47 protein-coding genes (1 of these 47 running past the window's edge) are annotated in these 49,882 nt (G+C 68.7%); 28 read left to right on the top strand and 19 right to left on the bottom strand.

The genetic code is table 11. The annotated features are described in order from the left end of the window. The 4 genes from WS89_RS22000 to WS89_RS21985 form a co-directional block, all read left to right on the top strand. A partial coding sequence (locus WS89_RS22000) for an aldehyde dehydrogenase family protein (protein ID WP_156440595.1) occupies nt 1-720 on the top strand: 720 nt, incomplete at its 5' end. An 18-nt stretch (nt 721-738) separates the two neighbouring features. Next, nucleotides 739-1,641, top strand: coding sequence for a 3-hydroxyisobutyrate dehydrogenase (mmsB, locus tag WS89_RS21995; protein ID WP_059793483.1), 903 nt, complete (start codon nt 739-741; stop codon nt 1,639-1,641). After that, on the top strand, nt 1,638-2,429 hold the full coding sequence (locus WS89_RS21990) for an enoyl-CoA hydratase (protein ID WP_059793465.1): 792 nt from the start codon (nt 1,638-1,640) through the stop codon (nt 2,427-2,429). The genes mmsB and WS89_RS21990 overlap by 4 nt, the downstream gene beginning before the upstream one ends. Continuing rightward, nucleotides 2,426-3,565, top strand: a complete 1,140-nt coding sequence (locus WS89_RS21985; RefSeq protein WP_059793464.1) for an enoyl-CoA hydratase/isomerase family protein — start codon at nt 2,426-2,428, stop codon at nt 3,563-3,565. Before WS89_RS21990 ends, WS89_RS21985 begins: the two co-directional genes overlap by 4 nt. A gap of 40 nt (nt 3,566-3,605) precedes the next feature. On the opposite strand, the gene WS89_RS21980 is transcribed toward WS89_RS21985, so the two are convergent. Next, nucleotides 3,606-4,526 (bottom strand): LysR family transcriptional regulator, encoded by a 921-nt coding sequence (locus tag WS89_RS21980; protein WP_059502454.1) that lies wholly within the window; start codon nt 4,524-4,526, stop codon nt 3,606-3,608. A gap of 180 nt (nt 4,527-4,706) precedes the next feature. Here WS89_RS21980 and WS89_RS21975 point away from each other — a divergent pair, with 180 nt between their 5' ends. Beyond that, on the top strand, nt 4,707-6,245 hold the full coding sequence (locus WS89_RS21975; protein WP_059793462.1) for an MFS transporter: 1,539 nt from the start codon (nt 4,707-4,709) through the stop codon (nt 6,243-6,245). Nucleotides 6,246-6,275: 30 nt separating this feature from the next. Here WS89_RS21975 and WS89_RS21970 read toward each other — a convergent pair whose 3' ends face one another. The 5 genes from WS89_RS21970 to WS89_RS21945 form a co-directional block, all read right to left on the bottom strand. After that, complete coding sequence (locus WS89_RS21970) at nt 6,276-7,655, bottom strand: efflux transporter outer membrane subunit (protein WP_059793460.1); 1,380 nt, start codon at nt 7,653-7,655, stop codon at nt 6,276-6,278. 6 nt (nt 7,656-7,661) lie between these two features. Beyond that, entirely contained in the window at nt 7,662-9,707 is a 2,046-nt protein-coding gene (locus WS89_RS21965; RefSeq protein ID WP_059793457.1) for a MacB family efflux pump subunit, read from the bottom strand. 2 nt (nt 9,708-9,709) lie between these two features. Continuing rightward, entirely contained in the window at nt 9,710-10,900 is a 1,191-nt protein-coding gene (locus WS89_RS21960) for an efflux RND transporter periplasmic adaptor subunit (protein ID WP_059793481.1), read from the bottom strand. Nucleotides 10,901-11,357: 457 nt separating this feature from the next. After that, nucleotides 11,358-11,939, bottom strand: coding sequence for an HD domain-containing protein (locus WS89_RS21950; RefSeq protein WP_059502463.1), 582 nt, complete (start codon nt 11,937-11,939; stop codon nt 11,358-11,360). Nucleotides 11,940-12,018: 79 nt separating this feature from the next. Then, a complete protein-coding gene (locus WS89_RS21945) occupies nt 12,019-12,585 on the bottom strand; it encodes a helix-turn-helix domain-containing protein (RefSeq protein WP_059793453.1) in 567 nt (188 codons plus the stop codon). Between the two features lie 245 nt (nt 12,586-12,830). Here WS89_RS21945 and WS89_RS21940 point away from each other — a divergent pair, with 245 nt between their 5' ends. The 3 genes from WS89_RS21940 (at nt 12,831) to WS89_RS21930 (ending at nt 15,758) form a co-directional block, all read left to right on the top strand. Further along, the gene (locus tag WS89_RS21940) at nt 12,831-14,234 is read left to right on the top strand and encodes an HdeD family acid-resistance protein (protein WP_059502468.1); all 1,404 of its coding nucleotides are present in this window, start codon (nt 12,831-12,833) and stop codon (nt 14,232-14,234) included. 93 nt (nt 14,235-14,327) lie between these two features. Next, nucleotides 14,328-14,900, top strand: coding sequence for a hypothetical protein (locus WS89_RS21935; protein ID WP_059502470.1), 573 nt, complete (start codon nt 14,328-14,330; stop codon nt 14,898-14,900). A 126-nt stretch (nt 14,901-15,026) separates the two neighbouring features. Beyond that, nucleotides 15,027-15,758, top strand: coding sequence for a ribonuclease T2 (locus WS89_RS21930; protein ID WP_034204357.1), 732 nt, complete (start codon nt 15,027-15,029; stop codon nt 15,756-15,758). A gap of 135 nt (nt 15,759-15,893) precedes the next feature. Here the strand turns inward: WS89_RS21930 and WS89_RS21925 are convergent, their stop codons facing one another. Further along, a complete protein-coding gene (locus tag WS89_RS21925; protein ID WP_059793451.1) occupies nt 15,894-17,417 on the bottom strand; it encodes an FAD-dependent monooxygenase in 1,524 nt (507 codons plus the stop codon). 84 nt (nt 17,418-17,501) lie between these two features. On the opposite strand from WS89_RS21925, the gene WS89_RS21920 reads away from it, so the two are divergent. Beyond that, a complete protein-coding gene (locus WS89_RS21920) occupies nt 17,502-18,242 on the top strand; it encodes a TetR/AcrR family transcriptional regulator (protein WP_257128201.1) in 741 nt (246 codons plus the stop codon). A gap of 49 nt (nt 18,243-18,291) precedes the next feature. Here the strand turns inward: WS89_RS21920 and WS89_RS21915 are convergent, their stop codons facing one another. After that, entirely contained in the window at nt 18,292-18,927 is a 636-nt protein-coding gene (locus WS89_RS21915; protein WP_059793446.1) for an isochorismatase family cysteine hydrolase, read from the bottom strand. 76 nt (nt 18,928-19,003) lie between these two features. Further along, the gene (locus WS89_RS21910) at nt 19,004-19,918 is read right to left on the bottom strand and encodes a glutaminase (protein ID WP_059793444.1); all 915 of its coding nucleotides are present in this window, start codon (nt 19,916-19,918) and stop codon (nt 19,004-19,006) included. 218 nt (nt 19,919-20,136) lie between these two features. Between WS89_RS21910 and WS89_RS21905 the strand changes: the two genes are divergently transcribed. Together WS89_RS21905 and WS89_RS21900 are read left to right on the top strand one after the other, a co-directional pair. Beyond that, nucleotides 20,137-20,847 (top strand): response regulator, encoded by a 711-nt coding sequence (locus tag WS89_RS21905; RefSeq protein ID WP_059793443.1) that lies wholly within the window; start codon nt 20,137-20,139, stop codon nt 20,845-20,847. A gap of 64 nt (nt 20,848-20,911) precedes the next feature. Next, nucleotides 20,912-22,042 carry an ATP-binding protein gene (locus tag WS89_RS21900; RefSeq protein WP_059793441.1) on the top strand — a complete coding sequence of 377 codons (1,131 nt, stop codon included), beginning with the start codon at nt 20,912-20,914 and terminating at the stop codon, nt 22,040-22,042. Nucleotides 22,043-22,107: 65 nt separating this feature from the next. Here the strand turns inward: WS89_RS21900 and WS89_RS21895 are convergent, their stop codons facing one another. Next, the gene (locus WS89_RS21895; protein ID WP_059793479.1) at nt 22,108-24,507 is read right to left on the bottom strand and encodes a patatin-like phospholipase family protein; all 2,400 of its coding nucleotides are present in this window, start codon (nt 24,505-24,507) and stop codon (nt 22,108-22,110) included. A gap of 274 nt (nt 24,508-24,781) precedes the next feature. Here WS89_RS21895 and WS89_RS21890 point away from each other — a divergent pair, with 274 nt between their 5' ends. The 4 genes from WS89_RS21890 (at nt 24,782) to WS89_RS21875 (ending at nt 28,993) form a co-directional block, all read left to right on the top strand. Next, nucleotides 24,782-25,816 (top strand): rod shape-determining protein, encoded by a 1,035-nt coding sequence (locus WS89_RS21890; RefSeq protein WP_059502482.1) that lies wholly within the window; start codon nt 24,782-24,784, stop codon nt 25,814-25,816. A 9-nt stretch (nt 25,817-25,825) separates the two neighbouring features. Then, the gene (locus WS89_RS21885; RefSeq protein ID WP_059793439.1) at nt 25,826-26,215 is read left to right on the top strand and encodes an autotransporter domain-containing protein; all 390 of its coding nucleotides are present in this window, start codon (nt 25,826-25,828) and stop codon (nt 26,213-26,215) included. A 207-nt stretch (nt 26,216-26,422) separates the two neighbouring features. After that, a complete protein-coding gene (locus WS89_RS21880) occupies nt 26,423-28,645 on the top strand; it encodes an amylo-alpha-1,6-glucosidase (RefSeq protein WP_059793437.1) in 2,223 nt (740 codons plus the stop codon). Between the two features lie 96 nt (nt 28,646-28,741). Further along, on the top strand, nt 28,742-28,993 hold the full coding sequence (locus WS89_RS21875) for a hypothetical protein (RefSeq protein ID WP_009694579.1): 252 nt from the start codon (nt 28,742-28,744) through the stop codon (nt 28,991-28,993). Between the two features lie 483 nt (nt 28,994-29,476). On the opposite strand, the gene penR is transcribed toward WS89_RS21875, so the two are convergent. After that, nucleotides 29,477-30,367: a beta-lactamase transcriptional regulator PenR gene (penR, locus tag WS89_RS21870; protein WP_059793435.1), complete on the bottom strand. Its 891-nt coding sequence runs from the start codon at nt 30,365-30,367 to the stop codon at nt 29,477-29,479. Between the two features lie 148 nt (nt 30,368-30,515). Here penR and blaPEN-bcc point away from each other — a divergent pair, with 148 nt between their 5' ends. After that, a complete protein-coding gene (gene blaPEN-bcc / locus WS89_RS21865; protein WP_059793433.1) occupies nt 30,516-31,445 on the top strand; it encodes a PEN family class A beta-lactamase, Bcc-type in 930 nt (309 codons plus the stop codon). A 471-nt stretch (nt 31,446-31,916) separates the two neighbouring features. On the opposite strand, the gene WS89_RS21860 is transcribed toward blaPEN-bcc, so the two are convergent. The 4 genes from WS89_RS21860 to WS89_RS21845 all read right to left on the bottom strand — a co-directional run bounded on the left by WS89_RS21860 (nt 31,917) and on the right by WS89_RS21845 (nt 35,102). Continuing rightward, nucleotides 31,917-32,117 (bottom strand): hypothetical protein, encoded by a 201-nt coding sequence (locus WS89_RS21860; protein ID WP_059793431.1) that lies wholly within the window; start codon nt 32,115-32,117, stop codon nt 31,917-31,919. 574 nt (nt 32,118-32,691) lie between these two features. Continuing rightward, nucleotides 32,692-33,024, bottom strand: coding sequence for an antibiotic biosynthesis monooxygenase family protein (locus tag WS89_RS21855; protein ID WP_059502493.1), 333 nt, complete (start codon nt 33,022-33,024; stop codon nt 32,692-32,694). Between the two features lie 42 nt (nt 33,025-33,066). After that, nucleotides 33,067-34,443, bottom strand: a complete 1,377-nt coding sequence (locus tag WS89_RS21850) for an ATP-binding protein (protein ID WP_059793429.1) — start codon at nt 34,441-34,443, stop codon at nt 33,067-33,069. After that, nucleotides 34,440-35,102, bottom strand: coding sequence for a response regulator (locus WS89_RS21845; protein WP_034204371.1), 663 nt, complete (start codon nt 35,100-35,102; stop codon nt 34,440-34,442). The genes WS89_RS21850 and WS89_RS21845 overlap by 4 nt, the downstream gene beginning before the upstream one ends. A gap of 233 nt (nt 35,103-35,335) precedes the next feature. Here WS89_RS21845 and WS89_RS21840 point away from each other — a divergent pair, with 233 nt between their 5' ends. The 7 genes from WS89_RS21840 to WS89_RS21810 all read left to right on the top strand — a co-directional run bounded on the left by WS89_RS21840 (nt 35,336) and on the right by WS89_RS21810 (nt 41,813). After that, nucleotides 35,336-35,689 (top strand): YgiW/YdeI family stress tolerance OB fold protein, encoded by a 354-nt coding sequence (locus tag WS89_RS21840; RefSeq protein ID WP_059793427.1) that lies wholly within the window; start codon nt 35,336-35,338, stop codon nt 35,687-35,689. A gap of 54 nt (nt 35,690-35,743) precedes the next feature. Further along, complete coding sequence (locus tag WS89_RS21835; RefSeq protein WP_034204373.1) at nt 35,744-36,604, top strand: MurR/RpiR family transcriptional regulator; 861 nt, start codon at nt 35,744-35,746, stop codon at nt 36,602-36,604. A gap of 54 nt (nt 36,605-36,658) precedes the next feature. Then, on the top strand, nt 36,659-37,084 hold the full coding sequence (locus WS89_RS21830; protein ID WP_059793426.1) for a GNAT family N-acetyltransferase: 426 nt from the start codon (nt 36,659-36,661) through the stop codon (nt 37,082-37,084). Between the two features lie 183 nt (nt 37,085-37,267). After that, nucleotides 37,268-38,935: an ankyrin repeat domain-containing protein gene (locus tag WS89_RS21825; RefSeq protein ID WP_059793424.1), complete on the top strand. Its 1,668-nt coding sequence runs from the start codon at nt 37,268-37,270 to the stop codon at nt 38,933-38,935. A 144-nt stretch (nt 38,936-39,079) separates the two neighbouring features. After that, nucleotides 39,080-39,940 (top strand): isocitrate lyase/PEP mutase family protein, encoded by an 861-nt coding sequence (locus WS89_RS21820; RefSeq protein ID WP_059793422.1) that lies wholly within the window; start codon nt 39,080-39,082, stop codon nt 39,938-39,940. Nucleotides 39,941-40,284: 344 nt separating this feature from the next. After that, the gene (locus WS89_RS21815) at nt 40,285-40,551 is read left to right on the top strand and encodes a YodC family protein (protein WP_034204377.1); all 267 of its coding nucleotides are present in this window, start codon (nt 40,285-40,287) and stop codon (nt 40,549-40,551) included. A gap of 101 nt (nt 40,552-40,652) precedes the next feature. Beyond that, entirely contained in the window at nt 40,653-41,813 is a 1,161-nt protein-coding gene (locus WS89_RS21810) for a cytochrome P450 (RefSeq protein WP_059793420.1), read from the top strand. 15 nt (nt 41,814-41,828) lie between these two features. Here WS89_RS21810 and WS89_RS21805 read toward each other — a convergent pair whose 3' ends face one another. Then, complete coding sequence (locus tag WS89_RS21805; RefSeq protein WP_059502508.1) at nt 41,829-42,155, bottom strand: superinfection immunity protein; 327 nt, start codon at nt 42,153-42,155, stop codon at nt 41,829-41,831. Between the two features lie 90 nt (nt 42,156-42,245). Next, nucleotides 42,246-42,665: a rhodanese-like domain-containing protein gene (locus tag WS89_RS21800; RefSeq protein ID WP_059793477.1), complete on the bottom strand. Its 420-nt coding sequence runs from the start codon at nt 42,663-42,665 to the stop codon at nt 42,246-42,248. Between the two features lie 114 nt (nt 42,666-42,779). Here WS89_RS21800 and ftrA point away from each other — a divergent pair, with 114 nt between their 5' ends. From ftrA to WS89_RS21775, 5 genes are all read left to right on the top strand, one after another. Next, nucleotides 42,780-43,742 carry a transcriptional regulator FtrA gene (gene ftrA, locus WS89_RS21795; RefSeq protein WP_059502511.1) on the top strand — a complete coding sequence of 321 codons (963 nt, stop codon included), beginning with the start codon at nt 42,780-42,782 and terminating at the stop codon, nt 43,740-43,742. Between the two features lie 258 nt (nt 43,743-44,000). Further along, nucleotides 44,001-45,455, top strand: coding sequence for a M20 family metallopeptidase (locus tag WS89_RS21790; RefSeq protein ID WP_059793418.1), 1,455 nt, complete (start codon nt 44,001-44,003; stop codon nt 45,453-45,455). A 60-nt stretch (nt 45,456-45,515) separates the two neighbouring features. Further along, on the top strand, nt 45,516-46,625 hold the full coding sequence (locus WS89_RS21785) for a malate/lactate/ureidoglycolate dehydrogenase (RefSeq protein WP_059793417.1): 1,110 nt from the start codon (nt 45,516-45,518) through the stop codon (nt 46,623-46,625). After that, the gene (locus tag WS89_RS21780) at nt 46,622-47,185 is read left to right on the top strand and encodes a TfoX/Sxy family protein (RefSeq protein ID WP_059793415.1); all 564 of its coding nucleotides are present in this window, start codon (nt 46,622-46,624) and stop codon (nt 47,183-47,185) included. The genes WS89_RS21785 and WS89_RS21780 overlap by 4 nt, the downstream gene beginning before the upstream one ends. Nucleotides 47,186-47,450: 265 nt before the next feature. Further along, the gene (locus WS89_RS21775) at nt 47,451-48,029 is read left to right on the top strand and encodes an NnrU family protein (protein ID WP_059793413.1); all 579 of its coding nucleotides are present in this window, start codon (nt 47,451-47,453) and stop codon (nt 48,027-48,029) included. 33 nt (nt 48,030-48,062) lie between these two features. Here the strand turns inward: WS89_RS21775 and WS89_RS21770 are convergent, their stop codons facing one another. Beyond that, nucleotides 48,063-49,442, bottom strand: coding sequence for an amino acid permease (locus WS89_RS21770; RefSeq protein WP_059793411.1), 1,380 nt, complete (start codon nt 49,440-49,442; stop codon nt 48,063-48,065). Between the two features lie 292 nt (nt 49,443-49,734). Then, nucleotides 49,735-49,882: the final stretch of a sulfite exporter TauE/SafE family protein gene (locus tag WS89_RS21765; RefSeq protein WP_059793475.1), read on the bottom strand. The gene runs 590 nt beyond the window's last position; only the last 148 of its 738 coding nucleotides appear in the window; its start codon lies beyond the right edge, outside the window; it ends in the stop codon at nt 49,735-49,737.

Raw genomic sequence — 49,882 nt, 5'->3', positions numbered from 1 at the left:
GACGCGAACCGCGAGCAGGCGATCAACGCGCTCGTCGGCGCGGGCTTCGGCGCGGCCGGCCAGCGCTGCATGGCGACCTCCGTCGCGGTGCTGGTGGGCAAGGCGCGCGAGTGGCTGCCCGACATCGTCGCGAAGGCGAAGGCGCTGAAGGTCAACGCGGGAGCCGAACCCGGCACCGACGTCGGCCCGGTCGTGTCGCGCGGCGCGAAGGCGCGGATCCTGACGCTGATCGACGCGGGCATCAAGGAAGGCGCGAAGCTCGAACTCGACGGTCGCGACGTGAAGGTGCCCGGCTACGAGGACGGCAACTTCATCGGCCCGACGATCTTCTCCGGCGTGACGACCGACATGTCGATCTACACGCATGAAATCTTCGGGCCGGTGCTGGTCGTGATGGAGGTCGACACGCTCGACGACGCGATCGCGCTCGTCAACGCGAACCCGATGGGTAATGGCGTGGGCATCTTCACGCAGAGCGGCGCGGCGGCGCGCAAGTTCCAGAGCGAGATCGACGTCGGCCAGGTCGGCATCAACATTCCGATTCCGGTGCCGGTGCCGTTCTTCAGCTTCACCGGTTCGCGCGGCTCGAAGCTGGGCGATCTCGGCCCGTACGGCAAGCAGGTCGTGCAGTTCTACACGCAGACCAAGACGGTCACCGCGCGCTGGTTCGACGACGACACGACGGCCGGCCCTGTGAATACGACGATCCGGCTGCATTGAGCGGTGGAGGAAACGAACATGAAAATCGGATTCATCGGCCTCGGCCACATGGGCGCGCCGATGGCGCTGAACCTGCTGAAAGCCGGCCATGACGTGCATGCATTCGACCTGAGCGCCGACGCGTTGCGCGCGCTGCAGGACGCCGGCGCGCAGGCGGCCGCGTCGCCGCGCGATGCGTCGTCGGGCGCGACGTTCGTGATCACGATGCTGCCGGCCGCGCCGCACGTGCGCTCGGTGCTGTCCGGCGAGAACGGCGTGCTGGCCGGCCTCGGCGCGGGCGCGACGGTGATCGATTCGAGCACGATCGACCCGGCGAGCGCGCAGGCGTTCGGCGCGCTGGTGCGCGAGCACGGCGGCGCGTTCGTCGATGCGCCGGTGTCGGGCGGCACCGGCGGCGCGGCGGCCGGCACGCTGACCTTCATGGTCGGTGGCAGCGATGCGGATTTCGAGCGCGTGAAGCCCGTGCTCGCCGGCATGGGCAAGAACATCGTCCACTGCGGCGCGACGGGCATGGGGCAGGTCGCAAAGGTCTGCAACAACCTCGTGCTCGGCATCTCGATGGCGGCGGTGTCGGAGGCGATGTCGCTCGGCGTCGCGCTCGGCATCGACCCGAAGGTGCTGGCCGGCATCGTCAACACGTCGACGGGCCGCTGCTGGAGTTCGGACACCTACAACCCGTATCCGGGCGTGATCGAGACCGCGCCATCGTCGCGCGGCTACACGGGCGGCTTCGGCACCGACCTGATGCTGAAGGATCTCGGCCTCGCGAACGATGCGGCGAAGCAGGCGCGCCAGCCCGTCTATCTCGGCGCGCTCGCGCAGCAGCTGTACCAGACGATGAGCAGCCGCGGCGACGGCCAGCTCGATTTCTCGGCGGTGATCCGCCTGTACCAACCGGCCACGAAGAAGGACGCCTCATGATCGAACTCGACTACGTCGACGACGGCGCGATCGCGTGCGCGACGCTCAAGCGTCCGCCCGCGAACGCCTTTACCGCCGACGGGCTGCGGCAACTGCAGGCGAGCGTCGCCGAACTGAATGCGAACCCGCGCGTGCGCGTGCTGGTGATCACCGGCGACGGCCCGAAGTTCTTCAGCGCGGGCGCCGACCTCAACACGTTCGCCGACGGCGATCGTGCGGTCGCACGCGCGATGGCGTCGCGCTTCGGCGCGGCGTTCGAGGCGCTGCAGGATGCGCGCGTCGTGACGATCGCGGCGATCAACGGCTATGCGATGGGCGGCGGCCTCGAATGCGCGCTCGCGTGCGACCTGCGGATCGCGGAGGCGCATGCGCAGATGGCGCTGCCCGAACCGTCGGTCGGCCTGCTGCCGTGCGGGCTCGGCACGCAGACGCTGCCCTGGCTCGTCGGCGAAGGCTGGGCGAAGAAGATCATCCTGACCGGCGCGCGCGTCGATGCGGCCACCGCGCTGCGGATCGGCCTCGTCGAGGACGTGGTGGAAAGCGGCGCCGCGCGCGATGCGGCGCTCGCGCTGGCGCGCAACGTCGTGCGGCAAAGCCCGCACGCGCTCGCCTACAGCAAGGAGCTGATCGGCCTCGCCCGTCGCGGCGTGCCGCGCGGCGCGGCGCTCGCGGTCGAGCGCGAACGCTTCGTCGACCTGTTCGACACGGCCGATCCGCGCGAAGGCGTGGCGGCGTTCCTTGGCAAGCGCGCACCGCAGTGGCGCACCGATGAGGAGTCGCAACGATGAGCACGCCGGTGACGAATCACGACGCATTCGCGGAGCATGCGCCCGAGGTGCTGTATCGCGTGGTGAACCGCGTGGCGCTGATCACGCTGAACCGGCCGGCCGCACTCAACGCGCTGTCGTACGCGATGATCGGCGAGCTGACCGCGCTGTTCGAGCGCTGCCGCCACGACGACCGGATCGTCGCGGTCGTACTGCGCGGCGCGGGCGAGAAGGGCTTCTGCGCGGGCGGCGACGTGCGTGCGCTGTACAGGATGGTCGCGCAGCGCGAGACCTGGCTGCCGTTCTTCGTCGACGAATACCGGCTCGACTACGCGATCCACACGTTCCCGAAGCCGGTGGTCGCGCTGATGGACGGCGTGACGATGGGCGGCGGCATGGGGCTCGCGCAGGGGGCGGCGCTGCGCGTCGCGACCGAGCGCAGCAAGATCGCGATGCCGGAAACGCGCATCGGCCTCGTGCCCGACGTGGGGGCGACGCATTTCCTGTCGCGCATGCCGGCCGAACTCGAACTGTACGTGGGGCTGACCGGCGCGATGCTGTCGGGCGCCGACGCGCTGAGCGCGAAGCTCGCGGACCTGTGCGTGCCGTCCGCGTGGCTCGACACGTTCGAGACGCGCATCGAAAGCGTGAAGTGGGACGGCGATGCGCTGCCGTTGCTGCGCAAGGTGTTCGAGCCGCCGTGCAACGTGGTGCCGCACGCGGCGCTCGACGGCCAGATGCCGTGGATCGTCCGCCACTTCGACAAGCGCTCGACCGTCGAGCGGATCGTCGCCACGCTCACGCAGGACCTGGCGCGCGACGAGCTGGCGCGCGAGCACCGTCAATGGTTGCAGGCGACGCTCGATGCGCTCGCGAGCCATTCGCCGACGATGCTCGCGGTGACGCGCGAAGCGCTGCTGCGCGGCCGGCAGATGACGCTCGCGGAATCGTTCCGGATGGAGCTCGGCATCGTGGCGCGCGCGATCGAGGAAGGCGATTTCTGCGAAGGCGTGCGCGCGCATCTCGTCGACAAGGATCGCAAGCCGCGCTGGGCCCCTGCGTCGCTCGTCGAGCTGCGTGCCGAGCGCGTGCGGCATTTCCTGACGTCGCCGTGGAAGCTGTTCGCGCATCCGCTCGCCGATCTCGGCGCGGCGTGATGCGCCGACGCGCCGTGCGGCGCGTCGGCTTTCACGCGTCTCATCGCGCTTCGTCCGCTCGCTCGATCATCGGCGGAACCGCCTGCGCGAGCGCATCGATCACGCAGCGCGTCTTGCGCGGCAAGTAGCGCGTCTTCGGCCAGATCGCGTGAATGTCGCCTTCGCAGACGAAGCAGCGATCCAGCACGACCGCCATCTCCCCGCGCTTCACGTAATGGTCGAGCAGCCAGCTCGGCAGCCACGCGATCCCGAACCCCGACGCACCGGCCGCGGCGATCGCCTGCACGTCATCGAAACTCAGTTGATGCGGCATGTCGATCCGCACCGTCGAGCCGTCCGGCGCGCGCAAGTCCCACGGCTGCACCACGCCCGACCGCGAATAGGCGATCGTCCGGTGGTGCTTCAGGTCGTCGAGCGTCTTCGGTGTCCCGTAACGCGCGAGATACGACGGCGCCGCGCCGAGGCTGCCGTATTGCGTGCCGAGCCGCCGCACCGCGAGGCTCGTGCTGTCCGCGAGCGTGCCGATCCGCACCGCGAGGTCGATCCCTTCCTCGACGAGATCGACGAAGCGGTCGGTGATCGACACGTCGATCCGCAGGTCAGGGTAATTGCGCGCGAGGTCGAGCACGATCGGCGTCACGCAGTGGTGCCCGAACGCGAGCGGCACGCTCAGCCGCAGCTTGCCGCGCGCCTCGTGGCGGCCGCAGTCGAGATCGGCTTCCGCCGCTTCGAGTTCCGCCAGCGCGCGCACGCAGCGGTCGTAGTACGCCTGGCCGTCGTCGGTCAGGCTCTGGCTGCGCGTCGTGCGTTGCAGCAGCCGTGCGCCGAGCCGCTTCTCGAGCCGCGCGATCGCCTTGCCGACCGCGGAACGCGTCATGTCGAGCCGCTGCGCGGCCAGCGCAAAGCTGCCCGATTCCACGACCTGGACGAAGGTCGTTACGCCGTCGAGTCTGTCGGTCATGGCGAGATTGCGTCGATTGAGTCCTGAGATTCCCCAGTGCATGGAAATGCGTACGCCAATGGGGAGGTGAATTCTCACTATAGTACCGATTCCCGCTCAGCGTGCATCGCCGGCCGCACGCGGCGAATCCTACTCAACCTGGAGGCGCGCGGCCTGTCGTCGAGCCGCCGCGCAATACGCATGACGCTATCCGACTCTCGCAGGAATGCGGTCGCACTCGCGGCCGTCTGTCTCACGTCGCTGATGTTCGGCCTCGAAATTTCGAGCGTGCCGGTGATCCTGCCGACGCTCGAACACGTGCTGCATGGCGATTTCAACGGCATGCAGTGGATCATGAACGCGTACACGATCGCATGTACGACGGTGCTGATGGCGGCCGGTACGCTCGCGGACCGGTTTGGCCGCAAGCGCGTGTACGTGATCGGCACCGTGCTGTTCGGCGCGACGTCGCTGCTCTGCGGGCTCGCGCCGAACGTGCCGGTGCTCGTGGCGGGCCGGCTGCTGCAAGGCGCGAGCGGCGGCGCGATGCTGATCTGCCAGATCGCCGTGCTGTCGCACCAGTTTCGCGAAGGGCGCGAGCGCGGCCGCGCATTCGGGATCTGGGGGATCGTGTTCGGTATCGGCCTCGGGTTCGGGCCGATCGTCGGCGGCGCGATCGTCGCGCTGGCGAGCTGGCCGTGGGTATTCCTCGTTCATGCGCCGCTCGCGGCCGTCGCGCTCGTGCTGATCGGCGGCGCGGTGCAGGAATCGCGCGATCCGCATGCGGGCTCGCTCGACGTCGCGGGCATCGTCACGTTGTCGCTCGCGGTGCTCGGTCTCGCGTTCTACATCACCCAAAGCGCGGAACTCGGATTGACGAGCAGAGCCGGCCTCGGCGTGCTCGGCGCGACCGTGCTCGCGCTGGCGGGCTTCGTCGCCGCGGAGCGCCGCAGCGCGCGGCCGATGTTCGACTTCTCGGTGTTCCGGATTCGCGCGTTCACCGGCGCGATCTTCGGCTCGATGGGGATGAACTTCAGCTTCTGGCCGTTCATGATCTACCTGCCGATCTGGTTCCAGGTCGCGCTCGGCTACGACAGCGTGACGGCCGGCCTCGCGTTGCTCGCGTACACGCTGCCGACGCTGATCGCGCCGCCGTTCGGCGAACGGCTCGCCCTGCGCTACGGGCCGGGTGTCGTGATTCCGGGCGGCCTGTTCACGATCGCGGCCGGTTTCGTGCTGATGCGGTTGGGCAGCGCGGCCGATCATGCGAGCTGGCTGACGATGCTGCCGGGCTGCGTGATCGCCGGCATCGGGCTCGGGCTGACCAACACGCCCGTCACCAACACGACGACGGGTGCGGTGCCGAGCGCGCGCGCCGGGATGGCGTCGGGCATCGACATGAGCGCGCGGATGATCTCGCTCGCGCTGAACATCGCGGCAATGGGCTTCGTGCTGGTGGCGGGGATCGTCGCGAGCCTGAAGCGCGGGCCGGCCGGCGCGATCGGCGACGCGGCGCTGCGCCGGCTCGCGCAGGAAATCGCGTCGGGTCGCACCGACGGGCTGCAGGCCGTCGCGCCGGCGCTCGCGCAGGCCGACCCGACCGGCGCGGCGCTGCACGCGGCGCTCGTGCATGGGTTCGGCTGGGTGATGGTGTACGGCGCGGCGGGCGTGGCCGTGCTCGCGACCGCGAGCATGGTGGCGTTCGCGCCAGCGCGGCGCGGGGCGGCCGTGTGCGAGTGACGCAGCCGGCGTGCGGCATATGGCGGCCGGTCAGGACGTCCCGCCGCCGAGCGCGCGGTAGAGCTTCATCTGGTTGTTGAGCCGGTTCAGGCGCGTCAGTTCGTCGGCGCTCTGCGCGCTTCTCAGGACCTGCTGCTGGTCGAGCCAAGGCTGCACGGCGGTCGCGCCGGCCGCGAAGCGCGCGGCGGCCAGCCGCTCGGCGCGCTGCGCCTGGGCGAGCGACAGCGCGCGCTGTTCGGCCTCGCGTTCGAGCTGCACGCGTGCGGACAGCGCGTTCTCGACTTCCGCGAGCGCCGTATGGAGCCGCTGGCGGAACCCGACCACCGCTTCCTCGTACTGCGACTTCGACACCTTGATCTGCAGCTGCATCGTGTTCCACTGGATGAACGGCAGCGCGAGGCCGAGCCCGAGCGTGCCGACCGGGTTCGTCAGCACACGCTCGAGGCTCGTGCTCGTCGTGCCGGCGCTGCCGGTCAGCGTGAAGGTCGGGTAGAAGCTCGTGCGTGTCGCGTCGACCTGCGCGAGCGACTCGCGCAGCCGGAATTCCGCCGCACGCAGGTCGGGACGCCGGCCGAGCAGGCTTGCGGGCAGGCCGGCCGCTACGTCGGGCGGCGCAGCGTCGGGCAGTGCCGCCGGCTCGGCCGCGAGCTGCTGCGGCGGCCGGTCGAACAGGATCGCGAGCGCGTGCCGGTTCTCGGTGCGCTGCTGGATCAGTTGCGTTTGCGCCGCGCGTTGCGCGGCGAGGCTCTGTTCGGCCTGCGCGACATCGAGCCCCGACACGGCGCCGGCCGTGTGCCGCGACCGGACGAGCGCGAGCGTGCGCACCGCATACGCGATGTTCGCTTCGCCGAGCGCGATCTGCCGGTTCAGATAGCCGATCTGCCAGTACAGCGCCGCGGTCGTGCCGATCAGCGACAGCCGCGCGGCTTCGAGATCGGCGGCCGTCGCGTCGGCTTCCCAGTGCGCGGCATCGCGCAGCGCGGCCAGCCGGCCCCACAGGTCGATTTCGTAGCTGAGCGAACCGGTGAGGCTGCTCGCTCGGCTCGTTCGGTGGGTATCGAGCGTGCGCGACACGGCGCCGTTCGCGCCCAGCGTCACGTTGGGCGTCAGGTTCGTGTCGACGAGTCCCGCCTGCAATTGCGCGCGATACACGCGGATCGCCGCGATCGCGAGATCGCCGTTGGCGCGTAGCGCGCCGTCGATCAGCGCATCGAGTTGCGGATCGCCGAAGCTGCGCCACCAGTCGCGCGCGGCGGCCGGCGCGTCGGCCGCGACCGGCGCGGCCCAGTTCGCGGGCATCGCGACGGCCGGCAGCGGATCGTGGCGCACGCCCGCGCAGCCGGCGAGCAGCGCGGCCGCGCACGCGAATGCGCCGAGGCGGTGAAGCGGGGAGGATTGCGTGATGGCCATGTTTCGTCAGTCGCGCGCGAGCGCATCGATCGGATCGAGCCGCGACGCGTTGCGCGCAGGCATGAACCCGAAAATCACACCGGTGAGCGTCGAGCACACGAACGCGGTCGCGATCGCGCCGGCCGAGAACACCATCTTCCACTGCGCGACGAACATCGAGAACAGCGCGCCGAGCCCGAACGACAGCGCGATGCCGATCGTGCCGCCGAGCAGGCACACGAGCACGGCCTCGACCAGGAACTGCTGCAGGATGTCGGACTGGCGCGCGCCGACCGCCATCCGGATGCCGATCTCGCGCGTCCGCTCGGTGACCGACACCAGCATGATGTTCATCACGCCGATTCCGCCGACCACGAGCGAGATCACCGCGATCAGCGAGAGCAGCAGCGTCAGCGACTGGCCGGTCTTCTCGACGGTCTTGACCACGCTGTCCATGTTGTACGTGAAGAAGTCCTTGCGGCCGTGGCGCTGGATCATCAGTTTCTCGAGGCTTTTCTCGGCGGCGGCGCTCGGCTGCCCGTCGCGCACGCGCACGGTGATGCTGTCGAGATAGCGCTGGCCGAACAGGCGCCCGCTCGCGGTCGTGTACGGCACCCACACGTTCAGGCTCTTCACGCTGCCGAATGCGCTTTTCTTGTCGGCGGTCACGCCGATCACGACGCATGGCACGTTGTCGACGAGGATCGCTTCGCCGACCGGATTGCGCGTCGCGCCGAACAGCTTGCGGCGCGTGTTCTGGTCGATCACGACCACCTGCGCCTGGCGGCGCACCGCGTCGTCGTCGAACGCGACGCCGAGCGCGAAGCGCATCCCGCGCGCCTGGAAGTAGCGGTCGCCGACGCCGCTGACGAGCGCATTCACGTTGATGTTGCGATAACGCAGCAGCAGCGTGCGCGACGTCTCGGGTGTCGCGCTGTCGACGTACGGCTGCTCCGCGAGCGCGGCGACGTCGTCGGGCACGAGCGTCTGGATCGTGTCCGCGCGGCTGTCGCCCCAGTCGGTGCCCGGATAGAGGCTGATCGTATTGGTGCCGATGCTGCCGATCTCGTCGAGCATGTAACGCTTCGCGCCTTCGCCGACCGCGACGATCGACACGACCGACGTGATGCCGATGATGATGCCGAGCATCGTCAGCAGCGTGCGCAGCCGGTGCGACACGAGCGCGATCCAGGCCATCCGGCACGCCTCGCCGAAGCGGCCGGTGCCGGCGGCGAAGCGTCGGGCGCGCGGGGCGGGAGCGGTGTCAGTGTCGGCGTCGGCGGCAGGCGGGGCATCCCCGGAAGCCGGTGCGGACCGCCCGTTGGGTGCCGTTTCGGCCGTTGCCGCTGGCCCGACGCCGGATTCCGCGAGCGCTTCCGCGTAGTGGCGGTTCGGCCGGTCGGCGACGATCTCGCCGTCGCTGATTTCGATGATGCGCCGCGCATGGCGCGCCACCGCCTTGTCGTGCGTGACGATCACGATCGTATGGCCGAGCGCGTTCAGTTCGTGCAGGATGCGGATCACGTCCTGGCCGCTTTTCGTGTCGAGCGCGCCGGTCGGTTCGTCCGCGAGGATCACCTGGCCGCCGTTCATCAGCGCGCGTGCAATGCTCACGCGCTGCTGCTGGCCGCCGGACAGTTGCCCGGGCCGGTGATGCGCGCGATCGGCGAGCCCGAGGCGCGCGAGCAACGCGCGGGCGCGGGCGTGCCGCTCGGCGCGCGGGGTGCCTGCGTAGATCGCCGGCATTTCGAGGTTCGCGACCGCGTCGACGTGCGGCAGCAGGTGATAGCGCTGGAACACGAAGCCGAAGTGCTCGCGGCGCAACTGCGCGAGCTCGTCGCTGTCGAGCATCTGCGTGTCGCGTCCGCCGACCGTGTACGTGCCTTCGCTCGGATGATCGAGGCAGCCGAGGATGTTCATCAACGTCGACTTGCCGGACCCCGACGCGCCGACGATCGCGACGATCTCGCCCGCGTCGATCGACAGGCTGACGTTGTTCAGGACGACGACGTCCTTGTCGCCGGCCGGAAAGCGTCGCGTGACGGCGGCGAGTTTCAGCAGAGGCTGGCTCATCGTTACACCACGTCCGACAATGGCGCGCGCTCGTCCGCCGACGCTTCGCCGATCACGACGCGCTCGCCGTCCTTCAGGCCGGCCAGCACTTCGACGCGCACGTTGTTGTTGATGCCGATGCGGATGTGACGCGTTTCCGTGCTGCCGTCGGCGCGCAGCACGCGTACCGCGACGGTGCCGTCCTTGCGCTTCTCGCCGAGCGCGGCGGCCGGAATGATCAGCGCGTTGCGCGCGTTGCCGAGCACGATGTTGACCTGCGCGGTCATCGCGATGCGCAGCCGGTGCTCGGGATTCGGCACGTCGAACAGTGCGTTGTAGAACACCGCGCTGTTGGGCTTCGCGCTGCCGCCTGCGCCGCCGAGCGTGCTTTGCGCGTCGGCGTAGTTCTGCGGTGCCGGTTCGATCGCGCGCAGCTTGCCGTAATGACGCTTGTCCGGTTCGCCGAGGATCGTGAAATAGGCGCTCTGGCCGGCGCTCACGCGGATCACGTCGGCTTCCGATACCTGCGCCTTCACGGTCATCGTGTCGAGATTCGCGAGCTTCAGGATCACCGGCGCCTGCTGCTGAGCGATCACGGTCTGGCCTTCCTGCGTGACGATCGCGACGACCTCGCCGTCGATCGGCGCGACGATGCGCGTGTAGCCGAGGTTGGCCTGTGCGGTCTCGATCTGGATGCGGGCCGAACGGATCTGCGCGGCGAGCGACGCGAGGGTGGCGCGCTGCACGTCGAGCGCCGCGCGCGCGGCCTCGAACGATTCGCGTGACGTCGCATCGTCGGGCAGCATCGCCTGCTGGCGGCGGAACGCGAGCTCGGCCTGTGTCAGTTGCGCGGCGGTCGATTGCTGCTGCGCGCGCAGGCTTTCTTCGCTGGCGCGCGCCTGGCGCAGCGCGTTTTCCGAGATCACGGGATCGATCTCGGCGAGCCACTGGCCCTTCGTGACCTTGTCGCCGAGCTTGACCTTCAGCGTCTTCAACTGCCCCGACACCTGCGCGCCGACGTCCACTTGCTTGAACGCCTGCAGTGCGCCGGTCGCGAGCACCGCATTCTCGAGATCGCCGCGCGTGACGGGCGCGGACAGGTACTGCGGATGCTTGTCGGGCGCGCAGGCCTTCAGCGTGACGCCGGCGGCGATCGCGACGATGGCAACGGTGGCCAGCACGATGCGCCGGCGGCGATGGGTCTTCTGGATCATGAGAATGCAGCGAGGATGAAGCGGGCGCCGGCAATGCGTGCGGCCGAACGGAACGATCCGGTCGGTGTCGCATGCCGGACGCGTTGTCCGCGACGGGTTCCGCGTACGCATCGCGCGGGTGTGCCGAATCGAATCAGGCGCTCATGGTAAGCGAGGAATTCGCGCCAAATCGTGTGGAAATTGTGCTGAATTGTGTGGATGCCGGACCGACGCGCGGGCCGAACGGTGCAATTGTTTCGATCCGTGAAAAGGCGACGATCCGCCGCGCGACGACAATCGCCATCATCGGCCGGTCGCGTTTTTCGTCGAGCGGGGCAGCGCGTCGACTTGCTCGAGCGCCGGCCCCCATTCGTCGAGGTGCGTGACCGTGAAGCCGTTGCCGATCGGCAGGCTTACGAGCGTGCATTCGCGTTCGTACGAGCGGGGCGAGCGGGGTAGCCCGCCCGATCTCGCGAGCTCACGCGCGGTGTCCGCCCGCGTCGATCCTGCGCTGCGTATCGGCATCGACGATCTCGCGGATCGCGCTGAACAGCGGCGCGGCGTCGGTGTAGCGACGCCCGTAGCCGAGATTGAACGCATAGTCGAAATCGGGCGGATTGCTGCCCTGGTTGTGCTGCAGGATCGTTTCGAGCTTGTCGAGCGCCTTCGCCGCGCGGGCTTCCGGCGAGGCGGCTGCCTCGTATTCATCCCACAGCGCGACGATCTCGTCGCGCACCGCGCGGTCGAGCGGCGCGGTCAGCGTCAGCAGGTCGTCGCGTTCGTGCGCGCGCTTATCGGGGTATGCATCCTGCGCGATCGCGGGGATGTCGCCGTGCAGCGCCTCGCCGAGGTCGTGGACGACGCACAGTTTCAGCAGCTTCAGCGTGTCGACGGCGGGCAGTGCATCGGCGAACACGAGCGCCATCAGGCATAGCCGCCAGCTGTGCTCGGCCGTGCTTTCGGGGCGGCCGGCCGACGTATGGCCGCTGCGCAGCACGTCCTTCAGGCGTTCGGCTTCGCGCAGGAAAGCGAGCCGCGCGTGGATCGTATCGGGATTCATGGTCGGCGTTCTTGCGATGAGCCGTCAAGCGTATGCCGGCCAGCCGGGCTTCGTCCACGCATGAAATATGCGTGGACCGTCAGTGCACGTCGAGCGTTTCCACGAGCCGCACGGCCGAGCCGTCCGACAAGGTCATCCGTGTCCACCGGCACCGGCTGCCGAGAATCGGCACGACGCGCGACGCATTCGCGCCGGTGTCGAACTCGACGCTCGGCGGCCCTGCGCGTTCGTGCCAGCCGAGCCGGTCGAGCGCGGCTTCCATGCGGACGATCTCCGGCGTCGCGTAGCGCCACAGCGACGTGCCGAGCAGCGTCGAAAGCGGCCGCGAGAACTCGGCCGCGCGCGCCGGCGAGCTGGCAAGCAGACGGTGCGTGAGATCGCACACGAGATGCATGCGGCCCGCACTGCCGGCGATCAGCCGCGCGAGTGCGTGGTCGCCCGCGGAATCGAGGCGCGCGGCGAGCAGCCGTTCGGCCGTCGCGCGTTCGTCGGGCGACATCTGCTGGAGGCCGGCCTCCCAGCGCGAGATCGTCGATTGCGCGACGCCGAACAGCTCGGCCGCATGGCTTTGCTTCACGCGGTGCAGCGCGCGCCAGCGCTTGAGTTGCGGGCCGAGCGAGGACGGATGAAGCGGTGAGGCATTCATGACGATGCTCCTGTGGCAGCTTGCCGTGCGCGCCCCGTCGGAATTGTTTTCGCGAGGCTTTCAACCGGTCTCACCATATCTTATTATTCGGCCAGAGCGGTGCGTGCCGGCCACCATCGATCATGTGAGCGACATGACGCGCCGGCAACGATGACCGCCTTCCGGCCGGCGCGTCGCCCGACGCGCGGTCGCAACGACAGGGAGCGCAAGGCCGCGCGTTTCCCGAAAAAAGATACGAGGGCGCAATGGTACGACTGGTGTTGCTGCTGCTGGGCATCGAATATCTGCGAACCCGCTGGCGCGGGTTGACCGTGCTCGGCTGGCTGTGGGTCGTCGCGGGCGTCGGCATTTTCGTCGATGCGCTCGACGGCGCGCTGCATTTTCCGATCGAACTGTTCGCATGGCTGTTCCTGATCGAGGGGCTCGCGACGCTCGCGGTGGCCGGCAGCGGGGTCGGCGGGCAGCGCATCCTGCGCTACGTGAAGGGCATCGCGGTCGTGGTGGCCGCGGGGCTCGTATTTGCCGGCCATCATCACGGCCACTTCCTGCTGTCGATGATCTTCGGCACGCTGTTTCTCGTCGACGGGCTGTTGCAATGCACGTCCGCATGGATGGTGCGCTATCGCCGCTGGCACGTCGCGTTCGCGTGGGGCGTCGTCGAGATCCTGCTGGCGATCTTCTTCTTTCAGCCGTACCCGACGCACTACGTGGGCACCGTGCCGTACTGCCTCGGCCTGTTGCTGACGTTCGGCGGGATGCACATGCTGAGCCTTGCCGCACGCGTGCGGCGGCTGACACGCAACCCGGCGTTCGCGACGTCGCCCGCGCCGGCGCTGGCGCCGGATCTCGACGATGCGCCGAACCTGCCGCAGTTCGCGCAATCCGAATGGGACGGCCCGCCGGCCGACGGCGAGCGGGCGCTCACCGTGCACGTGTGGACGCCGACCGGCACGTCGAAGGCCGAAGCGCAGCGTTATCCGGTGATCGACCGCTACATCGCGGCGGTGGACGTCAACGGCGTGATCTCGACCGGCCATGCGGCGCTGGAGTCGCCGGAGGGTATCTACATCAGCCTGTATCCGGGCGTCGAAATCGATCGTTCTCCGGACGAATTCACGCGCATCCTGCGTGCGACGCGCGAGAACGACGTGCCGGGCCTGTTCCAGCCCGACTATGCGACCGAGTCGAAAGCGTGGTGTCCGTCGACGGTGCGCGTGCGCATCCGCAACTACGATCCGGCCAAGCTCGATGCGTTCTGGTCGTCGTACCGGCAGAACACGACGTACAACCTCACGCACCGCAACTGCTCGAGCTCCGTGTCGAATGCGCTCGAAGCCGCGCTCGACGGCGCGGTGTGGCGGCTGAAGGGCGCGCGGGCCGGGTGGGGCGCGTTCGTGCGACTGCTGCTCACGCCCGAGCTGTGGGTGGCCGCGCAGATCCGCAAGCGTGCGGTGACGATGGCGTGGACGCCCGGGCTCACGCTCGACTATGCGCGCGCGCTCAGCATGCTCGCCGATCCGCGCCCGTTCGCGTGGTGGAAGGTTGCGCGCTCGGCCGTGAGCGCGATCATGGCGTCGCGCCGCGCATGGCGCGAGCAGGACAGCGCGGCGCTGTCGCCCGGCGGGTCGGAGGCGGCGTCGATGAAGTGAACGCGTGGCGCCGGACGCGGGCCCGGCGTCACGAGGGGCGCCTTCGCGCGGCGCCGCGATATTGCCTGCCATCAGCCCCCACGGACGACGACGATGAACAACACGAGAGCGTTCCGCATCCTGATTCCCGCCGCGCTGACGCTGGCGAGCGCCGGCCTCGCGCAGGCGGACACGGACGAAGTGCCGCGCATGAGCAACGACGTTTACCGGATGTCGGTGTCGTTCTGCTCGAACGTCGCGGCCGCCGAGAAGGTCGCGTGCCAGGGCGACATGATCGCCGCGGGCAGCCGGATCGTCGCGGCGCTGGGCGGCCTGCCGCCGGCGTCCGCCACGGCGATCGACGAAGGCGCGCGCAACAAGCTGCCGCCGGCGGAGCGTAACGGGCTCGCGCCCGTCGAGCCGGCCGCGATCGACAAGGACGACGTTCTGGCCGGCCTCGCCGGCATGGTGCGCCTCTGCGACGTGTATGAGCCCGAACCGGCGTCGCGTGCGCGGCACCACGCGGCGCTGCAGCAGAAGGCGCCCGATGTCGCTCCCCGTGTCGAGGCGTTGCTGGCCGATGCGTCGACGGCGGCGCGCCGGCGCGTCAGCATCGGCGTGTGGCAGATTCTCGCGCTCGAGGGCCCCGAAGCGTCGGCGCGCGCGTGCACGCAGCTCGGCACCTGAGTGATCGCGCATTCTTTCGTCCACCTTCACATTCGTGCCATGTTGCGTCGGCAACAATCGCGGGCAGACATTCGACAACCTTGCGGCGCATCCCGCGACCGCAAGCCCTTTCCGAGGAAACACGCCATGCTCAAGACGCTCGCCCGCGCCGCTGCCGCACTCGCCGTCGCTTCCGTTTCACTGCACGCCGCCGCGCAGACCAGCTACGACTACCTGTTGCTCGCCGCATCGTGGGAGCCGGGCTTCTGCGCGTCGCACGACACGCCGGAATGCACGAACCTCGCCGGCTCGTATGCGGCGACGAGCCTGTCGCTGCACGGGCTGTGGCCGAACCGCTACGACGGCAATCAGCCGTTCTATTGCGGCGTGCCGCAGAGCGACATCGACCTCGACAACGCGCACCAGTGGTGCAGCATGGACGCATACCCGATCAGCAGCGCGACCCGCAACACGCTGTCGACGTACATGCCGGGCGTCGCATCGTGTCTCGACAAGCACGAGTGGTTCAAGCATGGCACGTGTTCGAATTCGGCGACGCCCGATGCTTACTGGAATCAGGCGTCGGGCATGATCAGCCGGTTGGGCAACACGTCGTTCAACGCGTTCCTGCAAGCGAACGCGGGCAAGACGGTCACGCGTAACCAGTTGCTGTCGGCGTTCGAAGGCGCGTTCGGCAGCAACACGCGCAGCGCGGTGTCGCTGAAGTGCACGAAGACGAACGGCGTGAGCTACTTCACCGAAGCGTGGATCGCGGTGAAGACGAATGCGACCGCGCAGTTTCCGAGCGCGGCATCGCTCGTGACGGACGGCAATACGCAGGGCACGTGCCCGACGTCGGGTGTGTTCATCGCGAAGTGACGGGGCGCGGCTGACGTGCGCGATATCGCGCACGTCGCGAGCGGTCAGGGTTGCGGCATGACGGGTGGCATGGGCATTCCAGCATGTCGGGCGTGCCGTTGACGGAGCGAATGCGGGTTTGTCGGTCGGCTGCGCTCAACGCGTCGCGGACGGCACGCCGAACCACCGCATGGCCGCATGCGCGACTGCGTCCACGTCCGCATCGTCATTGCAGGCCCATGCGACGAAGCCGTCGGGGCGCACCAGCACCGCGCGCAATCCGAGCCGGTCCTTCGCGTCGCTCGCGAGATACGCGATCCGGTCGTGCCAACGGCTTGCGAGTGCCCGAAGCGACGGGTTCGCATCGAAGTCCAGCAGCATGCCCTTGCCGTGCCTGACGTGTTCGCCGAGCCGCGTGCCGTCGGCCAGTTCGAAGTCGGGAACGCCGTGGCCCACGAGCGGATGGCCGCTGCCGAGATCGTACGCGAGCGACACGCCCCACAGGCGCTCGGCGAAGTACGTCGCGCCGTCGCGCGTGTCAACGAGATCGCGAATGATCGCGGCGAGCGCGCGCGAACTCGGAGACGGTCGCATCAGCGCGACCTGCGCACGCGACCAGTCGAGCACGCGTGCGCCCATCGGATGCCGTTCGTTCGTATAGCTGTCGAGCAGCCCGTCCGGCGCGTCGCCGCGGATCGTCGCGGCCAGCTTCCAGCCGAGATTCATCGCATCGCCAAGCCCGAGATTGAGCCCCTGGCCGCCGAGCGGCGAGTGGATGTGCGCGGCATCGCCCGCGAGCAGCACGTGGCCGTTGCGGTACGTCGATGCCTGGTACGCGCGATCGGTCCACGTGGCGGCGAGCCGAAGCGCGGTCAACGTGACGCCGGTGCCGGACACGCGGCGCAGCACGGCCTGCGCATGCTCGAGCGTCACCGGCCCGCTCCGGTGGAATGCGCCGCCGTCGAATTCGACTAGCGCGACGGTTCCGGGCGGCGTGTAGGTGTACATCCCGGCCGTCGTGTGGTGACGGCCCGGCAGCAGCGCGCCCGGATCGGCGAACTCGGCTTCGATCGAATAGCCGGTGAACTCGGCGTCGGTGCCGGCGAACGCGAAGCCGCCGGCCTTGCGGACCGCGCTGCGCCCGCCGTCGCAGCCGACGAGCCAGCGTGCGTGGAATGTCTCGCCGCCGGCGTGCAGCGTGACGCCATCGTCCGACTGATCGAAGCCTTCGACGGCGACACCGCGCCGGATCTCGACGCCCGTTGCGCGCGCGCGGGCGCTCAGCACGGATTCGACCCGCGCCATGTCCGTCGCCATGTGCGTGCCGGCCGGGCCGGACAGATGATATGGCCACTGCGACGTATCGACGTCGTCGTGGAAGAACTGGATGCCGGCGAAATGGCCGGCCGGCCGACGCGATTGCTGCATCCAGTGCGCGGTGTCCTTTGCACGGGACGGTAGCGCGATGCCGTCGAGCAAGCCGCGACGATAGAACGCGTCGATGGTCGGCGCGGACAGGCCGCGCATGCCGAACGGGAGATGCTTCAGCGGGGATTCCGGATCGTCCGCCTGTTCGACCACCAGCACGGAGGCGCCGGCGAGGCGTAATTCGCACGCGAGAAACAGGCCGACAGGGCCGGCTCCGGCGATCGCGACATCATGGGTCACGGGCTCGTTCATCGGTGGCTCGGTTTCGGGCCAAGGCGGCCCCGGTGTGATCGAGAGGGCGGTACGCACCGGCATTGCGCCCGCTTCGGGAAAGTAATGGAATGTCGTTCCATTGGCGAGATATTGGAACGATGTTCCAGATGTGTCAAGCTAGCACCCATGAAAACCAGCAACCGGACCGAGCGGCGTGCGGACGCGCTGTCGAAAGAGCGGATCGTCGAGGCCGCGATCGGGATACTCGACCATTCAGGCGAGGGCGCGCTGACGTTTCGCACGCTCGCCGCGCACCTGGCGACCGGAAGCGGCGCGATCTACTGGCATGTCGCCGACAAGCAGGACCTGCTCGCGGCGGCTGCGGATCAAGTGATCGAGGCTGCGCTGACGGACGTGCCGACGGAGCGCGACGGCGATGCGGCGGAAGCGATCCGGCGCGTCGCGCTGCGTCTGTTCGATGCGTTCGGCGCGCATCCGTGGGTGGGGGCGCAGTTGTTCCGGGAGCCGTGGCAGCACGCGGTGCCGAGGATCCTGGAGCGCATCGGCGGGCAGCTTCAGGCGCTGGGTGTGCCAGAGTCCGCGCAATTCAATGCGGCGTCGGCGCTGATGCATTACATCTTCGGGCTGGCCGGCCAATACGCGGCCGGTGCGCGGCTGCATCCGCGCGAGGCGGGGCAGCAGGCGATCGTCGCGGCCGTGGCCGAGCGGTGGGCGCAGCTCGAACCGGCGCAGTATCCGTTCGTGCGGAAGGTGGCCGAACAACTGGCCGCGCACGACGAGCGCGCGCAGTTCCTGGCCGGCATCGATCTCATTCTGGCGGGCATCGGCGTGGCGGCTCGGTAAGCCCGCCATCGGATGCATGATTTCGAACGGCGGTGCGACGAGTCCGTCGTCACGCCAGCAGCCGCAGCGCATCCGCGAGCGACAACACCGTCGTGCGCGATTCGAACGCGGTGGCGAACAGATGCTCGTGGACGATCGGGTCCGGGTCGTAGCAGCAATCCTTGACCGTGTAGAGGCCGAAATCGGCGTCGCTCGCGTGGGCGATCGACGACAGCATCACGCCGGTCGATGCGATGCCGACCATGATCAGCGAATCGACGCCCTGCGCGACGAGCCGCGCCTGCAGATCGGTGCCGAAGAATACGCTCGCGCGGTGGGCGACGATCAGCGGTTCGTCGGGCTGCCTGGCCAGTTCGGGACACGGGGCGTCGTCGATGAAGAGGCCGAGCTGCTTGATGCCCTGGCCATTCTTGTTGCGCGGGCTGACTTCCGGATAGCCGGGGCTGAAGCGCAGATTCGCAAACCAGACGCCGATGCCGGCGGCTCGCGCCGCGTCGCAGAGACGGCGCGTGTTGGCGAGCAGCTCGGGCGCGACCGACGGGAAGAGCCCGAGAATATCGGTCTGGTAATGCATGACCAGCAGCGCGGTTTTTGATGGCACGATGGGCGGGATCGGCGAGGAGGAGCTGCTGCCGGCGTGCGCGCGGGCGGAGGTTGCAATTTCTGATGCGTTGTCCGGATTCATGCGTGGCGTTCTCCAGTAATCGCTTCGGAATGTCGGAAAATCGGCGGTGCCGACGATGCAGCCCGGCACCGCCCCTTCAAAAAATCGACCGCCCCGTATAAGTCGTCAACCACTCCAGCGCCAGCGTGCCGGCCAACGAATTCCCGTTCGCATCCAGCCCCGGCGCCCACACGCACACCGCCATCTCCCCGGGCAGCACCGCGACGATCCCGCCGCCGACGCCGCTCTTCGCCGGCAGCCCGACCCGGTACACGAAATCGCCGGCCGCATCATAGGTACCGCACGTCAGCATCAGCGCCGACAGCCGCTTCGCGGAACTCGAATCGACGATCCGCTCGCCGGTCGCCGGCGCGACGCCGCCGTTCGCCAGAAACAGCGCGGCGCTGGCGAGCTCGACGCAGTTCATCGTGATCGCGCACTGCCGGCAATACGCGTCGATCACCGTGTCGGGCGGCATCTGCATGTTGCCGAAGCTTGCCATGAAGTGCGCCATCGCGCGGTTGCGCTCCGCGTGCTGCAACTCCGACAGCGCGACGCGCGAGTCGTAGTCGATGTCGTTCGCGCCGATCAGCCGCCGCACGAATTCGACGAGCGCCGTCTCGGCCTTCACGAAGCGGCGGCACAGCACGTCGGTGACGACCAGTGCGCCCGCGTTGATGAACGGATTGCGCGGCTTGCCGCGCTCGCTTTCGAGCTGGACCAGCGAATTGAACGCGGTGCCGGACGGCTCGCGGCCGACCCGTTCCCACAGCGCGTCGCCCAGCAACTGGAATGCGAGCGTGCACGCGAACAGCTTCGAGATGCTCTGGATCGAGAAGCGCTCGTGCGCATCGCCGACGGTGTAAACGTTTCCGTCGAGCGTCACGACGGCCATCCCGAACTTGTCGGCGGGCACTTTCGCGAGTTCGGGAATGTAGTCGGCCACCCGTCCCTGGCCAATCCAGGGGGCGAGTTCGGTGTGGATGCGTTCGAGGATCGTCGGGTAATTCATCGCGTCAGGCAGGGTAGAGGCAGGCCGGATTCCGGCGAGCCCGTATGGAACCGTCCCGGCGCCGATTCGTCAAGCGCGGCCGAAATCGCGCCCTTATTTTCAAGACCGGCAAACAGGCGAGCGGCGGGCGCAGTATCATGCGGTACGTTTCGGCCGATGGCCGGCGTCCGGCACCGGCCGGCGCCGCCGCGGCTTCTCCGATGATCCGACCGCCGCCCATGTCTTTTCGCATTCTGCTCGTCGAAGACGACACCCGCCTGTCCACGCTGATCGCCGGCTACCTGCGCAAGAACGACTATGAAGTCGACACCGTGCTGCATGGTGACGCCGCGGTGCCGGCGATTCTGTCCATTCGTCCCGATCTCGTCATCCTCGACGTGAACCTGCCGGGCAAGGACGGCTTCGAGATCTGCCGCGAAGCGCGCAAGCAGTACGACGGCGTGATCATCATGGTGACGGCGCGCGACGAGCCGTTCGACGAGCTGCTCGGCCTCGAATTCGGCGCGGACGACTACGTGCACAAGCCGGTCGAGCCGCGCATCCTGCTCGCGCGGATCAAAGCGCAACTGCGCCGCGCGCCCGTGCGCGCGGCCGAGAGCACCGCGCCGCAGCCGGAGCGCTACGCGTTCGGCAAGTTCTCGATCGACCGCACCGACCGCACCGTCGTGCTGCCCGACGGCAGCACGCCCGACCTGACGTCGGCCGAATTCGACCTGCTGTGGGCGCTCGTGTGTCATGCGGGCGAAGTCGTCAGCCGTGACGATCTGATGCTGCAGCTGCGCGGCGTCGAATTCGACGGTCTCGATCGCACGATCGACGGGCGTATCTCGAAGCTGCGCCGCAAGCTGCGCGACGACGCGAGCAACCCGCAGCGGATCAAGACGATCCGCAGCAAGGGTTATCAATTCAGCAAGCACGCGTGGGAATGACGCCGCCGTCGCGCGACGCCGTCACGTTCCGCGCGGGCATTCCGCCCGCGGGCCGGGAGCCGCGATGATCCGACGAACCCGTTCGCACCCCGATGCGCCGCCGCTTCCGCCGCTGCGCTACGTCAAATGGCGCTGGCTGCATTTCCGACGCGCGTGGACCGACACGCGCGCCGATCGCATTCCGAGCTGGTCGCGCCTGTATGTGCGCACCTACGTGCATCTGCTCGGCCTCGTCTTGCTGACCGCACTGGTGCCCGCGCTCGCGCTGTCCGTCGAATTGTCGCCGCAGGTCGTGTGGCATGCGTTCGACTCGCTGCCGGGCGACATCTGGATCGTGCTGGCGTTCGTGTTCACGGCGCCCGCGCTCGCCGCGTACCGGTGGATGCGGCCGGTGTGGTCGGATCTGGTGATGGTGCGCGAGCGCGCGATCGATTTCACCGGCGGCCGCTTCAACACGCGCGCGCGCGAATCGCACAGCGTGATCATCGGCCCGCTCGCGCGCACGCTGAATGCGCTCGCGATGCGCATGGAGCGGCTGATCGCCGCGCAGCGCGATCTGACGAACGGGATCTCGCATGAACTGCGCACGCCGCTCGCGCGCGTGCGCTTCGCGCTCGAAATGCTGCGCGAACCGGGTTCGGCGGCCGAATACCAGGGCGCGCTCGAGAGCATCGCGCAGGACGTGACCGAGCTCGAGGAGCTGATCGACATGAGCCTCACGTATGCCCGGCTCGAATACAGCTCGCTGCAGTCGAACCTCGAGATGACCGCGCCGGTCGCGTGGTTCGAGCACCAGGTGAACGACGCGCAACTGCTGTATCCGGACCGCACGATCGAGTCGCGCATCGCGATCGCGCCGGATCTGCGCGTGAAGATGGATCGGCGGCTGATGTCGTATGCGATGCGCAACTTGTTGCGCAACGCGAGCAAGTACGCGAAATCGCGGATCGTCGTCGGGATCTCGCTCTTGCACGGCAACATCGGGATCTTCGTCGAGGACGACGGTCCCGGTGTGCCCGAGAACGAGCGCGAACGGATCTTCGACGCGTTCGTGCGCCTCGACCGTCGCACCGGCGGCTACGGGCTCGGCCTGTCGATCACGCGGCAGGTGCTCCACGCGCACAACGGCCGGATCGCTGTCGTCGATCCGGTCGAGCTCGGCGGCGCGCGGTTCGAGATCAGCTGGCCGGTCTAGCGCCACGCTGCGCGCGGGCCGATCGACGGCAATCGCGAAGACGCAGGCCGCCGGCGGGCGCATGCTCAGTAGGTGCGGCCGAGCTGCAGGTAGAAGTTGCGTCGGCCGCTGGGCGCGAGCGCCACGCCGATGTAGACGGGCCCGAACGCGGTCGACAGGCTCGTGAAGAACGTGTAGCTCTGCTTGAGCGAGCCGCCGCCGATCTGCTGGCCGCTGGACCAGACGTTGCCGAGTTCCGCACTGGCGCCCACCGACAGCGCCTTGATCGGCGATGCATTGAACGTCATCAACTGGTTCATGTACGTGATCTGCCCGTACGCCAGTTCGTTGCCGTTCAGCTGATCGGCCGCATAGGCGGACAGATGCTGGAAGCCGCCGAGCGTGAAGTTGAACGCGTTGATCAGGTTGGTGCCGCCGATGCTCTTGCCGCCTTCGATCGTCGCGCTGACGCTGTGTCGGCCGAACTGCTGCGCAATCATCGCCTTGCCGTAGATCTCGGTATAGGGCGAGTTATTGATCCCGTCGTCGAATTCCTGCGCCGAGCCGCCGTTACGCGACACGAGCGAACGGTCGATCCGCAGTTCGCCGAAATAACCCTTGCGCGGGAACATCGGATCGTCGAGCTGATCGATCACGAGCCGCGCCCGCGCGACCAACGCCTGGGACGTGAAGCTCGGCCACAGCAGCGTCTGGCCGCTGCCGTCGTCGAACGGTACGTTGTAGGTCGGCGAGCCGTGCCCGGTCATGTAACCGACGCCGATCCGGAAATCGCCGAGCCGCGCGATCGGCAGGCCCAGATCGATTCCCGCGCGTGCCGTCTGCATCAGGTACTGCGTGACCTTCACGTCGCCGGAGTTGTTGTACAGGTTCGCATAGCGACGCTGGTATTCGGCGTACGGCGACAGGTACACGCCGTACGCGGTCGAAAGCGGCTGGCGCAATTCGACGCGTGCCGACTGCAGGTCGCTGCCGATCGTCGTGTCCGCGCGGAATTCGAGCCCCGATTCGGTGAGCCACGGCCGCCGGTAGCCGACGTGCAGGCGGAAGCCGCCTTCGTCGGTCGAACTGCTCGACATGCCGAGCCCGAACAGCAGGAAGTTCGGCCCCCAGTACTTCTCGCGCGCATTGATCTCGAGCACGTTGTCGTCGCCGTGGCTCACGATCTGCTGCGTGACGCTCTCGAAGTTGCCGCCGGTCGTGAGTCCGAGCAGATCCTGGCTGACGGTCTTCGGATCGTAGATGTCGCCGGGTTTCACATGCAGCGCGTTGCTGACGACGCGCTTCGGCACGCCGCCGCTGGTCTTGATGTCGATGCGCGTGATCCGGATCGGCGGCGGCAGCGGCTGCGCGTGCGCGGACCGGTAGGCCGCGTACTGTTCCGGCGTGAGCGCGAAACGCCGCAGTTTCGGCAGCGCCGCGGTCGCGGCGGCCTCGCCGGCGGCAATCGCCTGCTTCGCGTTCTGGAAATCGGTGAACGCGAGCGAGCCGAGGTTCGGCGTGAGCAGCACGTCGTGCGCGTCGAGCTGCTTGCGCTGCGCGGTCACGTTCTGGCGGATCAGGATGCCGACCATCTGCTGCATCACGTCGGCAGGCGACGCGAGTGCGTCGAGCGGGCGCAGTTGCGAGCCGATGTCGACGGCGATCACGATGTTCGCGCCCATCTGCCGCGCGGTGTCGACGGGCAGGTTGCTGACGAGCCCGCCGTCCACCAGCGCGCGTCCGTTGATCTCGGCCGGCGCGAACAGGCCCGGCATCGCCATGCTCGCGCGAATCGCGAGCGGCAGCGAGCCGTGGTCGAGCACGACCATCTGGCCCGTCTGCAGGTCGGTCGCGACCGCGCGGTACGGGATCGGCAGGTGGTCGAACGGCTGGTTGGTCGGCACGGCGGCCGTCCAGTTCGCGAGCAGCGCCTGCAGCCGGTTGCCCTGTACGAGGCCGACCGGCGCCTTGACGCCTTTCTTGCCGAAGCCGAGCGTCAGCCCGTTGATGTACAGGCGTTCGTCTTCCCGGCTGGTTTGCGGCAGGTCCGCGCGGTCCGTCACGTCGAACGCGATATCCGCCAGATTGACCTCCGACAGCCGCTTCTGCATCTCGTCGGCCGCCATCCCGCTCGCGTACAGGCCGCCGACCACGGCGCCCATGCTGGTGCCCGCAATGCAGTCAATCGGAATCCGGTTGTCCTCCAGCACTTTCAGGACACCGAGGTGTGCGTAGCCGCGCGCGCCGCCACCGGACAGCACGAGGCCGATCGACGGCCGGCCGGCCGGGCCGCCGTCGGCCGTGCAGGTGTGCGCCGACGCGGCGGGCGCGGCGGCAGCCGGCGCGTCGGCGGCGGCAACGGGTTGGGCAGCAGCGGCTTCGGTGGCCGGCAGCGGTTGCGCGGCGACCGTGCAGCACCAGAAGGCAACGAGCGTCGTGCAGAGCGGGCGCACCGGCGCCCAGCGGAAGAAAACGGTCGCTGTCATGGCGAACATACCTGGCGTGATCGTGCGTCTGAGGCCTGCCGGGAGCAGGCAAGACCGAGAGATTACCGTGTTTTACAGGCCCGACGCGAGAGGTTCGTTGCGTAGCCGGACGTGCCCGAAACGCCACATTCGGCAATTTCGTCGCGAAAAAATCATGGGAATTGCCTAAAGTATCGGAACGATTTGCCGCTAAGCTCGTGATGGGACGGCATGGACGCGTGGCAAAACGTGCGGCGCGGCTGTCCCGGCCCGTTCCCTCACAAAGGTTTGAAATATGTCGACACCGCTGTTCGGAAAGTTGTTTGCGCAACCCGTTGCGATCGACCTGGGAACGGCAAGCACGCGGATCTATACGCACGAACGCGGCGTGGTGCTGAACCAGCCGTCGGTCGTCTGCTTCCGCAAGGGCGGCGCAAGCGACGCGCGGCCGACGCTCGAGGCCGTCGGCGAGCTCGCGAAGGCGTTGCTCGGCCGCGAACCGGGGCATCTCGAATCCGTGCGGCCCATGCAGCACGGCGTGATCGCCGACGCGCACGCGGCCGAGCAGATGATCCGCAGCTTCATCGACATGTCGCGCACCCGCTCGCGCTTCGGCCGCCGCGTCGAGGTCACGTTGTGCGTGCCGTCCGACGCGACGGCCGTCGAGCGCCGCGCGATCCGCGAGGCCGCGTTCGCGGCCGGCGTATCGGAGGTCGAACTGATCGAGGAATCGCTCGCGGCCGGGCTCGGCGCGGGTTTGCCGGTGACCGAGGCGGTCGGCTCGATGGTCATCGACATCGGCGGCGGGACGACCGAAGTCGCCGTCATCGCGCTCGGCGGCATCGTGTACCGCGAGGCGATTCGCGTCGGTGGCAACCAGTTCGACGCGGCGATCGTCAACCATGTCCGCAACCTGTACGGCGTGCTGCTCGGCGAGCAGACGGCGGAGCACGTGAAGAAGACGATCGGCTCGGCCACCAGCGCGGTGCCGCGCACGTCGACCCGCGCCGTCGGCCGCGGCATCGGCGACGGCCTGCCGCGTTCGGTCGAGCTGTCCAATCACGACGTCGCGGACGCGTTGGCCGCGCCGCTCAAGCAGGTGATCGGCGCGGTCAAGTCGGTGCTGGAAAACGCGCCGGCCGAACTCGTGACCGATATCGCGAATCGCGGCGTGGTGCTCACCGGCGGCGGCGCGCTGCTCGCCGGGCTCGAACGCCTGCTGTACGACGAGACCGGGCTGGTTGCGCGGATCGCCGACGAGCCTGCCACCTGTGCGGTGCGCGGCGCCGGTGAGGCGATGGGGCGGCTCGCGATGTGCCCGGCCGATTGAGCCGGGGCGGTGCCGGCCGGGCGCCGCGGTGCAGGCTTCACATTCTTTCGATCTCGCTGTTGTCGGCCCGGCCGGCATCGTCCACTACATGGACGGGCGCGGGCACTGCGCGCCGGCGGCGAGACGACCCACATCGGCTTCTCGACGCTCGGCCTGCGCGCGGCGTCGCCGCCCGGTTCGATCGCGAGCGGCACGTTCACCGCGCGCGGCACGGTCGGCATGGCGGCATGCGTTCGGCAACGTGCGGCCGTCGCCGGCGTTCGCGTTCGCGAACGGCGCACGTCGTGTCAGGTGTCGGGCGTGCCGATTGCTCGCGACAGCGCGGTGCTCGAAGCCGGCATCGACGCGAACGTCACGAAGCGCCTGACGCTCGGCCTCACGTTACAGCGGCCGGTATGACACTGGCGTGCGCGACAACGGGATCCTCGGCAACATCCTGCGGAAATTCCGACCGGCAACCGATGTACCCGCACGCGACACGGTGCGACGACGCGACTTCGCATCGCGTCGCGGCCGTTTCGGCGCTGCGCGCGCCCCCCGTTCTGGCCTATCCTGTGCGAAACACGCGACGCGCGCCGCGCGTTGCGCCTCGACACAGGAGCATCGATGCCGAATCACGCCGAAGCCACGACGACGCAGGCGCCGCAAGTCGCGCCGATTGCCCCGACCACCGCGTCGGGTCCCGCTTTCATCGCGCCCGAAGCCGATCCGCAGGCGATCGCGCGCAACAATCAGTACGTGCTGAAATCCGGTGACGCGTTCGTGGTCAGCGACGCGCTCGGCGACATCGGCGGGCATGACGACGGCCTGTTCGTCGACGACATGCGCGTGCTGTCGACCTGGCGCCTGACGTTCGGCGGCCGTGCGCCGTCGTTGCTGTCGGGCGCGACGAGCGCCGACAACGCGTCGTTCACCGCGCATCTGACGAACCGCCCGCTGCCGCCGCTCGGCGGCCACGAGACACCCGAGGGCGTGATCCACATCGAGCGGATGCGCGTGCTCGCGGGCGACGTGCTGTACGAAGCGCTGACGCTGACGAACTACGGTGCGAGCGAAGCCGAAGTGCCGCTGTCGCTGTCGTTCGCGGCCGATTTCAAGGACATGTTCGAAGTGCGCGGCACGCAGCGGCCGAAGCGCGGCACGGTGGGGGCGCCGCGCGTCGACGCGGGCGCGGTGCGGCTGCGCTATGACGGCCTCGACGGCGTGGAGCGCAACGTGACCGTGCATTTCTCGCCGGCGCCCGACGCGCTGTCGGTCGATCGCGCCGACTACACGCTGACGATCGCCGCGCAGGCGTGCGTGTCGATCTACCTGACCGTCGATGCGACGCTCGGGCCCGCGCAGGGCGAAGGGCCCGGATGCGGCCGCGTCGCGCTGCGTACGGCGCTCGTCGGCGTGCATCGCGAGATGCGGGCGCGGCGCGAGTCGATGGCGCGCGTGAACACCGGCAATCCGCTGTTCGACGCATGGCTCGATCGCTCGCTCGCGGATCTCGGGTTGCTCACGACGCAGCTCGACACGGGGCCGTACCCGTATGCGGGCATCCCGTGGTTCTCGACGCCGTTCGGCCGCGACGCGATCATCACGTCGCTGCAGATGCTGTGGCTGCAGCCGTCGCTCGCGCGCGGCGTGCTGCGGTTTCTCGCCGAGCATCAGGCGCGCGAGACCTCCGCGTTCCGCGACGCGGAGCCCGGCAAGATCATGCACGAGTTCCGCCGCAGCGAGATGGCCGCGACGGGCGAGGTGCCGTTCGCGCTGTACTACGGCGGCGTCGATACGACTCCGCTGTTCATCGTGCTCGCGGGCGCCTATGTCGAGCGCACCGGCGACGATGAGCTGATCGACGAGCTGTGGCCCGCGCTCGAGCGTGCTGCGCAATGGGTGATCGACAAGTGCGACCGCAATCCGTACGGGCTGCTCGATTATCAGCGCACGTCGGAGCGCGGCCTCGCGAACCAGGGCTGGAAGGACAGCCACGATTCGGTGTTCCACGCGGACGGACGTTTCCCGGACGGGCCGATCGCGCTCGTCGAAGTGCAGGCCTATGCATGCGCGGCACTCGACGCGATGTCGGCGTGCTCGCACCGGCGCGGCCATGCGGCCGACGCGACGCGCTACGCGTTGCGCGCGAAGACGCTGCGCGAGCAGGTCGACGCGCTGTTCTGGATGCCGGAAGGCAATTTCTACGGGATCGCACTCGACGGCCATGGCGACCTGTGCCGTGTGTTCGCGTCGAACGCGGGCCATCTGCTTGCCTTCGGGCTGCCCGACGCCGAGCGCGGCGCGGCGGTCGCCGGCGTGCTCGGCTCGGCGCTGTTCCAGACCGGCTGGGGCATCCGCACGCTCGCGGCCGGCCAGCCGCGTTTCAATCCGATGGCCTATCACAACGGCTCGGTGTGGCCGCACGACAATGCGCTCATCGCGCGCGGCCTGGCGCGCTACGGCGACAAGACGGCCGCGGTGAATCTGCTGCGCGCGCTGTTCGAGGCGGCGGTGAGCTTCGAGATGCGCTTGCCGGAGCTGTTCTGCGGATTCCCGCGCCGACGCGGCGAACCGCCGACCGCGTATCCGGTGGCCTGCCTGCCGCAGGCGTGGGCGGCCGGCGCGCCGTTCATGATGCTGCAGGCGTGCCTCGGCGTGAGCATCGACGCGGCGCGCCACGAGGTGCGCGTCGAGCGTCCGGCATTGCCGGAAGGCGTCGACTGGCTGCGGATCGATGCGCTGCGCGTCGGCGACGAAACCGTGTCGCTGACGTTCCGCCGCGTCGACGGCCAGGTCATCGCGGCGGCGGAGCAGCCGGGCCGTGTGAAGGTGGTCGCGGTGCTGTAGCGGCGTGCCGCGCGAACGTTGCGCGATGTCGCGCCACGTTCGCGCGCAGCGGCATAGAATCGTGACATGACCCTTGAACGATGGCGGAGGTAGACGATGACGACCGACAATCGGCCCGACGACGGCGAGCACAAGCTCGAGAATCTGGAAGCGGCGGTCGACCACCTGCACAAGTCGATCGAATCGCAGAGCATCGCGGTCGGCGCGGCGAAGGGCATCCTGTTCAGCCTGATCGAAACGCTCGGCGCACTGATCGGCGATCCCGACCTGCCGGAGCATGCGCGTTCGGGCTACGAAGCGTTGCGCGACAAGGCGAGCGAATTGCGCGGCGGCCTCGAGCGCCATTGACGCACGGGCGGCGCAGGTGCTGCCCGATTCGGCAGACGCAGCACAAAACCCCGTGTGCTCAATCAGTTAGGTGCCCGATACGCAGGATATCCACAAGCTTGCCAACACAATCTGTGGAGAACCGCCCGGCCATCGGCCGGGTGCGCCACGCGTGCGCGGCGTGCGGTTCGACAATCTTTGCGGTGCCACACCATTGACCGGCCAAGGTCCGTGAACTGAATCCCCTTCTGTATCAAGATGTTACGCGCCCGATGTGGCGGATATCCACAGGCTTGCCAACAAAATCTGTGGACAACTCGCAATCGATTGCGTCGCAGGCGTTGAGGATCCGGCCGGAATGCGACGGGTGCGCGAAGCCCGTGCGCAAAGCCTGCCCGCGCCGCGCATCGGCGCACGAATGCGTGCGCGATCAAAGGCTTAGCTTCCGGATACCCAGGATATCCACATCCTTGCCAACACTTTCTGTGGACAAGCGCGGCCGCGTTATTCGGTGGGCGCCGCGCCGGCCGCTTCCGCCACGATCCAGTCGCGAAAGAGCGTCATCGCGGGCGTCAGCGGTTTCGACTTCAGCGACGTGAGCCAGTAGCCGCCCGCGCGCACGTCGATGTCGAACGGCCGCGAGAGCTGGCCGAGTTGCAGTTCGCGCGCGAACATGCAGGCGGGCGCGAGCGCGACGCCCGCACCTTGTATCGCGGCCTCGACCATCAGCCGGGACGAATCGAATACGGGCCCGTTGACGGCCCACGGTTCGAGTTGCGCGGCGTCGAACCAGCCGAGCCATTCGTCGGTGCGGTACGAGCGCAGCAGCGTTTCGTTCGCGAGGTCAGCCGGCTGCGCGAGACGCCGCGCAATGTCCGGCGTGCACAGCGCGGTGAGCGGCGCATCGAGCAGTTGCTCGTTGCGTGTCGTCGGCCAATTGCCGACGCCGAAGCGGATCGCAAAATCGAGGCCCTCGGCGGCGAGGTCGACGACGTTGTTGTTGGTCCGCAGCCGCAGCTCGACGAACGGGTGTGTGTCGCCGAACTGCTTCAGCCGCGGCATTAGCCAGCCTAGGGCAAAGGTGCCGACGACGCCGAGCGTCAGCACCTCGCGGAAGCGCCCGCCGTCGAATTGCTTGAGCACCGTCTCGATGCGGCTGAACGCGTCGCTCAGCACCGGCAGCAATGCACGCCCCTCGTCGGTCAGCCCGAGGCCGCGCGGCAATCGCGTGAACAACGTGCAGCCGAGCCGCTCCTCCAGCGAGCGCACCTGCTGGCTGACCGCGGCCTGGGTCACGCTCAGCTCGAGGCCGGCGCGCGTGAAGTTCAGGTGGCGCGCCGACGATTCGAATGCGCGCAACGCATTGAGCGGAAGATGAGGGCGGAGTTTGGTCATAAGAATTTCTTTTGTCAGCGCTCAATTATCGTTGCTTGTCGGGCAACCGTAAAGTCTCGATAGTGCTGTCTCGGCGGCCGGCCGTTTTCGGCACGCAACACCGACACGCAATGCCGTTTCGCCGCCATTCCACCACGAGACAACCGACATGACCTACTCAACGAAACGTCGAACCCTGTTGCTGGCCGCCGCGACGGCGCCGCTCGTTCTCACCGTCACCGCGTGCGCGTCGCGGCAGGCCGCGGCGCCGGACCCGGCCGCGGCGGCAGCCGCGGACGCCATTGCGCCCGTCGCGGCGGCGACGACGCTCGCCGATCTCGAGCGCGACGCGGGCGGCCGTCTCGGCGTGTGCGCGATCGACACGGCGAGCGGCCGCGCCATCGAGCATCGCGCGGGCGAGCGCTTCCCGTTCTGCAGTACGTTCAAGGCGATGCTGAGTGCGGCGGTCCTCGCGCAGAGCGTCGAGCGGCCGGGCTTGCTGCAACAGCGCGTGACGTACACCAAGGCCGACCTCGTCAACTATTCGCCGGTGTCGGAGAAGCATGTCGGCGCGGGCATGACGGTCGGCGCGCTGTGCGAGGCCACGATTCAGTACAGCGACAACTCGGCCGCGAACCTGCTGATGAAGCTGATCGGCGGCCCGTCGGCGGTAACGGCCTACGCGCGTTCGATCGGCGACGACATGTTCCGTCTCGATCGATGGGAGACCGAACTGAATACCGCGCTGCCGGGCGACCCGCGCGACACGACGACGCCCGCCGCGATGGCCGCCAGCATGCGCGCGCTGACGCTCGGCGACGCCCTGCCGGCCGCGCAGCGTGCGCAGCTCGTCGCGTGGCTGCGCGGCAACAAGGTCGGCGACAAGCGAATTCGCGCGGGCGTGCCCGCCGGATGGACGGTCGGCGACAAGACCGGTACCGGCGATTACGGAACGACGAACGATGCGGGCGTCATCTGGCCGACGTCGCGCGCGCCGATCGTGCTGGCCGTGTACTACACGCAGACGCAAGCCGATGCACGGGCGAAGGACGACGTGATCGCGTCGGCCGCGCGCATCGTCGCGCGCACGTTCGGTTGAGCAGCGCGGCACGGCGCGCGTGGCGAGCGCCGCGGGCGCGCCTTGCCGCAGTCGTGACCCGCGCGATCAAACGTTGTGCGATCAACGACTTAGGTCGCGCATGCTCAGGATATCCACATGCTTGCCAACAAAAATTGTGGACAAGCCCGCGCGCCGCGGCGTCCGGCGCGACGCGCGCCGGGCGTGCCGCGTTTGAGGCAGCGCGAACAAAGTCTTTCGGATCAAGCGCTTGGTCGCGGTATGCGCAGGCTATCCACACGCTTGCCAACACAATCTGTGGACAAGCACGGCAGCCCGCGCGTCACGTGCCGACGCGGCATGCAACGCGCGATCGGGTGTCGTCGTGCCCTTTTCGAGGCGGCGCGGACAAAGTCTTTCGGATCAAGTGCTTGATCGCGGTATGCGCAGGCTATCCACATGCTTGCCAACACAATCTGTGGACAAGCTCGCGCGCGGCCGCGACCGAAACGCTCAGGGCTGCCGATCGTCGACGGCGGGCCAGCGCGCGAACGCGAACACCCACAACATGACGAAGTTCAGCACCGGGACGAACATCGTCAGGATCCACCAGCCCGAATGCCCGGTGCGCCGCACGATGCGGACGTACGGATAGACGACGATGGCGACGAGCACGAGCGAGACGAGCAATTGCCACGCGGTGAAGTGTTCCATGGTCTTCCTCGGAGTGAGGTGTCGTGATGCGGTGCCGGCGGCACGGCCGGCCCGGGGCGCATGGCCGACGATGCGCGGCCGCGTGCGGCTTGCGTGATCTTGATGCGCGGCGGGCACGGGCGTCAAGGCAGCGGCAGGGCGCTGCCCGGATGCCCGATCGTCGCGTTCGCGCATGCCGATGCCGCGCGTTGCCGAAACGGTGACGCGCGGCGCGAATCGTAGGCCGATCAACGGGTTAGCGCAGGCTTGCGCAGGATATCCACAAGCTTGCCAACAAAATCTGTGGGTAAGTGGTGCAGCGCCGGTCCGGCATGCGTGCGGCGGTTGCGATGCCCATCGGACGTACATCGTGGACGTACATCGTCGTGGCGTCGTGATGCGATGTGCGGCGAAGCGGTGACGGCGATGGCTCTTGCCCGGGCCTTGTCTGCATCACGCGTGCCAAAGTCCATCGGATCAAGGGTTTAGCGCCGCGGTGCGCAGGATATCCACAAGCTTGCCAACATTTTCTGTGGAGAAGTCCGCATTCGCGATTCGGCCAAATGCCACGCGCTGCCACGCTTCGCACGCCGGCTCACGCCGTGCAGATACCGGCCACGCCGACCTTCTGGAACAGGTGCGGGCTGGTGACGGCGGACGACGGATAGGCCGACAGCTTCGCGACGAATTCCGGATGCGTGAAGGCTGCGCGAAAGGCGTCCGTCGATTCCCGGACCGCGTGGTTCAGGTAGGTCGGGCTGTCGCCGAGCGCGCGATGAAGCTGCGTCGAGATGAATCCCGGCTGGCGCTTCATGAATTCCGCGTCGTCTTTCCAGACGGCGAGAAAGTCGGCTTCGTCGGCGGGCGCCGGCGTAAACATGTTGACGAGCACGACCGGCGCCGCATCGATCGCGATCTGTTGCCGGATTTGCCAACATAATCCGTGGACAAGCCGACCGCCGCGCGCGCGTCAGGCCGGCCGCGGGAAGCGCACCGTGACGGTCAGCCCGCGCCCGCCGCGCGTGGTCCCGAGCGCGACGGTCGCGCGATGCTGTTCGGCGATCCGCTTGACGATCGACAACCCGAGCCCGCTGCCCGACGACGTGGCGGCTTGTGCGCCTTCGCCGCGATAGAAGCGTTCCCATACGTCCGTGCGTTCGGCCTCCGGAATGCCGGGGCCGTCGTCGGCGACTTCGAGCACGGGCGTCGCGCCGTCCATGCGCGCCGACACGTCGACGCGCGCGCCTGCGCCCGCATAGCGGATCGCGTTGTCGACGAGATTGTTCAGCAGCACGCGCAGCGTGTCGGCATTGCCCGCCGTCGTCACGGGCACGTCGACGATCGCACCGAGATCGATCCGGTGCGCGTCGGCGACGCGCGCGCGGTCCGACACCACCGAACGGCACAGCGCGGCGAGATCGACCGGCGCCGACGCGCCGACGGCCGCCTGCGCATCGGGCTCGAGGCGTGCGAGCGTCAGCAACTGTTCGGCGAGGTGGCCGAGGCGCGTCGTGCCCGCATGGATTTGCGCGAGGATGCGCTCGCGTTCCTCGGCAGTCGCCGCGCGTCGCAGCAATTGCGACTGGATCGACAGCCCCATGATCGGTGTGCGCAGCTCGTGCGCGGCATCGGCGATGAAGTGCCGCTGCAACGTGAACGAGCGGTCGAGGCGTGCGAGCAGGTCGTTGATGGCCTCGGCGAGCGGGCGGACCTCGTTCGGCATCGACGCGACGTCGACCGGCTCGAGGTTGTTCGCATTCCTGCGTTTCAGGCCGGACGCGATTGCCCGTAACGGCCGCAACCCCGCGCCGATGCCGAACCACAGGCCGAGCGCGAGCAGCGGCAGCATCGAGAAGACGGGCCACAGCAGGTGGACGGCGATGCCCGCGATCGCTTCCCAGCGCGCATGCCGTGCCTGCGCGAGCCGGATCGTCGTGCCGCCGCGCTCGGTCACATAGGTGCGCCACGGCTGGCCGCCGACGTCGACGCTCGCGATGCCCTGCTGCGCGGGCGGCGGCAGCTTCGAGTCGAGGTCGGTCGAATACACGAGCGTGCCGTTGCGCCATACCTGCAGCAGCACCGCATCGGGGTCGCTCGCTTCGAAGCCGTGCTTGCCTGTGGCGCGGTTGCTGAACGACAGCTCGCCGTTCGGGCCGACGACGATCTGTTTCGACATGCTGCGCATCTGGTCGTCTAGCAGATCGTCGAGTTCGCGCAGCGCGCCCCAGTAGGTGCCGGCGCTCGCGACCAGGCCGATCACGCACGCGGCCGGCAGCAGCCACGTCAGCAGGCGCCGCCGCAACGACGCGTTGCGCCAGCGCGCGACCGCGCGTTGCAGGCGCGTCACGTGCCGTCACCGATCCGGTAGCCGACGCCGCGCACCGTGCGGATCATGTCGTGGCCGAGTTTCTTGCGCAGGTTGTGGATATGCACCTGCACCGCGTTGCTCTCGATTTCCTCGCCCCAGCTATACAGCCGTTCCTCGAACTGTTCGCGCGAAATCACCGCGCCCGGTTCGCGCATCAGCTCGTGCAGCAGCACGAATTCCTTCGGCGACAGAGGCACTTCGTCGTCGTCGAGCCAGACGAGGTGCTTGACGGGATCGAGCCGCAGCGGGCCGATCGCGAGCGTCGTCTGCGCGCGGCCTGCATGGCGGCGGCTGACCGCGCGGATGCGGGCGAGCAGTTCGTCGAGCGCGAACGGCTTGACGAGATAGTCGTCCGCGCCGCTGTCGAGGCCCGCGATGCGGTCGGGCACGCCGTCGCGCGCGGTGATGATGATCGCGGGCAGGTTTTCGTCGCGGCGGCGCAGCGCGGCGAGCACCGACAGGCCGTCGCGATTCGGCAGCCCGAGATCGAGCAGCAGGAGCCCGTAGCCGGTCGCACGCAGCGCGAGCGACGCGGCGTCGCCGTCCTTCACCCAGTCGACCGCGAAGCCTTCCTGCTTGAGGCCCTGTTCGAGCCCGCTGCCGATCAGCGGATCGTCCTCGACGAGCAGTACGCGCATGGATTCGTGTCTCTCCGACAGGGGCGCCGCGGCGCCCGGGGTTCTCATGATAAGCGCACGCGCCTTAGGCCCAGCTTAAATGCACGCCGTGCGCGGCCCGCGTTCGTACCGGTCCAATGCGGCACCGTGTCGCTTCGGCATGCCCTTCAGGTTTGCTTAATCTTACGGTCCGTAAGCTGGCGCCGTCGCGTTCAACGGAGCGCGGCGCCACATCGAAGAAGAGGACCGAGATCATGAAACACCTGGCCAGAATCCTGGCGGTCGCGCTCGTCGCGCTGCCTGCCGCCGTCTACGCGCAATACACGGGGCCGTCCGCGCTGACCACGACGACCGTGAAGGAACTGCTCGCCAACGGCCGCGACGACCAGCACGTGCAGTTGCAGGGGCGCATCGTCAAGCACGTCGGCGGCGAGGATTACGAGTTCGCCGACGCCACCGGCACGATCCGCGTCGAAATCGACCCCAAGCTGTGGGCGGCGGGCCAGCCCGTCAGCGACAAGAACGAAGTGAAGCTGACCGGCGAATTCGAGCGCAAATGGTCGGGCCGCGTGAAGGTCGACGCCGATCACGTCGAAGTGCTGCGCTGACGGTGGGCGCGGGGCCGGTGATACCATGGACGACCGGTTCCCGTTCCCACCAAGATGGCCGCCAATTTCGACGAACTCGCGTCCCGGATCCGGGCGCAATTTTCCGAGCTGAGCCCGCAATTCCAGGCGGGCGCCGCCTTCCTGCTCGATCATCCCGACGAAGTCGCCACGTCGTCGATGCGCAAGGTCGCGCAGCGCGCGCAGGTGCAGCCTGCGTCGCTCGTGCGGCTCGCGCAGCAATTCGGCTTTCCCGGCTGGAACGAGCTGCGCGACCTGTGCGTCGCGCGCGTGCGCACGCGTCCCGAGCCGCTCACGCAGCGTGCGCGCTCGCTCGTGCGGCCCGACGCGAAGGCGTCGCTCGCGCACGATCTGCTCGCCGCGCAGCAGCACAACCTGTCGGCGACCGCCGCGCAGAACGAGCACGCGCTCGCGGATGCGGCGAGGCTGATCCGCAAGGCGTCGCACGTGCACGTGGCGGGGTTTCGCTCGTGCTATCCGGTGGCCTTCGGTTTCGTCTACGGCTACCGGCTGTTTCGTCCGACCGTGTCGCTGCTCAACGGCGTCGCCGGTTCCCTCGAAATGGAGTTGCGCACGATCGCGAAGCAGAACGTGACGGTGATCGTCAGCTTCGCGCCGTATTCGGCCGAAGCGACGCGCGTCGCGCAGGCCGCGAAGGCGCAGGGCAGCCGGATCGTTGCGATCACCGACAGCGCGGTGTCGCCGATCGCGCTGCACGCGGACGCGCAACTGATCTTCACGCACGACAGCCCGTCGTTCTTTCCGTCGCTGGTGGCCGCGCATGCGATGGCCGAGGCGCTGGTCGCGCAGTTGCTGGCGCTCGAAGGCAGCGATGCGATCGCGGCGCTCGAGCGGACCGAAGCGGAACTGCACGCGAAGGGCGCATACGTCGTTTGACGGGCGCGGCATGCACGATTTCCGTCCATTTTCATCCACGACCCCGCGCAACCGATGACGTTGACCTATGCCGTGACCGATGCGAGCGATCCGGAGGTGCGCAAGCAGATCGTCGCGCCGCTCATCCGCTTCAACGAAAGCCAGGCCGGCCCGGTCGACTTTCGGCCGCTGGCCGTGATCGCGACCGACGAGGCCGGCGCGGTGGTCGGCGGCCTGTGGGGCGGCACGGCGTTCGGCTGGCTGCATGTCGACCTGCTCGTAGTACCCGAAGCCGCGCGCGGCCAAGGCGCCGGCACGCGCATCATGGATCTGGCCGAACAGGAGGCCGTCGCGCGCGGTTGCCACAGCGCGTGGCTCGATACGTTCGACTTCCAGGCGCGGCCGTTCTACGAGAAGCGCGGCTATGTCCGCTTCGGCGAGCTCCACGATTACCCGGTCGGGCACAGCCGCATTTTCCTGACGAAGAAACTCGCGGGGTGAGCGCCGCCGCGCCGCACGATTGACGACGCCGGCGGCCGTCGCCTACGATACCGGCCAGCGATGCAGGTCGCTTCCGGGTCCGCGGAAAGGGTTCAACCCACCTGTCGCTGCAAATCCAGTCTTCCCCCATCCTTTGTGCTGGCGGTATTGCGGACCTTCGGCCATCCACGCACGAGGATCCGCATGAAAAAGCTGCCTCCCAACGCCCATCCCGATCATCTGAAAAAGCAGGCCAAGGCATTGTTGCGCCTGTACCGGCAGGGCGACGCCGATGCCGTCGCGCGCTTCGTCCAGTCCCTGCCGGCAGCCGCGAATCGCACGCATGACGAAACGCTCGCACTCGGGCTCCACCTGCACGACGCACAGTCCTGCATCGCGCGCGAGTACGGTTTTGCTTCATGGGCCGATCTCGGCGTGTTCGTCGAAACGCATGCGCTCGCGCGGCAACCGCGGTCGTCGGTGATTCGCCGCTGGCTCGACCTCGCATACGGCGCCGACGTGACCGGCGGCTTCGACGCGGCCCGGCCGCGCGTCGCCGCGCAATTGCTGCGCGATCGTCCCGATCTCATATCGGCGGACTCGACGATCGCATGCGCATCGGGCGATCTCGACGCGGTGAAGGCGGCGCTGGCCGCCGATCCCGGCTGGATCGCGCGCGCCGACGGTGCGCTGAAGTTGCCGCCGCTCGTCGCCGTCACGCATTCGCGGCTCGGCCAGCTTCCCGAATTCGCGGCCCGGCTGCGTGCGTGCGCGCGCTATCTGCTCGATGCGGGCGCCGATCCGAACCAGCGGATCGGCAACCGGACGCCGCCGGCCTCGCTCGCGCAGCCCGACGAGTCGGCGCCGCTGTCGGCGCTGTATGGCGCCGCCGGCGTCAATCGCGATCCGGTGCTCACCGCGATGCTGCTGGAAGCCGGTGCCGATCCGAACGACGGCGAATCGCTGTATCACTCGGTGGAGAATCCGGCATGCACGCGCCTGCTGCTCGAGCACGGCGCCCGGGTGAGCGGGACGAATGCGTTGCGGCGGGCGCTCGACGTGCCGGACGCTACCGCGCTCGAGTGCCTGCTCGCGCATGGCGGCGACCCGAACGAGCCGGCCGGCGACGGGCCGACGAAGATGTGGGGCGCGCCGTTGCTGCGCGCAATCGCCGTGCGTTGCCCGGTGCGCCATGTCGCCGCGCTGCTGGCGGCCGGCGCCGATCCCCGCGCGCGGACCGCCGCGGGCGTCAGCGCGTACCGGCTCGCGATGCAGACCGGGTTGTCCGACGTCGCGGCGCTGTTGCGCGCGGCCGGCGCGGAGGAAGCGCTCGATGCGCAGGACGCATTCGTGGCGGCCTGCGCGCGCGCCGATGCCGACGACGCGCGTCGCATCCAGGCGCGCCATCGCGAGCTGCCCGGTACGTTGCCCGACGACCGGCTGCGGTTGCTGCCGGACGCCGCCGCATGGGGTTCGCGCGATGCGGTGAAGGTGATGGTCGAACTGGGCTGGCCGATCGCCGCGCGCGGCGGCGACTGGGACGCGAGCGCGCTGAACCACGCGGTGTTCCGCGGCGATGCCGAACTGCTGGCGTTCCTGCTCGCGCACGGCGCAAACTGGCGCGACGTGCACGGGTTCGGCAGCGATGCGCTCGGTACGTTGTCCTGGGCGTCCGTCAACGAGCCGGAGGGCGTCGGCGATCCCGACTGGGAAGCGTGCGCGCGCGTGCTGATCGCGCACGGCGTGCCGCCGGCGGTGCGCGATCCGTCGAATCCGGATGGCGTGCTGATCGACGGTCGCGCGATGCGGTTTTCCGAGGCCGTCACCGACGTGTTGCTCGGCGTCGACGCCGGGCGGCCCGCATCGACGTGAACCGACGCGGGCGGCCATGCGTGGCGGCCTGCATTCGGCATCGGCGAGTTTGTCCTGTTGCGCCACGACATTTCGGCGAATGCTGAAACGTCGCGTGCACGACCGGCGTAAGCTCACCCGTCAACACTGTCCCCGGAGTTCGCGATGACCCGTTCCGACCTGCAAGCCCGCCACGCCGAAGCCTTCCGTGCGCTGCACACGCGCCCCGGCGCGTTCATCATCCCGAACCCGTGGGACGCAGGCACCGCGCGCCTGCTCGCGATGGCCGGCTTCGAGGCGCTCGCCACGACGAGCGCCGGTTACGCGTTTTCGAAAGGGCGACCCGACAACGCGATCGACCGCGACGCGATGCTCGCTCACATCGCCGATCTCGTCGCCGCGGGCGGCTTGCCCGTGAGCGCCGATCTCGAGAACGGCTTCGGCGACGCACCCGACACGGTGGCCGAAACGATCCGGCTGGCGGCCGAGGCGGGCGCGGTCGGCGGCTCGATCGAGGACGCGACCGGCCGTGCCGATACGCCGATCTATGCGCGCGACGTGTCGGTCGAGCGGATCGCGGCGGCCGTCGACGCGGCGCGTGCGCTGCCGTTTCCGTTCACGCTGACCGCGCGCTGCGAAAACTACCTGCACGGCCGGCACGACCTCGACGACACGATCGCGCGGCTCGTCGCCTATCGCGACGCCGGCGCCGACGTGCTGTATGCGCCCGGCATCACCGACGCCGACGAGATCGCGGCGGTGACCCAAGCGGTCGGCGCGCCCGTCAATGTCGTCATGGGTCTGCAGGGCGGGTTGCTGAGCGTCGACGAACTGGCGGCGCTCGGCGTGAAGCGCGTCAGCGTCGGCGGCGCGCTGGCGCGGGCCGCGCTCGGCGCATTCCTGCGTGCGGCGACGGAGATGAGGCGCGACGGCACGTTCACCTTTACCCGGGCGGCCGTACCGGGGCGCGATATCAACTGCTGGTTTGCTGCACCGGATAATTCGCCGATTTTGTTCGACGAATGATCCCTAATAAAAGCTGGAATCGTTTACGGCGTAACGTTGATTGACGATAATCAACCGGTTTCGCGTCCGGATTAACCGTCGATGACGGCGCAAAAATCATCGTATATTCTCCGCATTCCGCCCGATCGGCCGCAGGCGGCGTGTAAGCCGCGCCGGGGCTGGCGCCCGGCGGGCCGTCATACGCGACGATCCCGCACATTGTTGCAGGTTCCCGTTCAGAGCGTTTCCGTGCGTGGGAGTTGCCGGATGATTTTTTGATTGATAATCTGCGGCACGTTCCAATGACCGGTGAGTGGGCCGCCGGGAATATCAATATATTCAATATATAAAAAGCTGAGAGAGCGATGACGATCCGAGAAAATCACCGCGTCAGGTTTCGCGTGGGCGATGTCGTGACGCTGAAAACGGGCGGGCCGCGCATGACCGTCACGTATGCCGGGCCGGTCGTGTTCGACGACGGCGACTGGTTGATCTGCCAGTGGTTCGACGAAAGCGGCGAGTTCCGGCAGGAAATGTTCCATCACGACACGGTGGTGCCCGAGCCGCGCGCGATTTCGGCCGGGCGGGTACGGCTGCGCATGCAGTCGCACCGCGACCGGTCGGCGGCCTGACGCCGGCCGGCCGCTGCAATGCCGCGGCGCGCGGCGTCCGCGCGACGACATTTCACGTCACCCCGAAACATGCGACGGCGCGCTGCGCCGATACTGGACGCATGAACCCGATCGATCCCATTGCAGCGGTCACGCACCGCGATCCTTATCCCTATTACGCAGCGCTCGTCGACGGCCCGCCGCTCGCGTTCGACGCCGCGCTCGGCCTGTGGGTCGCGAGCCGCGCGGCGGCCGTGACGGCCGTGCTCGGCGATCCGGCCTGCCGTGTGCGCCCGCTGGACGCGCCGGTGCCGCCCGCGTTGCGCGGCACGACGGCCGGCGCGTTGTTCGGCGAGCTGGTGCGCATGAACGATGGCGCGTCGCGACACGATGTGCCGAAGCAGGCGTTACGCGCGGCGTTCGCGCCGATCGACACGGACGCGCTGCGCGATCGCGCCGACGCGCTTGCCGCGCGGCGACTGCCGGCGCCCGGCGATGCCGACGCGCTGAACGCATGGTGCATGACGGTGCCGGTGTGCGCGGTGGCCGATCTGCTCGGTTTCGACGAAACGCAGCTCGACGACATCGCGGCGCGGGTCGTCGAATTCGTCGCCGCGCTGTCGCCGCTGTCGGATGCCGCGGCGCTGGCGCGCGCGAGCGACGCTGCGCGGCAACTGCTCGACCGGATGACCGAACGCGTCGCGCAGTCGCATGCAGAGGACGGCACGCTGGTCGCCGCGGTGCAGCAGGCGGCCCGGGCGTCGGGCTGGCAGGCGAGCGGCGCGCGGGTCGCGAATCTCGTCGGATTGCTGTCGCAGACGTGCGAGGCGAGCGCCGCATGGCTCGGCAATGCGCTCGTGGCATGGAACGGCGAAGCAGGCGCGATGCCGGACGCGGCCGCGCTCGACGCCTTCGTCGCCGAGGTCGGGCGTTTCGATTCACCGGTGCAGAACACGCGCCGCTTCGTCGCGGCACGCACGACGATCGAAGGCGTGAGCGTCGAGGCCGGCGATGCGATCCTCGTCGTGCTGGCTGCGGCGAACCGCGATCCGGCCGTGCATCGCGATCCGCACCGGCTGATGCCTGGCCGCACGACGGGGCCGAATTTCGGCTTCGGCACGGGGCCGCACGGGTGTCCGGGCGAGCGGATCGCACGGGCGGTGACGGCGGGGGCGTTCGCGGCGCGGTTGCGCGCGGGCGGCTGGCCGCCGCGCGATGCACTGAAGTGGGATTACCGCGCGTCGACCAACGTCAGGATGCCGAAGTTCGACGCGATACGGTGAAGGGGGAAGCGGGGCTCAACGGCAGCCTTGCTTTTCCGCCCATTGCTCCTGGGCGGCGACGCGGCGTTGCACGCGTTCGACGAGGCCGGCCGAGAAGGTCCGCATGCTGACGCCGCGGCGCTTCGCGAGGATCGTCTGCGCGACGTCGGTGCGCGGGTTCGGCTGGCACGCCCAGTACAGCGTCATCAGCCAGCCGATGCCCGTCCATCCGAACAGTGCGTTGAACATCGCTATCGTCAGCTTGTCGTGCCGGGCACGCCGGTCGGCAATGACGGCCGGCAGGAAATAGAGCGCGATCGCTGCGACTGAACCGGCCACTTGAATCAGGACTGCATCATGCATGGTGCTGCTCCGTCCGAACTGCAATGAGGCCGATTGTCGCGCTTTTTCCGTTTATGTGCCGGCAATTGATTGTTGCGCTTTCGGTGACGATCAGGCGGCTTCGGCGTCCGCCGGCTGCACTTCGTTGCTCAGCGCGAAACCTTCGTCGAGCCAGCCCGTCACGCCGCCGATCATCAGCTTGACCGGGCGGCCGAGGCGCGCGAGCCGGATCGCCGCACGTGCGGCGCCGTTGCAGTGCGGCCCCGCGCAATAGACGACGAAGAGCGTGCCGGCCGGGTAACCGGCGAGCTTGCTTTCGACGATCTTGCGGTGCGGCAGGTTGCGCGCGCCGGGCACGTGGCCGGCGGCGAACTGCTCGGGGCCGCGCACGTCGAGCAGCACGAAATCGGGCGCGCCGGACGCCAGTGCGTCGTGCACGTCCCAGCAATCGGTCTCGAAGCGCAGCGACGCCTCGAAATGCGCGAGGGCGGCGAGGCTGTCGGCGGCGGGGACGTCGGTGACGTAGGACATGGTCAGGCTCTCCTGGTTGAACGAGCGCGGAACGCGCCGCAATGAAGGGCAGTATCGCGGTTCGGCGCATGTCGCGGCAGTGGCGCGATCGACAAGTTCCGGTAACATTGCGCCATGCACAATCATCTCGTCGTCGCACTCGCCTACGATCGCCTCTGCACGTTCGAATTCGGCTGCGTGGTCGAACTGTTCGCGCTCGAGCGCCCCGAGCTGGGCGTCGACTGGTATCGCTTCGCGGTATGCGCGAGCGAGCCGGGGCCCGTGCGGGCGGCGGGCGGCATTACCGTCGCCGCGCCCTACCGGCTCGCGACGCTCGATCGCGCGGATACCATCGTGATTCCCGGCTGGCGCGATCCGGACGAACTGCCGCCCGAGCCGTTGCTGAAGAAGCTGCGGGCCGCGCACCGGCGCGGCGCACGGCTCTGCTCGATCTGTTCGGGCGTGTTCGTGCTGGCGGCGGCCGGCGTGCTCGACGGGCTCACCGTGACGACGCATTGGCGGTATGCGGAACGCCTGCAGGCGCGTTATCCGGCGCTGCGCGTGAATCCGGATGCGCTGTACGTCGACGAAGGGCAGATCGTCACGTCGGCCGGCTCGGCGGCGGGGCTCGACATGCTGCTGCATCTCGTGCGCCGCGATCATGGCGGCGCGATCGCGAACCGCGTCGCGCAGCGCCTCGTGCTGCCGCCGCATCGCGACGGCGGGCAGGCGCAGTTCGTGCCGCGCCCGGTCGCACCGGGCGGCACCGACCGGCTCGCGAAGCTGATCGACTGGATGCGCGCGCATGCGGCCGAGCCGCACACGCTTGCGTCGCTCGCCGCACAGGCCGCGATGAGCACGCGCACGTTGCAGCGTCGGTTCGCGGACGCGACGGGGATGTCGCCGCTCGCGTGGCTGATCCGCGAACGCGTGAACGTCGCGAAGGACATGCTCGAAGCGCAGCCCGCGTTGTCGCTGGCGCAGGTCGCGGCGCGGGCGGGGTTCGGATCCGAGGAATCGTTGCGCCGGCATTTCCGACGTGTCGCGGCGACGAGCCCTGCCGCGTACCGGCGCGGGATGGATCGCGGCGGCACGTAGCAGGCGCCGGGCGGAGCGCTCGCGCGGGCGGCGCGTTCGAGCGGCAGGCCAGCGGTTTCTCGCCGCGGTGGTCGGCGAGCCCGCGGCGCGTTCGCGTGAAGAGGATGAGGGTGAACTGACGCGGCGCCTGCGGCGCGACGCGCCTGGCCTGCGCGACGCGTTTCCGAAGGCGGTCCGAACGGCGGGCAAGGGGGCGCCGGCAGGGGAGCATCGGCGTATGATCTGGATTTTCGTCAGCCCGATCCAGGCATCCCCACCATGACATCCGTCGACACCACCCCCGTCCTCGACCATGACAAGCTCGTGACCTTCATCGAGCGCAAGTGGAACGATGAAATCCTCCACGCCCTGACCGACTACATCGCGATTCCCGCGAAGAGTCCCGCGTTCGACCCCGACTGGGCGAAGCGCGGTTATCTCGAGCGCGTCGTCACCGACGCCGCGCAGTGGGCTGAACGGCAGCCCGTGAAGGGCCTGAAGCTCGAGATCGTGCGCTTGCCCGGCCGCACGCCGGTGATTTTCTTCGAGACGCCCGCGACGCGTTCGGGCAGCACCGACACGATCCTGCTATACGGCCACCTCGACAAGCAACCCGAATTCGACGGCTGGCGCGCAGACCTCGGCCCGTGGACGCCGAAGTTCGAGAACGGCAAGCTGTACGGCCGCGGCGGCGCGGACGACGGCTATGCGATCTACGCGAGCCTCGCGGCGCTCAGCGCGCTCGACGAGCAGGGCATCGAGCGGCCGCGCTGCGTCGGTCTGATCGAGACTTGCGAGGAGTCGGGCAGCTACGACCTGCTGCCGTACGTCGACGCATTGCGCGACCGGCTCGGCCAGGTATCGCTCGTCGTGTGCCTCGATTCGGGCGCCGGCAACTACGACCAGATGTGGCTGACCACGTCGCTGCGCGGCCTCGTGTCCGGCGACCTGCAGGTCGAGGTGCTGGAAGAAGGCGTCCATTCGGGCGTCTATGGCGGCATCGCGCCGTCGAGCTTCCGCGTGATGCGCCAGTTGTTCGAACGCCTCGAAGACGCGAAGAACGGCAACCTGCTGCCGGGCGCGTTTCATTGCGAGATTCCGTCGAGCCGCGTGCGCGAAGCGGAAGCGGCCGCCGCGATTCTCGGCGATACGGTATGGAAAGGGCTGCCGTGGGCGTGCGGCGCGGACGGCAAACCCGTGCTGCCGACCACGACCGATCCGCGCGAGGCGCTGCTGAATTCGACGTGGCGCCCGTCGCTGTCGGTGACCGGGGCGGCCGGCATGCCGGCGCTCGCCGATGCGGGCAACGTACTGCGCCCGCGCACCGCGTTCAAGCTGTCGCTGCGGTTGCCGCCGCTCGTCGACGCCGCGCAGGCCGTGCAGCAGCTGAAGGCATTGCTCGAACTCGATCCGCCGTACAACGCGAAGGTCACGTTCAAGCCGGACGCGGGCGCCGCGACCGGCTGGAGCGCGCCGGATCTCGCGCCGTGGCTCGCGTCGTCGCTCGACGCCGCGTCGCGCCGCCATTTCGGCGCCGACTGCGCGTACATGGGCCTGGGCGGCACGATTCCGCTGATGAACGTGCTGCAGGAGGGCTTCCCCGCAGCGCAATTCATGGTGTGCGGCGTGCTCGGCCCGAAGTCGAACGCGCACGGCCCGAACGAGTTCCTGCACGTGCCGTACGCGAAGAAGCTCACGGCGGCGGTGGCCGACGTGATCGCGACCGCGCACTGATCGTCGCAATATCCGACGTGCCGATTGCCCGACCCGAACCGACTTGATGGAGTGTTGCCGATGACCGCACTGCCGACGCCCGATACCGAACCGCTGCGCATGCGCGCCGAACCGCTGCATGCGTTCGTCGCGGCACTCTGGGAACGGGCCGGCAGCCACCCGCGCGAGGCGACGCTCGTCGCCGATCACCTGGTCGGCGCGAATCTCGCGGGCCACGATTCGCACGGCGTCGGGATGATCCCGAACTACGTCGCGTCGTGGCGGGAAGGGCAGTTGCAACTGAACGGGCACGCGTCGATCGTCCGCGACGGCGGCGCGGTGCTGACGATCGACGGTGGCCGCGGCTTCGGCCAGGTGATCGCGTTCGAGGCGATGGTCGAAGGCGTCGAGCGTGCGCAGCGCATGGGCATTTGCGCGATCGGGCTGCGCGACGTCCATCACCTCGGCCGCATCGGGCACTGGGCCGAGCAGTGCGCGCGCTCGGGGCTCGTGTCGTTCCATTTCGTCAACGTGCCGGGCGACCTGCTGGTCGCGCCGCTGCACGGCACCGATCCGCGTTTCGGCACGAATCCGTTCTGCGCCGCGTATCCGCGGGCGGGCAAGCCGCCGCTGTTGCTCGATTTCGCGACGAGCGCGATCGCGTACGGCAAGACGCGCGTTGCCTACAACCAGGGTAAGCGCGTGCCGGCCGGTGCGTTGATCGACCATCGCGGCCAGCCGACCGACGATCCGGCCGTGATGCACGAGCAGCCGTTCGGCGCGCTGCTCCCGTTCGGGCTGCACAAGGGGTATGCGCTCGCGGCGATGTGCGAGATCTTCGGCGGCGCGCTCGTGGGCGGGCATACGACGTACGGCGATACGCTGCAGAAGACGAGCGCGATCGTCAACGGGATGCTGTCGGTGCTGATCGATCCGAAAGCGTTCGACGCGGCCGACGCCGAACGCGAAGCCGATGCCTTCGTCGCGTGGGCGAAGGCGTCGCCGCGGGCCGGCGATGCACCGGTGCAGGTGCCCGGCGAGCCGGAAGAGGCGAGCCGCGCCGTACGCGGCACGGCCGGCATTCCGGTCGACCGCGCGACGTGGCGGCAGATTCGCGAGAGCGCGGCGGCCGTCGGTTTCGACGCGGCCGAGCTCGATGCGTGGACGCAGCGCTGCGAGGCATCCGCATGAGCTGGCAGGCGGAGAAGGCGCACGGCGAGGAAATCGCGTATCAGCTTGCGCCGCTCGGTACGGTCGTCGTCGCGCGGTTCTTCAGCGGTGCGGCCTTGCGGCTCGACGGCGTGATGTTCGGCTTCATGTCGCGCGGGTCGCTGTTCCTGCGCGTCGACGATGTGAACCGCCCTGCGTTCGTTGCGGCGGGGATGGGGCCGTTCTCGTATGCGCGGCCCACGCGCACCGTCGCGCTCGAGGGCTATTACGAAACGCCGGCCGACGTGCTCGAGGATGCGGGCGCGCTGTTCGACTGGTGCCGCAGCGCATATCGCGCGGCGCTGCTGGCCGGGCCGCCGAAGCGCAAGGCGAGGGTGGCGTCGAAGACGGTATCGGGAGCAGGGCCGAAAGCCGCGCCGAAAGCTGCAGCGAAGCCCGCATCGAAACCGGCGCCGAAAAAGGCGTCCGGTCCAGCGGCGAAATCCGCATCGAAACCGGCGTCGGCACGGAAAGCGGAACCGGCCTCGAAATCGTCACGGGCGCAGGCGGCGAAGCCCGCGACGAAGCGCAAGCAGACGTAGTACCGACCGCGCGGCGCGACAGCCTCGCGATTTTTCGTTTTCCTTTCTTTCGGGCATACCCGCACGACCCGGCGCACGCATGCATCGAGCTTGACGCACCGCACATCGTGCATGCTTCACAACGGCGGCCCCGGCGTTTATGATCGGCGCGGGTTGCGCCCGTGCCTGGCGCGACCTGCACCGGCCTCGCCGCCGGCCCCGCGAACGGCGCACCGGACGCCGCGCGGAACGCTTCCCCACTCATCATTCCAGACGGAGACAGCCGATGCTCGTCCTGATTCTCGGTTTAGCGATCTTCCTCGGTGTGCATTCGATCCGGATCGTCGCCGACGGCTGGCGGTCCGCGACGATCGAGCGGATCGGCGAGAGGGGCTGGAAGGGCGGTTACGCGATCGCGTCGATCGCCGGCTTCGCGTTGATCATCTGGGGGTACGGGATCGCCCGTACGAGCGCGACGTTGCTGTGGGTGTCGCCGGTCGGCGTGCGCCACCTGACGGGCATGCTGACCGCAGTCGCGTTCGTGCTGATCGCCGCGTCGTATGTGCCGCGCAACCGGATCAAGACGCTCGTCGGGCATCCGATGCTGGCCGGCGTGATGGTCTGGGCGGTGGCGCACCTGCTCGTGAACGGCACCGTGCATGCGGTCGTGCTGTTCGGTGCGTTCTTCGTGTGGTCGATCGTCGATTTTGTCGTGTCGCGTGCGCGGGATCGCCGCGACGGTGTCCGCTATCCGGCCGGCGGGCTGGCCGGCGATGTCGCGGCCATTGCCGCCGGGCTCGTCGCCTGGGCCGTGTTCGCGCTGTTCCTGCATGGCCCGCTGATCGGCGTGCGGCCGTTCGGCTGAACGGAACGCGCGCGCCGGTCGGCTTCCCGCTCGTCAGCGGCTCTTCGCGCCGGCTGCCTGCCCGAATGACGGCTGCTTGCGCCGCAAGAAGTACGCCGCGACGATCGCGAGCGCCGTCAGCACCGTGAACCAGAACTGGAAGCGCGAATCCGGATTGAACGCCTGCGACCCCAGCACGGCGACCAGCGCCAGCAACGCGACCCAGTTCGACACGGGAGAGAACCACGCGCGGAACGCCGTCGGGTCGCGTTGCTCGTGCCGCGTCTGCCGGCGCATCGCGAAGTGCGCGACGACGATGAAGATCCATACGATCATCACGAACGCGCCGCTGCTCTTCGCGAGCATCAGGAACAGATCGCCGCCGCTCACGAAGTGAATGCCGAGGATCGACACGCAGATGGCGAGGCACAGCACGAGCGCGTTCATCGGTACGCCCTTCGCGTTGGTGCGGCCGAACATCGCGGGCGCGTGGCCGCGCTGGCTCAGCGAGAACAGCATGCGCGAGTTCGAGAACAGGAACGAGTTCATCACGGACATGAACGACACGAACAGCACGATCTTCATCGCGACGGCCGCTCCCGTGAAGCCCGCCATGCCGAACAGCGACACGTACGGCGATTTCAGGTTGACCTTGTCGGTCCACGGCATGCACAGGATCAGGATCGACACCGAGCCGACGTAGAACACCATCACGCGCACGATCACGCTCTTGATCGCGCGGATCACGTTCCTGCGCGGGTTTTCCGATTCGCCCGCGGCCACGGCCGCGATCTCGCTGCCGCCGAGCGAGAAGATCACCACCATCACGCCGGCGAGCACGGGCGAGATGCCGTTCGGCATGAAGCCGCCGTGATCGGTCAGGTTCACGAGCCCCGGTGCGGGAATACGCGGCTGGAAGCCGAGCAGGATCGATGCGCCGAGCGCCATGAACACGATGATCGTCGCGACCTTCGCGAACGACAGCCAGTATTCGGCTTCGCCGAACGAGCGCACCGAGTAGGCGTTGCTCGCGATCAGCGTGACGAGCATGAACAGCGCGCCGCCCCACACAGGTAGCCACGGCAGGAAATCGTGGAGGATCGCGCCGAGCAGGATCGCTTCGACGGTGATCGTCATCATCGATTTGAACCAGTACAGCCAGCCGACCGCGAAGCCGGCCCATTCGCCGAGATAGCTGCTCGCGTACGTGGAGAACGAGCCGCTGTCGGGATGGCGGGACGCCATTTCGCCGAGCATGAACATGACCAGCGTGACGATCACGCCGCCGATCAGGTACGACAGGATCGCCGCGGGGCCAGCCGTTGCGATGATCGCGCCGGAGCCGACGAACAGGCCCGCGCCGATCACGCCGCCCAGCGCGATCATCGTGATGTGCCGTTGCTTGAGGCTTTGCCTCAACGAGTTGTCCTGCATCTCCTACCTCTAGTTATTGTTGGCCGGGAACGTATCGGACGGCGCGTCGGCAAGCGTTCTGCCGCCGCACGGGCGCCGATGTCGAGGGAGCGTGGGGTGAAGCGATGTGCCGGACCGCCGGCGGTGAATCGAAATGGCGGCCGCAGTGTGCCGGTCGGCGCCCGCGAGAGGGCGCCGATCGCGGCAACCCGGATTGTGGTCGGGCACCGCCGCGACGGCAAACGAGATATACGAAAGACGTCTTGCGGTTTGCTCATCAATTGCCGCGATCGCGGCAGGGACGAGCGTGAGCTCAGATCGGCTTGACGAACAACCCGACGGTCAGCAGCGCGCCGATGCAGACGATCGCGATCCGCAGCACGCGTTCGTTTACGCGATGCAGCGCCCACGCGCCGAGCAGGCCGCCGACGATCGCGCCGCCGCCGAGCGCGATCGCCGCG

Origin of the sequence: Burkholderia sp. MSMB1072, from assembly GCF_001524725.1 — a bacterium.
GTDB lineage: Bacteria > Pseudomonadota > Gammaproteobacteria > Burkholderiales > Burkholderiaceae > Burkholderia.
Note: the sequence above shows the minus strand (reverse complement) of the source record. Positions and strands in the feature narration are given on the sequence as shown.

Excerpts from the sequence above, each read along its gene's own strand:
- penR (WP_059793435.1), bottom strand. The coding sequence starts at position 30,367 with ATGACCAAACTCCGCCCTCATCTTCCGCTCAATGCGTTGCGCGCATTC.
- WS89_RS21845 (WP_034204371.1), bottom strand. The coding sequence starts at position 35,102 with ATGCGCGTACTGCTCGTCGAGGACGATCCGCTGATCGGCAGCGGGCTC.
- WS89_RS21835 (WP_034204373.1), top strand. The coding sequence starts at position 35,744 with ATGGCCGCCAATTTCGACGAACTCGCGTCCCGGATCCGGGCGCAATTT.
- WS89_RS21825 (WP_059793424.1), top strand. The coding sequence starts at position 37,268 with ATGAAAAAGCTGCCTCCCAACGCCCATCCCGATCATCTGAAAAAGCAG.
- mmsB (WP_059793483.1), top strand. The coding sequence starts at position 739 with ATGAAAATCGGATTCATCGGCCTCGGCCACATGGGCGCGCCGATGGCG.
- WS89_RS21770 (WP_059793411.1), bottom strand. The coding sequence starts at position 49,442 with ATGCAGGACAACTCGTTGAGGCAAAGCCTCAAGCAACGGCACATCACG.
- WS89_RS21920 (WP_257128201.1), top strand. The coding sequence starts at position 17,502 with ATGGAATGTCGTTCCATTGGCGAGATATTGGAACGATGTTCCAGATGT.
- WS89_RS21950 (WP_059502463.1), bottom strand. The coding sequence starts at position 11,939 with ATGAATCCCGATACGATCCACGCGCGGCTCGCTTTCCTGCGCGAAGCC.
- WS89_RS21925 (WP_059793451.1), bottom strand. The coding sequence starts at position 17,417 with ATGAACGAGCCCGTGACCCATGATGTCGCGATCGCCGGAGCCGGCCCT.
- WS89_RS21970 (WP_059793460.1), bottom strand. The coding sequence starts at position 7,655 with ATGGCCATCACGCAATCCTCCCCGCTTCACCGCCTCGGCGCATTCGCG.
- WS89_RS21800 (WP_059793477.1), bottom strand. The coding sequence starts at position 42,665 with ATGTCCTACGTCACCGACGTCCCCGCCGCCGACAGCCTCGCCGCCCTC.
- WS89_RS21820 (WP_059793422.1), top strand. The coding sequence starts at position 39,080 with ATGACCCGTTCCGACCTGCAAGCCCGCCACGCCGAAGCCTTCCGTGCG.
- WS89_RS21990 (WP_059793465.1), top strand. The coding sequence starts at position 1,638 with ATGATCGAACTCGACTACGTCGACGACGGCGCGATCGCGTGCGCGACG.
- ftrA (WP_059502511.1), top strand. The coding sequence starts at position 42,780 with ATGCACAATCATCTCGTCGTCGCACTCGCCTACGATCGCCTCTGCACG.
- WS89_RS21980 (WP_059502454.1), bottom strand. The coding sequence starts at position 4,526 with ATGACCGACAGACTCGACGGCGTAACGACCTTCGTCCAGGTCGTGGAA.
- WS89_RS21915 (WP_059793446.1), bottom strand. The coding sequence starts at position 18,927 with ATGAATCCGGACAACGCATCAGAAATTGCAACCTCCGCCCGCGCGCAC.
- WS89_RS21930 (WP_034204357.1), top strand. The coding sequence starts at position 15,027 with ATGCTCAAGACGCTCGCCCGCGCCGCTGCCGCACTCGCCGTCGCTTCC.
- WS89_RS21900 (WP_059793441.1), top strand. The coding sequence starts at position 20,912 with ATGATCCGACGAACCCGTTCGCACCCCGATGCGCCGCCGCTTCCGCCG.
- WS89_RS21945 (WP_059793453.1), bottom strand. The coding sequence starts at position 12,585 with ATGAATGCCTCACCGCTTCATCCGTCCTCGCTCGGCCCGCAACTCAAG.
- WS89_RS21860 (WP_059793431.1), bottom strand. The coding sequence starts at position 32,117 with ATGGAACACTTCACCGCGTGGCAATTGCTCGTCTCGCTCGTGCTCGTC.
- WS89_RS21805 (WP_059502508.1), bottom strand. The coding sequence starts at position 42,155 with ATGCATGATGCAGTCCTGATTCAAGTGGCCGGTTCAGTCGCAGCGATC.
- WS89_RS21780 (WP_059793415.1), top strand. The coding sequence starts at position 46,622 with ATGAGCTGGCAGGCGGAGAAGGCGCACGGCGAGGAAATCGCGTATCAG.
- WS89_RS21840 (WP_059793427.1), top strand. The coding sequence starts at position 35,336 with ATGAAACACCTGGCCAGAATCCTGGCGGTCGCGCTCGTCGCGCTGCCT.
- WS89_RS21940 (WP_059502468.1), top strand. The coding sequence starts at position 12,831 with ATGGTACGACTGGTGTTGCTGCTGCTGGGCATCGAATATCTGCGAACC.
- WS89_RS21880 (WP_059793437.1), top strand. The coding sequence starts at position 26,423 with ATGCCGAATCACGCCGAAGCCACGACGACGCAGGCGCCGCAAGTCGCG.
- WS89_RS21975 (WP_059793462.1), top strand. The coding sequence starts at position 4,707 with ATGACGCTATCCGACTCTCGCAGGAATGCGGTCGCACTCGCGGCCGTC.
- WS89_RS21905 (WP_059793443.1), top strand. The coding sequence starts at position 20,137 with ATGTCTTTTCGCATTCTGCTCGTCGAAGACGACACCCGCCTGTCCACG.
- WS89_RS21830 (WP_059793426.1), top strand. The coding sequence starts at position 36,659 with ATGACGTTGACCTATGCCGTGACCGATGCGAGCGATCCGGAGGTGCGC.
- WS89_RS21965 (WP_059793457.1), bottom strand. The coding sequence starts at position 9,707 with ATGAGCCAGCCTCTGCTGAAACTCGCCGCCGTCACGCGACGCTTTCCG.
- WS89_RS21935 (WP_059502470.1), top strand. The coding sequence starts at position 14,328 with ATGAACAACACGAGAGCGTTCCGCATCCTGATTCCCGCCGCGCTGACG.
- WS89_RS21775 (WP_059793413.1), top strand. The coding sequence starts at position 47,451 with ATGCTCGTCCTGATTCTCGGTTTAGCGATCTTCCTCGGTGTGCATTCG.
- WS89_RS21895 (WP_059793479.1), bottom strand. The coding sequence starts at position 24,507 with ATGACAGCGACCGTTTTCTTCCGCTGGGCGCCGGTGCGCCCGCTCTGC.
- WS89_RS21985 (WP_059793464.1), top strand. The coding sequence starts at position 2,426 with ATGAGCACGCCGGTGACGAATCACGACGCATTCGCGGAGCATGCGCCC.
- WS89_RS21790 (WP_059793418.1), top strand. The coding sequence starts at position 44,001 with ATGACATCCGTCGACACCACCCCCGTCCTCGACCATGACAAGCTCGTG.
- WS89_RS21960 (WP_059793481.1), bottom strand. The coding sequence starts at position 10,900 with ATGATCCAGAAGACCCATCGCCGCCGGCGCATCGTGCTGGCCACCGTT.
- WS89_RS21815 (WP_034204377.1), top strand. The coding sequence starts at position 40,285 with ATGACGATCCGAGAAAATCACCGCGTCAGGTTTCGCGTGGGCGATGTC.
- WS89_RS21910 (WP_059793444.1), bottom strand. The coding sequence starts at position 19,918 with ATGAATTACCCGACGATCCTCGAACGCATCCACACCGAACTCGCCCCC.
- WS89_RS21890 (WP_059502482.1), top strand. The coding sequence starts at position 24,782 with ATGTCGACACCGCTGTTCGGAAAGTTGTTTGCGCAACCCGTTGCGATC.
- WS89_RS21875 (WP_009694579.1), top strand. The coding sequence starts at position 28,742 with ATGACGACCGACAATCGGCCCGACGACGGCGAGCACAAGCTCGAGAAT.
- blaPEN-bcc (WP_059793433.1), top strand. The coding sequence starts at position 30,516 with ATGACCTACTCAACGAAACGTCGAACCCTGTTGCTGGCCGCCGCGACG.
- WS89_RS21810 (WP_059793420.1), top strand. The coding sequence starts at position 40,653 with ATGAACCCGATCGATCCCATTGCAGCGGTCACGCACCGCGATCCTTAT.
- WS89_RS21785 (WP_059793417.1), top strand. The coding sequence starts at position 45,516 with ATGACCGCACTGCCGACGCCCGATACCGAACCGCTGCGCATGCGCGCC.